This window comes from Desulfuromonas sp. KJ2020 (genome assembly GCF_024197615.1).
Taxonomy (GTDB): Bacteria; Desulfobacterota; Desulfuromonadia; order Desulfuromonadales; family SZUA-540; genus SZUA-540.
In genome coordinates, this window is record NZ_JAKUKE010000003.1 from 799260 (window position 1) to 856930 (window position 57671).

Here is a 57671-nt window from a genome sequence, read left to right on the forward strand (position 1 = left end):
TCGTGCGTGACCGTGGTGTGAGCCTTGCAGAAGGCATGCTGACTACCGATGCGAACGAAGTTGTCAGCCACCCCGATATTCATGTCGTTGTTGAGCTGATCGGTGGATATGAGCCCGCACGTTCGCTGGTTTTGAAGGCCATTCAAAATGGCAAACACGTTGTTACCGCCAACAAGGCGCTGCTCGCTGTTCATGGTCAGGAAATTCTGCAGGCGGCTGAAAAGCACCGTGTGGAAGTTCTTTTTGAAGCGGCAGTGGGGGGAGGGATCCCCATAATTTCTGCCATTAAAGAAAATCTTTGCGGGAATAATTTTCATAGCGTGTTCGGAATTTTCAATGGCACCTGCAATTACATCCTGACTCGCATGACGGAAGATGGAGAGGATTTTTCTTCCGTGCTCAAAGAAGCGCAGGCGAAGGGGTATGCCGAGGCCGACCCTACCTTCGATGTGGAGGGGATTGACACCGCCCACAAGTTGGCTTTGCTGATATCCTTGTGTTTCGGCACCCGCGTCGATTTTTCCAAGGTCTATACGGAAGGGATATCCCAGCTGTCTCTGGTCGACATCGAATTTGCCAGACAGATGGGCTACAAAATCAAGCTCCTGGCGATCGGCAAGGAGGAGGGTGGGCAAATCGAGGCCCGGGTCCATCCTACCATGATCCCTGACGACTACCCCCTCGCCCAGGTTGATGGGGTGTTGAACGCCGTCCGACTTGTCGGCGATTTTGTGGGCCCCGTGACCCTGCAGGGTGCTGGGGCCGGCATGGATGCTACCGCCAGCGCCGTCATGGGCGACGTCATGTCCCTGGGGCGCAATATCCTCCAGGGAATTAAGACGCGTTCCCCGGTTATGGGTTATTGCCCCGCCAGTATTCAGGATTTGCCGATCAAGTCCATGGACGATATCGTGGGTCCTTATTACCTGCGGTTCGCTGTTATGGACCGTCCTGGAGTTCTGGCCCAGATTGCCGGGATTCTCGGTGCTCATGACATCAGCATCGCCTCGATGATCCAGCCTGATCGCCAAGAGGGATTGTCGGTTCCGGTTGTCCTGGTTACCCACGATGCCCGTGAAGGGAATATCAAAAAGGCTCTTGATGAAATTGACGCGCTTGAGGTGATTCGTGAAAAGAGCCACCTGATTCGCATCGAAGGCAGTCTCGACTAAAAAATGCTCTTGGACTGTAATAAAATTGCTTGACTTGCTTTATGCGGTTTGATAAAAGTTACCGGCATTTCGGTTGTAGGCACGTAGCTCAGTGGGAGAGCACTACCTTGACACGGTAGGGGTCGGCGGTTCAATCCCGCCCGTGCCTACCAGATTACATTCTGGGATGATTAAACGATAGAGGCATCTTTGGATGCCTCTTTTCATTAGCGGGGTGCAGAATGGAAACGATTCGCGTTGAACTGCCTGACGGGACCATCCGGGAAGTTGCCGGAGGGATTTCCGTGCTTGAGGTGGCCGGGTCGATCAGTGAAGGTTTGGCCAGGCAGTCCGTTGCGGCAAAGGTCGATGGTCGGCTGGTTGATGTGACGTCGACTCTTGAAGGGGATTGCCGACTGGAGTTGATTACCCTCAACTCGGCGGATGGCCTGGACGTCTATCGCCATTCTGCGGCTCACCTCATGGCCCACGCGGTAAAGGATCTCTTTGGGAAAGATGTTCAGGTCACCATTGGGCCATCCATCGAAAACGGCTTCTATTACGACTTCTATAGTGATACCCACAAATTTACCCCCGAAGAATTCGAAAAGATCGAATCCCGCATGGCTGAACTGGCCAAAGCCGATCTCCCCATTGAACGGGAGGAGATGACTCGGGACAGCGCCATAGAACTGTTTCGGCAGATGGGGGAGTCCTATAAGGTCAAATTGATTGAGGACCTCCCCAATGAGACCGTCTCCCTTTATCGCCAGGGAGAATTCGTCGATCTATGCCGTGGCCCCCACCTGCCTTCCACTGGGAAAATTAAAGCTTTCAAGCTGACCAGCCTGGCCGGCGCCTATTGGCGGGGTGATGAAAAAAACGCCATGCTGCAACGCATTTATGCGACGGCTTTCCCCGACAAGAAGCAGCTCAAGGCCTATCTGGACAAGCTTGAAGAAGCACGCAAGCGGGACCACCGCAAGTTGGGGCGTGAGCTTGACCTTTTTAGCTTTAACGATGAGGCTGGTGCCGGCCTGGTCATCTGGCACCCCAAGGGAGCCATGCTGCGCACTATCCTGGAGGATTTCGAGCGCAAGGAGCATTTGCGGCGAGGTTACGACATCGTCATGGGACCCCAGATCCTCCGCACTGACTTGTGGAAAACGTCCGGTCATTATGAAAATTACCGGGAAAATATGTACTTCACCGAAGTGGACGAGCAGAGTTATGGGATCAAACCCATGAACTGCCTGTCTCACATGCTTATCTATAAATCCAAAAAGCGCTCCTACCGGGATCTGCCGTTGCGCTTTTTTGAGCTTGGCACCGTGCATCGTCATGAGAAATCGGGTGTTTTGCATGGCCTCCTTCGGGTTCGCGGCTTCACCCAGGATGATGCCCACATTCTGTGTACTCCCGACCAACTGGATGGTGAAATCAAGGGAGTCCTCCGTTTCGTCCAGGATGTCATGAAGATCTTCGGCTTCGAATATGAGATGGAGATCTCCACGCGGCCTGAAAAATCGATCGGCAGCGATGTGGACTGGGAGCGGGCGACTGCTGCCTTGATGAGCGCTCTTAAGGATTCGGGACTGCCTTTTGAGGTCAATGAGGGGGATGGTGCATTTTACGGCCCGAAGATCGACATTAAGCTCAAGGACGCCCTTGACAGAAGATGGCAGTGTGCTACAATCCAGTGCGATTTTACCCTGCCTGAGCGGTTTGATCTGAGTTACGTCGGCCCAGATGGGGAGAGGCATCGCCCTGTTATGGTTCATCGAGTCATTCTCGGGGCGATTGAGCGGTTTGTGGGTGTTCTGATTGAGCACTACGCCGGGAACTTCCCTTTGTGGCTCTCCCCTGTGCAGGCCCGTGTCGTGAATGTGACAGACCGGCAAGCCGATTACGCCAGGGATGTGACACAATTGTTGCGTGAAGCGGGTGTTCGGGTGGATTCAGACCTACGCAACGAAAAGCTCGGCTACAAGATTCGCGAAGCTCAAATTGAAAAAATACCTTACATGCTCGTCATCGGTGACAAGGAAGTGGAAGAAGGAACCCTTTCTCCACGCCACCGCAGCGGAGACAGTTTGAATGCCATGAAACCTGATGAGTTCATCCAGTTGGTTCAGGATGAATGCAGGTTATATCATTAGGAGGTGACACCATAGCTAAGCAAGAGACCAATATCAATCGTGCCATTCGAGCAAGAGAAGTCCGGGTCGTTGACGACGAAGGAGAACAGCTCGGTATATTGAGCCTTGAGGAAGCATTGGCCGCCGCAACCGCAAGGGGCCTCGATCTAGTTGAGGTGTCCCCCAATGCCGTGCCGCCTGTTTGCCGAATCATGGATTATGGCAAATACAAATATCAGGCAAGCAAGAGGGCGGCAGAAGCCAAGAAAAAGACTGCCAAAGTTGAAACAAAAGAAGTCAAGATGCGGCCTAAGACCGAAGAGCATGATTTCCAGTTCAAGGTTAAAAACGCAAGACGATTTCTTGATGACGGAAACAAGGTTAAGGTGACGGTCATGTTTCGCGGTCGCGAAGTGACTCATCCCGAGTTCGGTAGAGCCCTGATGGATCGCATCGCCGATGAGGTCAAGGATATAGCCGCGGTGGAAATGACCCCTCGCATGGCCGGTCGGTTTATGACCATGGTGTTGGCTCCCAATAAGAAACAGTAAGAATATTGTGCTTGGAAGGCTCCAGAAACCTATCAGAAATTTTGCTGAATAAATAAATCGAAGGAGATTCGGAGAATGCCCAAAATTAAAACCAATCGTGGCGCTGCAAAGCGTTTTCGTACAACCGGAAGTGGACGGGTTCGTCGTAATAAAGCTTTTACCAGTCATATCCTGACCAAAAAAAGCACCAAGCGCAAACGTGATCTGCGCCAGGGAACGCTGGTTCACAAAGCGGATGAGAAGAATATAAAAGCCCTTATCCCCTATCTCTAGGCATAAGGTCTTTATCGGCTTAAGACCGTGAACTGAGGGGAAAATAGTCTCCCCCTTCAGATCCGGCAGCGGGAAACCGCTTATTTCACCACTAGAAGGAGCAGAACATGCCGAGAGCAAAAAGAGGTTTCAAAGCGAGACGCAGACGCAACAAAGTACTCAAATTGGCCAAAGGGTATCGTGGCGCCCGCAGCAAATTGTTTCGTAGCGCTACCGAGGCCGTCGATCGCGCCCTGAATTACGCATTTCGCGACCGCAAGGTCAAAAAACGCGATTTCCGGGCTCTGTGGATCGCGCGAATCAATGCGGCTGCACGCGAAAACGGGATTTCTTACAGCCGTCTGGTCCATGGCCTCAAAAAGGCTGAGATCGGACTAGACAGAAAAATTCTGGCTCAGCTCGCGATCAGTGACCCCGGCGGATTCACCGCGGTCGTGGATAAAGCCAAGGCCCATTTGCAGTAAAACGAAAAAAGAGATGAGGGCCTTCCTCATCTCTTTTTTTATTTGTCACTTTCGGAAGCCCTAGGGCTTCCTTTCTTCTTTTTATCCACCAAGTGGGGCAACAATGAAGCAGAACTTTGATGATATGCTCGCGCGGGCGAGAGAAAGCATCGAATCCGCGCAGACCGAAGTCACCTTACAGGAAGCGCGCGTCCGGTTTCTTGGCAAAAAGGGAGAATTGACCGCCATCATGAAAGAAATGGGCCGTCTCTCCGCTGAAGAGCGTCCCGTGATTGGTGCTCTTGCCAATCAGGTGAAGTTAACCCTTGAAGAACTGTTCGCCAACCGCCTGGCGGCAATCAAGGAGCGTGAAATTGCTCTGCGCCTTGAGAAAGAGCGCATTGATGTTACCTTGCCGGGAAGAAAACAGTATCGCGGTTCTAAGCATCCTATCACGCTGGTGACGGAGGAAATCTCCGAAATCTTCCTTTCCCTTGGGTTCGGTATTGCCGAAGGACCTGAAGTGGAAAAGGATTTTTATAATTTTGAAGCCTTGAACATCCCCAAGGACCATCCTGCCCGCGATATGCAGGACACCTTTTACGTTTCCCCTGAGGTGGTTCTTCGCACCCATACCTCACCCGTGCAGATTCGCACGATGCTCAAACACGAACCACCGGTTCGCGTCATTGCGCCCGGCACGGTTTATCGTCGGGATTCAGACCTGACGCATAGCCCAATGTTTCATCAGATTGAGGGGTTTCTGGTCGACCGTCACATTACTTTCGGTGACCTTAAGGGGATACTGACGGCCTTTGTGACCCAGTATTTCGGGCGGAATATCGGGGTGCGCTTTCGTCCTTCCTTTTTCCCTTTCACCGAGCCCAGCGCCGAAGTGGATATGCAGTGCGTTATCTGCGGTGGTAAGGGCTGCCGTGTATGTAAAAACAGCGGTTGGCTCGAAATCCTCGGCAGCGGCATGATCGATCCAGAAGTTTTTAAATCTGTCAATTATGATCCCGCCATCTACAGCGGTTTCGCCTTTGGGATGGGACTGGAACGCATTGCGATGTTGAAATATGGAGTGAATGACCTGCGTCTGTTTTTCGAAAATGATATGCGATTCTTGCGTCAATTTTGAGTGGATGTCTATCTCTCCGTCAGATTTAATTCCTGGTAAAGGACTTTAATAAATGATCGTAACTTCAAGCTGGATAAAAGAATTTGTTGATTTCGATATGTCGGCTGCCGACCTGTCCCATCGGTTGACGCTGGCAGGTCTTGAGGTGGACTCTCTTGAGATCATCGGAGAGGGGCTCGACAGTGTCATCGTTGCCAGGCTCGTTTCGGTCGAACCCCATCCACAGGCTGACCGCCTTACGGTTTGTCAGGTGGATACGGGGAAAGAGACCGTCCAGGTTGTCTGCGGTGCCACCAATCACAAAAAGGGTGATTGTGTGGCTCTGGCTCAGGTTGGATCCGTTCTGCCCGGCGATTTTAAGATTAAAAAATCCAAAATTCGGGGGCTCGAATCCCAGGGCATGCTGTGCTCTGAACGGGAACTGGGACTCTCTGAAGAATCTGCCGGAATCCTGATCTTGCCTGAGGGTCTGCCCCTAGGGACTTCTGTCTTTGATGCTTTGAAGATGAAGGATGCCCGTTTTGAAATTGGTCTGACGCCCAATCGCTCGGATTGCCTGAGTGTCCTGGGGGTGGCGCGGGAAGTCGGTGCCATGGTGGGAAAACCCGTGGTGGCGAAAGCGGTGGAAATTCCCGATACCGATGTGGCGATCAGTGCTCTGACGTCCATCACTGTCGAGGAGCCCGAACTTTGCCCTCGGTATGCGGCTCGCCTTATTCAAGGCGTCAGCATCGGCCCCTCTCCTGCATGGATGGTGCGTCGCCTGGAATCTTTGGGGATGCGATCGATCAACAATGTGGTCGATGTGACCAACTATGTGATGATGGAACTTGGTCACCCTTTGCATGCCTTTGACTTCAGCCTGCTGCGGGGTAAAAAAATTATTGTCAAGCGGGCTGGGGAAGGGGAGAAGTTCAACACTCTCGATGGCCAGGAGCGTGAACTGGATTCCAGCGACCTGGTCATCTGTGATGCGCAGGGACCGGTCGCTCTTGCGGGTGTCATGGGGGGTGAAAACTCCGAAATCCAGCCGGAGACAGTCGATATCCTGCTGGAAAGCGCCTACTTCGATCCGCGCACCGTCCGGCGGACCAGCAAGCGTTTGGGCATTCATTCCGAGTCGAGTCACCGATTCGAGCGCGGCGCCGACGTTAATATGGTTCCAGTTGCCCTGAATCGAGCCGCCACCCTGATTCAGGAGCTTGCCGGCGGCAAAATCGCCACCGGTATGCTGGACGTCTACCCCAATCAGCTGCCTGAACGGTCCGTAACCGTGAGTGCACACCGGACCAACGAAGTGTTGGGACTGACCCTGAGCCTTGCGGATATAGAACGTTTGCTGCGCTCCATTGCTCTTGAGGTCGAAAGAAAAGGGGATTCAGAAGACGAGGTCCTGAACGTCACCGTGCCGTTTTTTCGCCACGATCTGGAAAGAGAAATCGACCTCATTGAAGAAGTCGCCCGCCTAAACGGATACGATAAAATTCCGGTAACCATGCCTGTTGGCCGATCGGTTTGCCATACCCCGCCGGCCTCGATTCAGGCCTCCGGCAATGCCAGAAATTTCCTCGCCAGCGCCGGCTTTTCCGAAATCATCAACTACTCTTTTGTTTCGCCCTCCGCATGGGATGCTATTGCACTGCCGGCAGGGGACCCTCGGCGGGAAAATGTCAAAATCCTGAACCCTCTGACCGAAGAACAGTCTGTCATGCGGACGACCCTTGTCCCCAGCCTTCTGCAGACCGTTGCCCGCAACCTGGCCTATCGTTCTAAGGACCTTCGACTTTTTGAACTTCGCCCTGTATTCACGGTGAGATCCGGCGAGGAGTTACCCCATGAGAGCATGCGCCTGTGTGCCATTCTCTGCGGCCGCCGAGAGCCTGAGGGGTGGGCTCAGGAAAACAGCCCCGTTGATTTTTACGATTTGAAAGGCGTCGCCGAAGGGATATTGCGTTGTTTCGATGTTGATGGGGTGTCCTGGGATGGCGATAAAATGGAAGAGCCCTATCTTCATCCCGGCAAATCCTGCGCATTGACCTGCCGAGGAAAACACCTTGGCGTGATGGGTGAGGTGCATCCCAGGATACTGGATAATTTTGAAATCGACACCCCCGTATATTTGCTGGATCTGGATGTGGCTTTGCTCCAGGATGTTTCCAGTGGGTTTTCCGGGTTTCAGCCTCTTTCCCGCTTCCCGGAGGTCTATCGGGACAGTGCTTTATTGGTTGATGAAGCGACCCCGGCCAATGAGGTTCTCGAGGCGGCCAACAAGGCCAAAAGCGCCGAAGTCGTAGAGATCGTTCTTTTCGATGTATACCGGGGCAAAGGGGTCCCTGAAGGCAAGAAAAGCATGGCTATACGCGTTCGCTATCGCTCCATGGAAAAAACTCTGACAGATGAAGAGATAGCCGCGCTTCACGGTAAAATTGTTAAAGCTCTGGAGAAAAGATTGGGCGCCGAAATTCGTTAAAAAAATCGGTTGATCGTCTTAAATTCCTGTGGTATAAAAAAACCCGTGAATTCAAATACCTGTACTATTTTTATGTGGAGGTGCCATGACTAAGGCGGACCTTGTCGAAAATGTTTACTTGAAAACCGGTTTCTCCAAAAAGGAATCCGCTGATATTGTCGAAATGGTTTTCGACATATTGAAAACGACCCTTGAGGATGGCGACAAGATCAAAATCGCCGGTTTTGGCAATTTTGTTGTCAAACAAAAGGCAACACGGCGTGGTCGCAATCCGCAAACAGGGGAGGAGATTGAAATAACCTCCAGGAAAATTCTTACCTTCAAGCCGAGCCAGGTACTTAAGGCCGCGATTAATGGGGAATGATCACTGCGTCAGGTAGCGATCGGATAGGTCATGAAAATTCACCCTGAGAAGCTCTACTTCAAGATTGGCGAAGTAGCTCACATGACCGGGGTCAAACCTCATGTCTTGCGGTACTGGGAATCGGAGTTTACTTGCTTTCGGCCGGCCAAGACCCGTAAAAACCAACGGATCTATCAGCAGAAAGATGTCGACCTGATTCTGAAACTCAAGGAGTTGCTCCATCGGCAGGGATATACCATCGCCGGTGCAAAGGCCAAACTTCAAAACGAAGACAGCCTCCCTGTGACGGAAAAAGCATTCCAGCCTGAAACCTCTGACACGCAATCGATTTTGAAAGAGTTGCGAAACGATCTAGCCAAACTCAGAGACTCCATGACCACCAACCTTTAAAGAATGACCGGGTCTTCCCCCGGTCGTTTCTTTTGGTACATTCATGAGGCCCCTTGCTTATCCTGATTACCAACGATGATGGAGTTCATTCCCCCGGGTTGAGCGCACTGGTCGATGCTCTGGCTAAACTGGGGCGGGTTGTCGTGGTCGCACCTGATCGGGAACGCAGTGCCGCTGGTCACTCTCTCACGCTACATTCCCCCCTCCGCGCAGATGAAATTCGAACTGACGTTATCGCTGTTGACGGAACACCTACAGACTGCGTCAACCTCGGGATCCACGGCCTTCTCTCCGAACGCCCCGCTCTTGTTGTTTCCGGCATAAACAAGGGAGGGAACATGGGGGATGACATTACCTATTCAGGCACCGTTTCTGCGGCTATGGAGGCCACTCTGATGGGCGTTCCAGCCATGGCTGTTTCTTTGTCGGCCGATTCCTTTTCCTATGACGACTTTTACTTCTCTGGTCAGGCAGCCTACGCGTTGTCCCAAAAAATCTTCGATTACGGGTTGCCACCCGATACTTTCCTGAATGTCAACGTGCCCAAGGGCCGTCCTGCCGGTGCACGGATGACCCGGCAGGGGAAACGCCGATATGGGGATGTCGTGGTGGAAAACCTTGACCCGAGAGGGCGAAAATACTATTGGATTGGCGGCGGAGAGCTAGGATTTGAAAACGTCGAAGGGACCGATTTTCATGCGGTCCACGAAGGATATGTTTCTATAACGCCACTGCATCTCGATATGACCAATTACACATCCTTCGCGGGTCTTTCGCGCTGGGATCTTGACGTTTTTGCCAAGCTTGCCTGACCTCCCACGTGCATCCGACTTTTAAGAGATCTTCATGATGGATTTTTCCATAGCCCGCCGACGCATGGTTGAGCAACTCGTCAAGGGAAAAGGCGTCAGCGATCCTTTGGTTCTGAACGCCATGCTCGCCGTTCCACGTCATTTATTTGTTGAAGAGGCGTTTCAAAGCCAGGCCTATAGTGATTTCTCTTTGCCTATCGGGGAAAAACAGACCATTTCTCAGCCCTATATTGTGGGCAAGATGACAGAATGCCTGCTTCTCAAGGGCGGAGAACGGGTCCTGGAAGTCGGAACGGGTTCCGGATATCAGGCTGCCGTGCTTTCCCAAATCGCCTCACGTGTCTACTCAGTGGAAAGACACCCTGCTCTGGCCCGCCGGGCACGAAAAGTTCTGGATCAGACCGGGTGCAACAATGTTCACATCAAAGTCACTGACGGAACCTTCGGGTGGGAGGAACAGGCGCCTTTCGACGCGATTATTGTTACCGCAGGTTCGCCCTCCGTACCGGAAAAATATCTCGATCAACTGACCTGCACAGGTCGTCTGGTCATTCCAGTCGGTGAGAAGGGGAGTCAGATTTTAAAACGGATTATCCGCAACGGGAGTCAGTTTTACGAAGAAAACATCCTGGATTGTCGCTTCGTCCCCCTGGTCGGACAATACGGATGGTCGGAAAAGGATATCTGAGGTGCACCTGGTAAGGAGACTTTACGATTGGGTTCTTCATTGGGCCTATACACCCTTTGGGGCACCTGCACTGTTTCTGCTGGCCTTCGCGGAATCCTCTTTTTTTCCCATTCCCCCCGATGTCCTTCTGCTGGCCCTCTGCATTTCCGTTCCAGCGAAATCCTTTCGCTTCGCCCTGATATGTTCGTTGGGCTCCGTTCTGGGGGGGATGGGCGGCTACGGCATCGGCATGGTCTTATGGGAAGGGGTTTCCGGGTATTTTTACGCCTACGTTCCCGGATTCACCCCGCAGGTATTTCATCAGGTCCAAAATCTTTTTTCTACCTATGATTTCTGGGCGATTTTTGCGGCAGGATTTACCCCCATTCCCTATAAAGTTTTCACTATCGGCGCTGGCGTATTTGATATTAACTTCCCGGTCTTCGTTTTGGCTTCAGCCGTTGGACGGAGTTTGCGGTTTTTCCTTGTCGCCTGGCTTATCTTCCGTTTCGGACCGGCGATGAGAGCTTTTATCGAGAAGTATTTCAATTTGCTGACGATTGTCTTTGTGGTGCTCCTTGTCGGGGGCTTCATTGTTATCCGGCATCTTTTGTAGGCGAAGAGCTGGCTGCATAGCTTCGGGATTGACTGAACGGATATCTTCAGGCACCTTTGTCACAGAAAAGGGGAGGCACAACAATCGATCGATCCATAGGAACGGGCTGCTTTTGCGTACTCTTATCTTCGTGGTTTTTCTAATATCCCTGGCAGGTTGCACGCCGACGACAGGTGTGTACCACCAGGTCGGGGAGGGCCAGACCCTCTACCGCATAAGCCGTGTCTATGGCGTCAACGAACAGTATCTGGCCCGTGTCAATGGGATCAGTGATCCCAGTCGGCTTCAGGTTGGTCAGAAACTTTTTGTTCCGGGCGCAGTCCACCAGCGCAAGGTTCCCTCCACGGTCCATTCAAGTTCCCCCACACCGGCAATCCGATCCCCAAAACCCGTTCCGGTGCATACCCCGGCAAAGCCTTCTCCCTCAAAAACTGTTGCAGTGGCTCCAAACAAAAGTCGACCTCCCGCCGCGGCCACGATTCCCAAATCGATGCCGCAGACTCCCAGCAAGGGCCAGTTTATCTGGCCGGTAAAGGGTCGTGTTGTCAAAAAATTCGGTGGGGGAAACAAGGGGTTGGAAATTGCCGTGCCCCGAGGATCGGCCGTGGTTTCTTCCGGTGCGGGACGGGTCATCTATAGTGGCAACGGAATCCGCGGGTACGGAAATCTCATTATCGTCAAGCATGACAATTCATATTTTTCCGTTTATGGATTTAACGACAAAAATCTTGTTTCGGTCGATTCTTTTGTGAGCAAGGGCGACAAGATTGCTCTTTCCGGCGTGCCTCCCGGCGGTGGGGAGCCCCGGATTCACTTTGAAATCAGGCAGGGCAAGGAGGCAGTCAATCCGAGTTTGTACTTGCCTTAAAGAGTCCAATCCCTTAGAATTCTAGCGCTGTTTACACGGTTTTTTTCATGAGAGGTTTCTGTAATGGATGAATTGCTGGCCGATTTTGATGATTCAGAGAACCACGAAGAAGGGGATGGAGAGGAGGCCGAAATTTCCCTGGAGGCCGAAGATGAGTCCAAGGAAGAGGCCGAAGCAGAAGAAGATGACAGCCATTCCGACGATGCTATCAAACTCTATCTGAAGGAAATTCAAAAAACGACCCTTTTGACGGCCCAGGACGAACGGGATCTGGCCAGACGCATATCCCAGGGGGATATGGCCGCCAGGGATCGCATGATCGAGTCCAATCTTCGTCTTGTTGTAAAAATCGCCAAGCGCTACATGAATCGCGGGCTGCCTTTTCTCGACTTGATCGAGGAGGGCAACATGGGGTTGATCAAAGCGGTTGAACGGTTCAAACTCAGCAAAGAATGCCGTTTTTCAACTTACGCTACCTGGTGGATTCGACAATCGATTGAAAGGGCCCTGGTCAATCAAAGCAGAACCATACGGTTGCCGGTTCATGTTTCGGACGACATCAACAAATTTATTAAAATAAGCCGTGAACTTCTGCAGAAGCTCAACCGGGATCCCAAGATCGATGAAATTGCTGAAGCCATGGGGGTTGAACCCCATTACATCAATCGGCTCATGGTTCTGGTGAAAAAGACCTACTCTATCGAACATCCCATGGGGGAAAACAACGACTACAGCCTCATTGATACCATTGAGGACCCCACAGCTGCCGATCCGGCTGTACTCATCGAGGACCTGAACAAGTTCAATCGGGTTTCCGACTGGCTCGATACCTTGAGTGATAACGAACGGGACATTCTAACCTTGCGATTCGGCCTGGATGATCGTGAGCCACAAACCCTGGACACCATTGGAAAGCGTTTTGGGGTTACCCGCGAACGTATTCGGCAGATTGAGGCCAAAAGCCTGGAAAAGTTAAGAAAAATCATGGAAGAAAGCCAAGGCTCTTTGTAGGAAGCCTGGATTCTGGTCGCGCGATATCTTTTTTTAAGAGGGAGCCTCTATTTTGGATGAGCTGAAGAATATTATCAGGGACATACAGGACTTTCCCAAGAAGGGCATTGTGTTCAAGGACATCACAACTCTTCTTTCTGACGGACGAAGCTTTCACCGCATGGTGGATCTTATCGCTCATCGATACATCGGTCAGCGCATCGATAAGGTCGTCGGCGTCGAAGCTCGGGGCTTTGTGCTGGGATCCGCCCTGGCCTACAAACTCGGCGCCGGGGTTACTCTGGTCCGCAAGCCCGGCAAGCTTCCCTACAAGACCCGTGGCAAGACCTATCAACTCGAATATGGATCCGATACGCTGGAGATCCACGAAGACGCTTTCAAGGAAGGTGACCGAGTGATTATTGCCGACGATCTGCTCGCTACGGGCGGAACCATGGTGGCCGTTTATGACCTTGTAACCGAATTGGGAGCCGAGGTGGTAGAATGCGCCTTCATGGCCGAGCTGGCCTTCCTGCAGGGGCGCAAGAAATTGCCGGAGGATAAGGTTTTCAGCCTCCTGACCTTTTAGGAAAAAACCCTTGTCATCCCTTTTTCCCTGAAGTATAAATAGGCCCTTTAAATATCGGGCCCCGTAGCTCAGCAGGATAGAGCAACCGCCTCCTAAGCGGTAGGTCGTGCGTTCGAATCGCGCCGGGGCCGCCATTCAGAAGACCTGCCGGATAAGGCGGGTCTTTTTTCTTATAGCGGATCGTGTGGAGGAAGAGTGCTGCTGAAGGGGACTCTCGTCAATGTTGTTGCGATCATCGTCGGGTGCGTTATCGGACGCAGTCTCGGCCATTTGCTGTCAGACAGGGTGCGCAACACGCTGATGTGCGCTCTGGGGTTGGCCGTTTTGTTGATCGGGCTTCAACTGGCCCTGCAGAGCCAGCAACCCATGATCCCTATCGGCAGTCTTATCCTCGGCGGTTTAGTCGGGGAACTGGTTCGATTGGAACACCGACTGGAGCTTTTCGGTGAATATCTGCAGAAACGCTTTTCGGGTTCAGGCAAAATTGCCGAAGGTTTTGTTACCGCGAGTCTGTTGTATTGTGTCGGTGCCATGGCTATCATGGGGGCAATCCAGGATGGCTTTGGAGAAAAACCATCGATTCTTTACGCCAAGGCAGCCCTTGATGGGATCGCTTCGGTTGCCCTGACTTCAACTTTGGGAATCGGCGTTGTTTTTTCGATAATCCCACTTTTTGTCTATCAGGGTGGGCTTACCCTGTTGGCCGGCCTGGCCAAAACCGTGCTGACCAATCCTGTCATGACTGAAATGAACTCAGTCGGCGGCCTGCTTATCGTTGCTATTTCATTTGACCTCCTTGGCATCAGGCGACTCCCGGTCGGCAACATGCTGCCATCCATTTTTGTGGCCATCGCACTTATGTGGGCATTCGGACTCGCCTGAACAGGCTTTTTTGAGCCCTCGCGAAAATACTGACGACTGTGCCAAAAAAACGTCAGCAGGGTGACCCGCCAACCGCAAATAACCAATTCCCTGAATTCTGTGAAAAAAAGATAATTTGGGCCTGCCGCTACGTAATTATAATGACTTGTCCCTTCTGATCGGTTCGGTCTCAGATGATTTTCTCCAGGGGTGGAGATATTGGTGCGGGTTTTGCTAAAGTTGTGGGGGCAGGTAGCCTTCAAGGATTTATTAGATCAGGAGAACTGGTAGGACATGATGCACCACAAAAATGAAAAATGGTCTTATCTGTCACGGCGTCACTTCTTGACGATGGGTGCTCTTTCTCTGGTGTCTTTAGGGCTTCCAGGTCAGGCCCTGGCGCAACTGCAGAAGTTTACGGCCACCGAAAAAACGATCTCCTTGCACAACATTCACACGGGGGAAAGGCTTAACAAAGCTGTCTTCTGGGCGAACGGTGAATACGTTCCGGAAACTCTCTCTGATATCGATTATCTTCTTCGAGATTATCGAAACGGCGAGGTTAAGAGTATTGATATCCAGTTGCTCGATATGTTGCATGAGGTACGCCAGAAAGTGGGGGCTTTTCGTCCCTATCAGGTGATATCCGGTTATCGCTCACCTGAGACCAATGAATTTCTGGCCCGTAACACTTCAGGGGTTGCCAGCAAGAGCCTTCATCTTCAGGGGCAGGCCATTGATATCCGGCTTCCCGGCATCGACCTTCAGAATCTTCGTAATGCGGCTCTTTCTCTCCGGTCGGGTGGCGTCGGCTATTACCCCAAGTCACAGTTTGTTCATATGGACACGGGAACCCCGCGATCCTGGTAACGCCATTTCTCTCGTCCGAAATTTTTAACGGATATAAGCTTCGGTCACGTAGCGTCGCATCATGACATGCGTATTGAAATAATACGCATTTTTGCCGATAGCGTTTTTCATCACACGGATCCATGCCTCACGGTCATTGTAAAACATGGGCATGATGATGTGTTCCAGCTTGTCATACAGGTCGTTGGCATCCTCTTCGGAATGATTCTCCTGACTGGGGTTTTTCTCTGGAGGCGGGCCAATGGACCACCCTGTAACCCCCTCGATGTGCCCCTCGATCCACCAGCCATCCAAAACACTGAAATTTGGTACGCCATTTAGAGCCGCCTTCATGCCGCTGGTCCCGGAAGCTTCCAAGGGGCGGATGGGATTGTTGAGCCATAGATCCACCCCGGGCAACAGGCGATAGGCCACGTCCATATTGTAGTTTTCCAGGTAGGCTATTTTTATTTTCGGATAGAGTGATTTTATCTGGCCGATAATTTTCTGAATAAGCTGCTTGCCTGGAACGTCTTTTGGATGAGCTTTGCCGCCAAACACCAGCTGCAGTTTACCGGCTCCCATGCGGATGAGCCGTTCTATATCGCTAAAGATCAGATCGCCTCTTTTATAGGTGGCGAATCGTCTCGCAAAGCCTACGGTAAGAACCTCCGGATCCATTTCGATTCCTGTGGTCTCCTGAATGTACTGAAAAAGATAGGCCTTGGCCCCGCAGTGGGCGTCCCAGATCTCCTCGTCCGGAATATTGTCAACCCGGACGAGAAGTTCGGGCTCATGCGCCCAGCTCGGAATATACTTATCAAAAAGCGTTACGAAGTAGGGGGACGCCCAGGTGAAGGGGTGGACGCCGTTGGTGATGGCGTGAATTTCAAAACCGGGAAAGAGTGATTTGGAAACCTCTCCATGTCTCTTCGCGACCCCGTTGACATAACGGCTGAGATTGAGAGCCAGCATGGTCATATTCAACTCACTCTTGCCGGCGAGCTCTTTGAGAAGCGCAAGCGGTACAGGTTCGCCCATAACTTTCTGGACCAGGTCGTAGGGGAATTTGTCATGGCCTGCCTCAACAGGTGTATGGGTTGTGAAAACACAATGCTCAAGAACGTGCTGCGTATCCCAGGCCGCCCGTTCATCCCAGGTGTTCTCGATAGGGCGTCTGGCGCGACTCAAAAGATCAAGGGTCAGAAGACTGGCATGGCCTTCATTCATGTGGTATTTGCGAATAGAGAAGCCCAAGGCATCAAGGATCCTGGCCCCGCCAATCCCTAAAACAATTTCCTGTTTTAAGCGATAGGACAGGTCGCCTCCATAAAGATGGTCGGTAATGTGTCTATCCTGCTCGACATTGCCGGGGATGTCCGTGTCGAGAAAAAGTACCGGGATCTCGCCGCCCGTGGGACTTTTAACCCGGTAGAGCCAGGCCTGAACCTTGACATCACGCTCTTCAACCGTGACCAGGATTTTGGTGGGAAGAAGTTCCATGAATGATTCGGGCTTCCAGTCTACGGGAAGTTCCTTCTGCCACCCCTCCTCGTCAATCACCTGTCGAAAATACCCCTTGCGACTTGCCAAAGTGACCGCCACCATGGGTAATTTAAGGTCTGCCGCGCTTTTGATGGTGTCGCCAGCGAGAATTCCCAAGCCGCCGCTATAAGTGGGAATGTCGGCGGAAAGACCTATTTCCATCGAAAAGTAAGCGATTCGCGACTCTCTTGTATAATTTTTCCAGTTTGTCATTATCCCCCCGGTTTGTTGGTGCCGTTACGAGTTTTTCAGTATACCATGTCAGAAGTTCTATGGTTGTCCCATGCTGAAGAACAGCACAGTTTTTTGGCAGCCAGGCACTCCGTGCTGATTGCCGTGGAATATTCTTAAAAAGCTGTTGGATTTTCTACAACGTAGCTTGCCCGGTTAATAGACCCTTTTTGTAACTGTCCGAAATTGAATATATTTTTTAATGGCATGAATAATGTTAAGCGTATTGGGTAAGTACTTCTTATTCCCGCTCCAAAGCGAGCACTAAACCATGGAGGATTCAATGAAGGTATTTCTGTTTCTCTTCGCTGCCGTTCTGTTGTCACCTGTCTTTGCTACTGCTGCTTCCGATATTGATCACAGTAAAATGAATCATGCCGGCATGGAAGCCGCCGGTCAGATGGTTGACCTGGGTTCGGTAACGGAAAGCGGCGTAGAGGCCTTGGCTGAGATGAAGGATATCTCCAAAGCAATGGCTCAGATGGGTATGGATGCGACCCATCATTTTATGGTCATGTTTGTGGATACCCAGAATTTTGAACCGATCGAAGAGGGTGTTGTTGCTTTGAAAATCACCTCACCGTCAGGCGGGACGTCCGACGCTATCAAGCTTATGGGGATGCATGGCGGCTATGGTTCTGATATTGCCCTGAAGGAGAAGGGAATGTATAAGTTTCAGGTGGGAACCAAGTTGGCCGACGGCCAGAAACGTCAGTTCGAGTTTGAATTCCACAACCACTGATCCTGATAAAGTCGGCCCCAAAATGTCTGTATTTTGGGGCCGACTTTCTTCCTGCCTACTCATTCTTTGCATTTCTGCAAAAATAAAAAAGTGTTTTCTATAAATTGCAAGAGAATCAAAAGAGCTTGTAAGTCCTTGTTTTTAATATGGCTAATCGAGCTTAGTCGCTGCACCTATCCGAGAGTCTGGCGTCATCAACTTTTGCTTTTTTGCGAAAAACAGCGCAAGATATTCAATCTGGTGTGATATTCCACCCCTGTAAGTACCTGAACTCAAACAAAAAAACAATAAAAATTAAATAGTAGAACAATGGTATACTCCTTGCTCATGGTTTGTTTGTCACAAGGTTTTTAATCTTTGAACCATAAAGAAAGGATTGCCATGAAAGCGGTCATTAACGGAAAAAAGATCAGTTATTGTGTTGAAGGGCAGGGCAAGGCCGTTGTTTTGCTGGGAGGGGAAGCGCAGCCCATTGCGAAGGAAGGCTTTTTGGCCCAATCGGGCTATCGTGTCATTGTTCCCGATTTATCGGCGTCGGACGAAACGAAAGGTTCCAGTCTCGCCGGCAAGGTGGTCGCCTTGATGAACTACCTGGGTACCGGACGTGCTGTTGTCGCCGCCAATCGCCTTAATGCCGACTTGGTCAAGGCCCTGGAAGAGCGGTATCCTCAGCGGCTGGCCGATGTCGTCTTTCTGGATGGCAGCCCCGAAGAAAACACCTCGAAGCTGATCGAAAGATTGCACCTGTTGCGGCAAACGAGACAGCCCACATCTCGGCTGAGCAGGGTCGCCTAGAAGAGGAGGTTCTGTCTTAATCCAAGGTAGCGGGCTCTGGCAGAAGTTCAGCTATGCGGTTCATGACCCGCTCGACAATGAGAACGTGCGTTTCTTTGTTGTTCTCGCAGGAAAATAGATCGGAAAAATCGATTGGGGCGCCGAATTCAGCCTGTGCCCGTTGGCCAAATCCTGGAAACTTCCAGTGATTGAGTCCTGACAGCGCTACCGGAATGACAACAGGGCGGCTGTCGTAGATCAGTTTGCCGACGCCACGGTTGCCCTTGCCGAGGGTACCGTCTTTGTGGCGTGTTCCTTCGGGGAAGAGCATGACTTTTTCGGTTTGCAACAGCTGAGAGATGTTTTCCCCGGCCCGCACGTCTCTTCCCCGCCGAACCGGAAAAGCGCCCCAGGAGCGGAACAGCCAGCCCAGGAACGGATTGGTAAAGAGTTCCTCTTTCGCCGGAGCCCAGATCATCTGCAACGGAAAACGTCGAATGACAGCCCAGGGCAGGAAGACCGTCTCATACCCTGATATATGGTTGGAGGCCAGCAGAACGCCCCCGGAGGAGGGGATATTTTGCCACCCTTTGGTTGTAAAGCGATTCAGGCAGGATGCGTAGAATCCAACCACGTAAACACCGAGCAGAACCCACAATCTTCTGATAATGGAAACGTTCAAGCCATCCTCCCAGGTTAAATTAAGAACCGCCTTCTTATAGCCTATTTGCCTGCACCTGACAATCCTTGATACAACACGGACGGATTTCTCCTTTAGTTTCCTTGCCGATCGGTGTATTTTCACAATCATTGACTGCTTGGAAGGGCCTGTACCGTGAATCATCTCCCGGTTTTTTTTCGCATTTTTTTCTTTCTAGCTTCTGCAACCAGCATCCTGTGGCTCTCTCTCGATCCTGCTCCCCCGGTGCCGGCCTGGGAGGTTTTGTCGTGGGACAAACTTCAGCATGCCCTGGCCTATGCTGTACTGGCGCTGAGCACCGGCGGCGTGCTCCAGATGTTCAGGCGTTCTCCCCGGGTGACCTGGGCCGGCGCCTTCGCCGTATCCCTTGGTTTTGGTGTTGGCATGGAAATCCTGCAGAAACTGCTAACCAGCAATCGTCAATTCGAGACCTTGGATATTCTGGCGGACGGTATCGGTGCTCTGCTGGCCGCTGCTTTCGCCTTCTGGTGGCAGCGATCCCGTGTGCCCCAATCGGGAGTTAACCGTTGAAAACCACCTGCCTGACACGGGATACAATTCTTGAGGCGGCGCAAGAAGGAGCTCTTCTTCTTACCGTGAACAAGCGTCTGGCGCGACAGTTGCGCCAGGCCTTCGATCAACGGATGAATCAAGAGGGCCATTTGGCCTGGAGGACGCCTCAAATTCTCAGCCTGAATGTCTGGCTTAGGCAAATTTTGGCTTCACTGGGTGATGACTCCCAGCTTTTAGGGCGCTTTGCCGCTCTGCACCTCTGGGAAAATGTCATTGAAGAGGATGCGACTGAAACCGGGAACGATCTTCTCCACCTTTCCAAAACGGCCCTTCAGGCCGCCGAAGCCCATCAACTTCTGCAGGATTATGGCCTCGAAATCGAAACGTCCCACCTCACGGCCGATCAGGAAGCCTTCTGTCGCTGGCGACAAGCCTACCAGCAGAGGTGTCGCGACGGGCACTGGGTCGATGAGGCCGGGTTGCTTGGCCTCGCTCTCAGGGAGGTTGTCCAAAAGCGGGTTTCCGTGGCAGCCAGCACTCTGTTTATCGGATTTGATGATATCTCGCCTCAACTTGCCGTCCTCGCCGGGGAACTTGCTGCCCGATATGGCTGTGATGCCCGTTTTGTCACTGTAGAAGGAACCCCCGGGTGTTCAGCGCTGCTGGCCTGTCAAGATAGGGCTACCGAGGTTAGGGCCGCAGCCCTATGGGCCCGAGACCTGTTGGCGTCGGGCGAAACGAACATCGGGGTCGTGGTGCCTGACCTGCCTCGCTATCAGTCCCTGATCAAAAGGATTTTTCCAGCGGAGATCGATCCCCGGGCCCGACTGAATCCTGCTCTTGAAGAGGAAAGCTTCACCCTCTCCCTCGGTGAACGCGCCAGTGATATGGGGCTTGTTTTTGCGGCCCTGAAGGTCTTGGAACCGGGTCTGAGGCTTTCGATGGATGAGGCCAGCTTTTTGCTGCGTACGCCTTATCTTAAGGGGAGTCAGCAGGAAGTCACCACTCGCAGTCGTTGTGAACTGGGCCTGCGGTTTCTTCGTAAGAAGACCTTTTCCCTGTCGCGCCTTGAGGACGTCAGTCGCAAACAACCCTTTCCCTGTCCGCAGATGGGGGATATCTGGAAAAGCCTCCGTGAGTTCAGAAGCGGCCAGCGCCGCCAGTTGCCAGGCGCCTGGGCTTCTACTTTTTCCCGTCTCCTTGTCGATTTGGGGTGGCCCGGGGAGAGGGCGTTGAACAGTCAGGATTATCAACTTTACAAGGCTTGGCAGGAAAAAATTCTACCCCAATTGGCCAGTCTCGATGGCATCAGTCCTCCCGTTAGCCACGGGACGGCTCTCAGTCTGCTGCGGAGAATCGCCTCTGAAACCGTTTTTCAGCCTGAGGGCCCGCAGAGCCCTCTGCAGATCATGGGGCTGCTGGAATCCGCTGGTCTTCAATTCAACCATCTCTGGATTATGGGCCTGGATGAAGACACCCTGCCTGCCCGGGCGCGGCCTAATCCTTTTCTGCCTGCCTCCTGGCAAGCCACTCACCAAATGCCTCATTCCAGTGGCGAACGTGAATTGGAATACGCGAATCGTGTCTGCTTCCGTCTGTTTAGATCGGCCCCAAACATCAGGCTGAGCTACCCGCAGTGGGAAGGGGACTGTCTTTTGCGTCCCAGCCCCCTCGTGACTGCCGTTCCTGACGGTGAAAATCCCTTCGGTCAAAGCCACGATCCCATTCGCCTCCTCAATACCTCCTGTGCTGAGCTGGAATCTCTGGTCGATCAGACTGGGCCTCCTGTGGCGGCAAAAGAAACGGTGGGCGGCGGCACCAACGTGTTAAGGGATCAGGCGCTTTGTCCCTTCAGAGGCTTTGCCGGACATCGTCTTCGGGTCAAAGTACCTCAGGCCAGTGTCCTTGGTATCGATTCCGGCACAAGGGGGAATTTGCTGCACGCGGTTCTGGAAAGGTTTTGGTCGATTACCGGTAACTCTGCCGGTCTCGCTGCTTTAAGCGATGAGGAGTTGCTCTTGCGGGTTGTGGCCTGCATCCAGGACGTGGCGCCCCAGTTTTTCATGACAAACGATCCGGATATGCCCCATTTTGTGCAGGATCTGGAAAAAAAGCGCCTCATGGACCTGGTTTCGTTCTGGCTGCAGCAGGTCGAAAAAAGGCGGTCTTCTTTCGTCGTGCAGGCGGTGGAGTCACGGCAGCTTGTTGCGGTCGGACCGCTTTCCTTGGAGGTTCGCACCGACCGCATCGATCGCCTGCCCGATGACAGCCTGGTGATCATTGACTACAAGACCGGCCAGCCCGACCTGAAAGGCCTCCTGGACCGCCCGCTGCTTGAGCCTCAACTCGCCCTCTATGGCTTGAATTCCGTCACAGGCTCAGACTCTCTCGCCGGGGTGGCCTTTGCCGTCATTCGCAGCGACGAATGCGGTTTTAAGGGCATCACCAAAGAAGAAGATGTCCTGCCGCGAGTGGACTCCGTTGATCAATCAAAGATATTGATGCGTCAGGGGATAGAGCAGTGGAGTCAGTTGACGCATCGCTGGCTGGAGGACCTCGAAGACATTGCACGAGCCTTTGCCAGCGGCGAGGCCGCCGTGAGACCCGTGGATGAATGCAGGGCCTGCCGCTATTGCGACCTCCATCCGTTATGTCGCGTTTTTGAACAGGATCAGGCCGGGGAGGAGAGCGATTGAACCAGACCGAAACCATGGCTCTTGCCGATGCCCGCCAAAGGGAGCAGGGCGTTGATCCTCAGCGTTCCTTCATTGTCCAGGCACCGGCCGGGTCCGGCAAGACCGAACTCCTTATTCAGCGTTTTCTGGCTTTGCTGGGGACGGTAGGCCGTCCTGATGACATCCTGGCGATCACCTTTACGCGAAAAGCGGCCGGGGAGATGAGGCACCGCCTGTTGGAATCTCTCAGCAATGCGCAAGGCCCCAAGCCGGAGCAGCCCCATGCCGCGCGAACCTGGGAACTCGCCCGCCAGGCCCTTGATCGTGACCGCGCCCTGGGGTGGAATATCCTGGGGAACCCTTCGCTTTTGACCATCCAGACTATTGACAGTTTCAATGCCTCCCTCGTTCGCCGCATGCCCTGGCTGTCGCGCCTGGGAGGCATGCCGGATGTGGCCGATGACCCGTCACCCTTATACCGACAAGCCTGCGAAAACGTGCTGGCTCGACTTCAGGGGGACCGAGAAGGGCATGGGGCCGTCAAGGTTCTGCTGGCTCATCTCGACAATCGCCTGGATAAGCTGCTGGAGCTGCTGACCAGCATGCTGCCCCGTCGCGACCAGTGGCTCCGCCATGTGGTGCAAGGGAATCCCCAAAGTGAGCGGGCTGAGCTGGAGGAAGCCCTGGCCCGACTGATTGCCAAGCAGCTTTCTCTTCTCGCTGAAAACATACCTGGAACCCTGCGGCCTGATTTGCTTACGACGGCCCGCTTTGCCGCTGGAAATCTGCCCGAGGGCGATTCCCGACCTCTCGGTGCCCTGCGCTCCGTCACTCGTTTTCCCGGGGAGAATCCGAATGATCTGCTCCTCTGGCAGGGGCTGGCCGATTTGCTGTTGACCGCCAAGGGAAGCTTTCGCCAGGCACTCAATGCTACGATCGGTTTGCCGCCGGGTCCCGGCCTCAATCGGGACATGAAGGAAACCTTGAAGGAGGTCATCCGGCAACTCGAGGCTATTCCCGGTCTGGCGGAGCAACTGAAACAGGTTGCCATGCTGCCGCCACCCTTCTACACCGACGAGCAGTGGGAGGTGCTGTCATCGCTCATCGACGTTTTGCTGCTGGCTGCCGCTGAACTCTGGCTGGTCTTTGGTCAAAAGAGTCAGGCCGATTACGGCGAGATTGCCCTGAAGGCTCTGGCCGCCCTGCAGGCCGACGGGCAGCCTTCTGACCTTCTTTTGAGATTGGACAACAGAATTCAACATATTCTGGTCGATGAATTTCAGGACACCTCCTTTCAGCAGTATTTCCTGCTGGAAGCCCTGACGTCGGGCTGGACCCCTGGTGACGGGCGAACGCTCTTTGTCGTGGGGGATCCCATGCAGTCCATTTATCGGTTTCGCGAAGCCGAAGTAGGGCTTTTCCTGCAGGTCCGCAAGCAGGGCCTGGCCGCCTTACGGCTGGAGGCGCTCAATCTGAGCGCTAACTTCCGGTCTCAGGAAAAGATCGTGCGCTGGATCAATACCAGTTTTTCCGCACTTTTCCCCCGGCAGGAGGACGAATCCAGAGGCGCCGTTACTTACAGCCCGGCCGAGGCCGTTCATCCTGCCTTGCCAGGGGAAGCCGTGACCTTTCACCCTCTGGTCGACAAGAACGCGGCCGCGGAAGCCGACGTTGTGGTGAAGATCGTGAAAGAAACCCAGCAGCAGCATCCAGCAGAAGACCTGGCGATCCTCGTACGTTCGCGCCCCCATTTGACCCAAATTCTGCAGGCGCTGCGGCGGGCCGGAATCAGCTATCAGGCGCACGAAATCGATTCCCTCAAGCAAAGGCCTGTGGCTCAGGATATCCTGTCCCTGACTATGGCCTTGCTTCATCCGGCTGACCGGTTGGCGTGGCTGGCCGTCCTGCGCGCCCCCTGGTGCGGTCTGACGCTGGCCGATCTTCATGTGCTGAGTCATGGCGGAGTGGACCGGACTGTCCTTGAACAGATTCAGGAACCTAAAACCTTAAGTCTTCTGTCCTCTGACGGCCGCAAACGTCTGGGCCGCGTCGTCCCGATTCTCACCAACGGGATTCGGTATAAAGGCCGAATCGGCGTGCGCCAGCTGGTGGAGAGCAGCTGGACCTCTCTCGGCGGGCCAGCCTGTGTCGAGGCCGCCGATCTAGCTGATGCCGACACGGTCTTCTGCCTGCTTGAGCAGCACGACGCCGGTGGCGATATTGAATCGTTCGAGGCGCTGAAAGAAAGCTTGTCCAAGCTCTTCGCTACGGCGGATGCCGCTAGCAATGCACGCCTACAGGTCATGACCATCCACAAGGCCAAGGGGCTGGAATTCGATACGGTGATTCTTCCGGGCCTGGGCCATCCCCCCCGCCGCAGCGACAAGCCTCTCATGCGCTGGCTGGAATCACCCCAATGGGGGCTGTTGATGGCTCCCATCGAGTCTCAGGGCGCCAAAGACAACAACCCTCTGTTTGACCTGTTGGGCCATATAGAGCAGGACAAGGAAGACCTCGAGGTGACCCGCCTTCTTTACGTCGCGGCCACGCGGGCTCGCCATCATCTCCACCTGCTCGGGCACGCCCGGTGCAACCGGGACAATGGCTTTGTCCCTGCCAGCGGCTCCCTTTTACAGAAACTGTGGCCGGTGGTGGAGGAAGCTTTTTCAAGTCTGCCACAGGATTCCGAACCCACTGCCAAAGAATCGGAGGCCCTGGTTCAAAACCGAACCCTTCGCCGCTTGCCGGTCGATTGGACCCTGCCGGTCTTTCCAGCCTCCCACTTTGTTGCCTCTCCTGCTGTGCTGACCCCGTCAGGCGGCAAGGACGAGGCCAGCCTTTTTTCCGGTTGGGAGTCTGAAACCGCCCGTCACGTGGGGACCGTCACCCACACCTACCTTGAAGCTTTAGCCCGGGAAGGCATTTCCCAATGGGAAGGTGAACGCCTGGAAAAACGCCGGGGGAGCATTATCAAAGAACTGAATGCCTTGGGTGTTCCCCTGGAAGAAGCGGGGCAGGGTGCAGAGAAGGTGCTGCGAGCTTTGCGAACTGTTCTGACGAGCGACAGGGCTCGGTGGATTCTTGCTAACCATGGGCAGTCCGAAACGGAAGTGCCTCTCTCCGGGGTCATCGATGGCCGGCAGGTTCATGCCATCATCGACAGGACTTTTGTCGACGGGCAGGGAGTGCGCTGGATCATCGACTACAAGATCACCGAGGATATGGGCATGAGCCATGAACCGTTCATGCAGAGAGAAGCCCAGAAGTATGCCCCCCAACTCGCTGCCTATGTCCGTCTTTATGCCAGCCTTGAACCTTCTCGCCCTGTACGCTCCGCCCTGTATTTTCCCCTGTTTGATGGCTGGTGGGAACTGACAGGATAGACAGAAGGACTTTGTTTTCCCTTTTTGGGGCATCCTGTGGTAAGCTGTTCCAGTCCAATTCAACAATACACACTACATCATTTCAAGCAGATGGAGCTCATACTTCATGTTCAACCTTAAATATCTGAAGCGACTGACCTGGAAAACCGGTCTGGTCGTGCTGTTGTTTTTGCTTTTGACCAGTTTTTCTGGCGCTCTGAATGTTCCTCAGGTCACCGACTCTGAAGAGGCGGGCAGGGCAAAACTGCTCAGCTATATTTTGCGGCACCAGCTTATCATGGCCCATTTCAGCCACAAGCAGATGGACGACGAACTGTCCAGCGCGGCATACGATCTCTACCTGAAGCAGCTCGATTTTCAGAAGCGTTTTCTGCTGAAGAAGGATGTCGCGAAGTTGGAGGCTTTTCGAACTTCTATCGATGACGAAATGAACCTCGGCAAGATCACCTTGCCTGCTGTGGCTTCATCTATCCTGCGAGAACGGGTGGAACAGGTTTCCAAAATGGTCGAGGGCATCCTGTCCCAGGACCTTGACTATGACAAACCGGAGAACCTTGAAACCGATCCGGAAAAGCTGGACTACTGCTCCACTCTGGACGAACTTCACCAGCGGTGGCGCAAAAACCTTAAATATCAAGTGATCGTTCGGTATCTCAATCTCCGTGAGGATCGAGAGAAGGCAACGGCGGACCAAAGTCAGGCTGAACTTTCTGAGGATGCCCTCTTTCAGGAGGCCCGCGAAAAAGTCCTTAAAAGTCAGAAAGACTTTCTGGAACGCATGCAGCAGGAAACCCTGCGGGATCATTTTGACCGCTATTTCAACACGGTGGCCCGGGCGTTCGACCCCCATACCAATTATATGCCGCCTACCGAGAAGGAAGATTTCGATATCAGCATGCGCGGTTCGCTGGAGGGCATCGGGGCCCTGCTCAGGGAAGAAGACGGCTATATCAAGGTTGTCAGCATCATACCCGGCAGCGCCGCCGCCAAACAGGGCCAGTTGCAAGCGGAAGATGTCATTCTGAAAGTAGGGGAGGGTTCCGGTGAGCCCGTCGATGTGACCGACACGCGCATTCGGGATGCCGTGGCGCTGATTCGCGGCAAAAAGGGGTCTGAAGTGCGCCTCACCGTCAAAAAGAGCGACGGTTCGCAGATGATTATCCCCATTGTGCGCGATGTGGTCCAGATTGAGGAATCCTTCGTCAAGTCGGCAGTACTTTCCGGGCCGCAAAAGAGCCTCTCTTACGGCTACATCAAAATTCCTTCTTTTTACCGGGACTTTGCCGCCACGCAGAACGGCAAAAAAGGTCGCAACTCTACCGATGACGTGCTGGCCGAACTGGAAACCTTCAAAAAAGAGGGTATAGACGGGCTGATTCTCGATCTGCGCAATAACGGCGGCGGTTCGCTGATGGATGCCGTTTCCATTACCGGCCTCTTTATCGAAACCGGTCCTGTCGTCCTGATCAAGAGCAGTGACGGTCGCATGGAAACCCTCGAGGACCGCGATCCTTTTATCGGCTACAAAGGTCCCCTGATCGTGCTGGTCAATCGCTTCAGTGCGTCAGCTTCCGAAATCGTTGCCGGCGCTTTGCAGGATTACGGCCGCGCTATCGTTGTCGGCGGGGAGCATACTCATGGCAAAGGAACGGTGCAAGCCATGATCGACCTGAACCAGCGGGTTCCCTTCCTTAATATGGGTAAATACCTGCCCCTGGGCGCCTTAAAGGTCACCACCCAGAAGTTCTACCGCATCACGGGGGAATCCACCCAATATCGTGGTATCGTTCCCGACATTGTCCTGCCCGACAATCTCGAACATCTGAAAACGGGGGAGCAATACCTGGATCACTCCCTTCCCTGGGATACGGTAGCGGAAACGGCTTTTCGCCCCTGGAGCGAGCCTCTAGGCGCCCTCAATGACCTGCGCCTGGCCAGTGAAAAGCGCATCGGTCGGGACGAGGACTTTGCCAAGATCATCGAGCAGAATGAAGCCGCCTTGGCGCGACGGGACAAGACGCTGCAGGCAATTGACCTGAAATCCGTTCACAAAGAGTGGCAGGAGAGCAAAGCCCGCCTTGAAGCCGAGGGGGGAGCGCCCCACAGTTTGGCTGATAAAAAAGACGACCAAAAGGCGGAAGAGTTGAGTAAAGAGGAAAAACACCAGCAGTGGATTGATGACCTCAAGGAAGATCCCTACACCCGCGAGGCCATAGCAATTCTCGCGGACATACGCAAAGGAGGCCGTCAGGTACAGGCGTCCAGAAAATAAAGTCCGGAGGGGCTTCTGATCGCATGAAAAAACAGCCTGGCAGTCCTTTTATTCGAGGATGCCAGGCTGTTTTCGTATTACGAACGTGTTACCTCTGCAATCGCCTCGTAGGCCACGTCGAGAATCTCTCGCAGTTCGTTTTCCGTGGTGGTCAAAGGCGGCATGCAGTAAATGACGTTTCCCAATGGCCGAAGAACTACGCCTCGCTCAAGGGCGCATTTGTATACTTCCAGCCCCCTTCTTTCCTGCCAGGGGTAAGGTATTTTACCGGCTTTCTTCTGGACCATTTCAGCAGCCCAGACCATACCCAACTGCCGGACCTCGCCGACATGGGGCAAAGCCTCAAAGCGCGACTGGCTGTCGGCTAGCAGGGCTGTTTTAGGGGCAAGGGAGTCCAGAATGTTCTCCTGCTCGAAAATATGGAGAACTTCCACAGCCACGGCGCAGGCCAGGGGGTTGCCCGTATAGGAGTGGGAATGGAGAAACGCCTTGAGGTCGACGTAATCCCCATAGAAGGCGTCGTACATCCGGTCCGTGGCAAGGACCACGGCCAGAGGCATGGTGCCCCCCGTGATGCCCTTGGAAAGACACAGGAGATCGGGAGAAACTCCGGCATGATCATTGGCGAACATTTTGCCCGTCCGACCAAAACCGGTGGCGATTTCGTCAGCGATGTAGTGAACCTCAAACCGGTCGCAGAGTTCGCGCAATTGGCGCAGGTAGCTTGGCGGATAGATGCGCATGCCGGCAGCTGCCTGCAGAAGAGGCTCGACAATGATGCCGGCTATTTCTTGATGCTGGTCTGCCACTAATTTTCCCAGAGCCTCAAAGCAGGGCGCCGGGCAGGATTCCCGCTGCAGTCCGTAGGGACAGCGAAAGCAGTCAGGGCCCTGCACCTGAAATCCCTCCAGCAGGATAGGGCGATAGATGTCCTTGTAGAGGCTGCAGCCGCTCACCGATAACGCTCCCACTGTTTCACCATGATAGGCGTCCGTCAGGGAGACGAATTTGGTTTTCTGCGGTCGCTGCGTCTGCTGCCAATACTGAAAGCTCATCTTCAGGGCCGCTTCCACGGCCGAAGAACCGTTGTCCGTAAAAAACACCCGGTTCAGACCCGCCGGAGCCAGACGGCAAAGCCTGCTGGCAAGTTCCACCGCGGGTTCATGGGTGAAGCCGGCAAAAATATGATGAGAGACTTTGTCGATCTGGGTCTTCAGGGCATTATTGAGGCGCGGGTGGTTGTGACCGAAGAGATTGACCCACCAGGATGATACGGCATCGATGTAGCGGTGGCCGGATTTGTCTATGAGATAGACCCCCTCGGCGCGCTCAATAGCAATCGGCGGCAGTTTTTCATGGTCCTTTTGCTGGGTGCAGGGGTGCCAGACATGGTCCCTGTCCAGTTGGAGGAGAGTCTGGGTATCCATCACCAATCTATCCCTTGTTTGCAATCAGGTGGCGAAGGCCGAAATTCATCAGCATCCAGGGGAGGGTGTTCAGCCCGGCAATTTCGTCGGCCAGGGCCGACACAACGTCGCGCCGGCTGCCGCGATGGTGCGAAAGAACCCCCAGCAGATCGGCGGAAGCCAGGGTTACCAGTGTCTTGGGAGCGGAGGCGCAGGCCTCGTCGGGGGCTTCCGGCATGTTGTTGATCATGAAGCCGGCACAGGGAATGGACATCCCCTGTGCGGCAAAAGTCGTCAGCAGGGTGTGGTTGACCGTTCCCAGGTCGGGACGGGCTACAACGACGAGAGAATAGCCCAATTGTCTGGCGAGATCAGCCAGCAGAAGACCACCGGCCAAGGGAACCATGAGGCCCCCGGCCCCTTCGATCAGAAGGAAGTCATACCGTTGCCGGAGGTTTTCGGCCGCAGCCAGGATGACGGAAACGTCGATGGCGCGATCTTCCTTTTTTGCCGCCACCGAAGGAGCCAGCGGGGCTTTGAAACGATAAGGGGTGATCAGGTCGGGTTCATCGGTGGAGGCCGCCGCCCATTGCAGGAGTTCGCCATCTTCACCCAGGCGGGTGGTGTCGGCCACGCCGGTTTCCACGGGCTTCATGACACCGACATTGACCCCACGACCCCGCAGATAAAGGGCAAGGGCCGCCGTAACCATCGTTTTGCCTACACCCGTATCGGTACCTGTTACAAAAACACCCGCCTCAGAGTTCATGGACTGCCACCTCTGCGTCAATAATCATCTGCCTGTCTTCCTCCAGATTCCGGCCATGCACGGTAAGATAGTTGCCGACCATCATACCGTTTGCTCCGGCCATGAAAATCATCGATTGCAGGTCGCGCAGGTTCTGTTCACGACCACCGCACACTCTAATACTTCGATCCGGCAAAATAAAGCGAAACATGGCAATGGCTCGCAGGCAGTCCATGGGAGAGATCGGCGGGCAGTTCTCCAGCGGTGTTCCCTCGACCGGGGTAAGGAAGTTGAGAGGAACAGAATCCACCTCCAAATCCCGGAGGGTTTCAGCGAGCTCGATGCGCTGCTCCAGAGATTCGCCCAAGCCCAGGATGCCACCGCTGCACACGCGCATCCCGGCGGCCTTGGCCAGGCGAACCGTATTCAAGTCCAGTTCGTAGGGATGCGTCGAGCAGATGTTTGGGAAAAAGGAGGGGGCGGTCTCCAGGTTGTGGTGGTAAGTCACACAGCCGGCTGCAGCTAGCGCCTGCGCGGAGGCATCGTCAAGCAGGCCCAGGGAGGCCGATGGTTCTACCGACAGCTCTCGACGGATTTGGCGAATCGCTTGCAAAACCGTATTGAGTTCATCCTCGGTACTTATGGAGGTGCCGCTGGTCACAATGCCGTAGCAATGGGCACCCGCTTGTTGGGCAGATCGGGCTCCTGAAAAAATTTCCTCTACGGTTTTAAGAGGAAAAACCGGCGCATCGGTCTGGTAGTGGGACGATTGAGCACAAAAAGCACAGTTTTCCGGGCAAATGCCTGACTTGGCGTTAATAATGGCACACAGGGAGACTTTGGCCGCATGAAACTTCTCTCTGATGCGTTGCGCGCCGGCAAAAAAGTAGCTCAGCTCAGCATTTTCGGCCTTGAGGATGGTCAGAGCTTCGTCCTTGGTCAGTCTTTCGCCGGAAAGAACCTTCTCGGTTATGTCCAGGGGCCTTTTTAACATGGCGTATGCCTTTCTTTGGATGTCTTTCAGAACACCTCCCTGCATACTCGATTTGCAAACTATTTGTCAACCATGCACCACAGGCAGGTTGACGTTTTATTGAAATTACCATTTCTGTTCGATCCAGTCTCATATCGTATTGACAGTGCAACTCCAATGGTGTAGAACATCATTTCATTTTTTATTGTTTCAGGGGGAGGCATGGTCAAAAAACTCATCGGAAAAAAGCTCAAAGATACCCGATTGAAAAATGATATGACGATTCAGGACCTGGCTGACAGGTCACGGGTTTCGTCCAACATGATCTCGAGGATTGAGAGAGGTCTCACCATACCCTCCGTCGAGATTCTTATGAAACTCGCCAATGCTTTTGGGATGAGTATCAGCTATTTTGTCGAGGAAGCGGAAAAAGGATCGACCCTGGTCTTTACTCCCAAGGGAAGCGGAGAGCCGATTTTCTTTTTTGAAGACAAACACCAGATTACCAGTCTTACGCAAGGTATCCGTGATCCAAGTTTTACTGTTTTTTATGACACAATTGAAGCGGGATGCAGCAGTGGTGAAGGTGGGATGGTTCATACCGGAGAAGAATTCGCCCAAGTCATTGAAGGATCGCTTGAATTTGTTATCGACGGGGACCGCTACGTGCTGAAGGAAGGAGATTCCCTGGTATTCAAGGCCTCTCTGCCCCATCGATGGCGCAATCTCCACCAAGGGACTACCCTGGTCCTGTGGGTGGTTTCACCTGCACCACAGGTCGAGTAGTTCACCTTTTCATCTCGAAAATAGAACGTTTTTATATTGAAGATGTGACCACCTGATGAGGTCTTCATGAAAATAAAAAAAATTGTCGGTAAAAAACTCAAGGCAATCCGCTTAAAAAATGACCTGACTATACAGGAACTGGCCGACAGGTCCACCGTTTCCTCCAACATGATTTCCCGCATCGAACGCGGCCTGACGATTCCCTCCGTCGAAATCCTGATGAAGCTTGCTGGCGTTTTCAATAAAAGCATCAATTATTTCGTCGAAGAGGTCACCACCACGCATGAGGTGGTTTTTTCATCACCCGGCAAAAGAGACAAGACCGTCTACGACGATGAGTTCAACATGCATACCGAATCTTTTACCTCAGGATTGCGCGATCCCCAGTTTTCATCCTTTTTCTGTACGGTAAAGAAGGGGGGAACAAGCGGTCGCAAGAATATGTACCACCCTGGAGATGAACTCATTTATGTGCTGGAGGGGAGCTTGCTGGTTGACATCGCCGGGGACAAATATACCTTGCACACCGGGGACAGCCTTTCTTTTAAGTCGCATTTGCCTCATCGATGGGATAATATCGGCGAAAATGATGCCAAGGTCATCTGGACCCTCTCGCCCTTCACAACGATCTGAATCTTTTTGCAAACAGGTTTTCCCTCATGAGTTTCTTCTCCAGACTGTTCAAATCCGATCCTGTCGACGCCCTAAAAAAAGCCTTTGAGCAAAAACAATACGCCGAAGTGTTGTCCCGGTCGCAAACTCTGGCAATGGAAGAACTCGAACCTGCCATTCGTCAGGAGGTAGAGGGGATTTTGACCGCCGCCGGTGATGCCCTCGCCCGTATCAACCTTGAAGAAGGAGAAGCTTTTTTGCGCGCCGGCGACAGGGACCGGGCGGCCGACCACTTCGTGTTGGCCTCCACCCAGGCCAAAAGCGATTCGTTGCGCGAAAAGATTGAGGAGAATCTGCATTCCACGCGCACCAAAACCTCGACAACAAAATATTCGCCCGCTGGGCACTCGGACAACTGCGCTGGCAGTTGCTGTCCTCCGGGGGGCACTGCCGGCCCCCTGGATGAGAGCGATTTGCCACCCGAGGAGGAGTTTGAGCTTGTTCTGGCCGGCTACCCCATGGAGTGGGCGGAAAAATATGTCGATCTGCCCCCTGCCTTCTTTGAAGGGTTTCTTTTTTCCCATCGCGGCGACAGCGATACCGCCCTGACTTTTTTTGAGCAGGTCCCGGTTGATACCCAAAATGCCATTTTCTTTTTTGAAAGGGGATCTACTTACGGACGGCTGGGCAAGACAGACAAGGCCCTTGCGGATCTGCGGCGATGTCATGAACTTGAGCCTGAAAGCCTGATAGTCCTTGAAACCCTGATTCATCTTGAAAAATCTACCAAGCAGGGGACCCTGGCAGAGACCCGACTGCAGGATCTGCTGGAAAAGGGGTATGAACCTGCTTTTTGTCATGGTCAGTTGGCCGTCCTCAATGCCATCAAACAAGACACGGACAAAGCCTTGGAACACGGTACCCAGGCAGTTCGGACCGGCTCGAAGGATCCTGAAGTCATTTTTCTGACGGCTTCACTGCTGGAAGGCCGCGACAGGCTGGCAGAGGCTGAAGCTCTTCTGGGTAAACTTCAGGGGGGTGGTTGTGGCGGGGTTAACATCCCCTTGGCTGAATTTTGGCTACGGCACCAGAAAAACATAGATAAGGCGCTGGAATCTTTCAAAAAGGCTTCCGCGCACGAACCTCAAAATCTGAAGTGGCCCTTCCGCATGGCTGAGGCCTATCTGGCCAAGGGATGGAAAAGGGAAGGGGAGGACATTATAAAAAACCTTCTTCAGTCTGGAGATCTTGATCCCCAGCTTGCCCAAAAAGGACAACAGTATCTTGAAGGCGGAAGGTAAAATTCCGAGAAGTAGTTGAAAATTCTACCTCCTTGGTTGACAAGGAATCACCATCAAGTATATTTTGCACAGATGGACGGTAGAAACAGGCCGCCACGATGAATCCACGTACGACATGTCTGTTTTTTCAGGATAAACCAACCACGTGACTGTCGGTTTCGGCTGGCAGGTATTGTTATCCGGGGAGGCCACATGAACAAGTCGGAATTGGTGGAAGCACTGGCCGGTGAAAAAAATCTCACCTATAAAAAATCAGAAGAGATTGTCAATATCATCTTCGACTCTATGGCGCAGGAATTGGCCGATGGAGGGAGAATCGAGATTCGCGGGTTTGGTAGCTTCGTTGTCAAAGACTACAAGGCCTATACCGGGCGCAATCCTAAGACGGGGGAGATCATTCAGGTCAAACCCAAGCGACTCCCCTTTTTCAAGGTGGGCAAGGAGTTGCGCGAACGCGTTGACAAATAGTTGATCTTCTTCTCCCAAGCCGGGTTTTTATACCCGGCTTTTTTGTACCTTCCACCGCTCCTTTTTTTGAGAAGGGGGCTCATTCTCCGTACTTTACCTTCGAATAAAATTCCCCCACAATTCTGAAATAAGTTATTGAAACATCAGACATTTTCCCGTATTGGCAGGGACTTTTGCATTGAAAAAGCGGTGCCTATCAGGTATAGTCAGCCCGTTTTTTCCTAATTGTTATTTCTGGATCCCTACAGGAGAGTTTTTGATGCTGGATATTCTGCTTAATCAGACGCTGATTTTTGGTCTGTTTGGGGGGCTGGGTCTCTTTCTCTTCGGCATGAAAATCATGTCCGAGGGGTTGCAGAAGGTGGCCGGCGACAAAATGCGGAAAATTCTTTCCGCCCTGACCGCGAACCGTTTTATCAGCACCCTGGTGGGGCTTTCCGTTACGGCTATCATCCAATCCTCCAGTGCCACTACCGTCATGGTGGTGGGATTTGTCAACGCTGGTCTGATGTCTCTTTATCAGGCCATCGGCGTTGTTCTCGGTGCCAATATCGGCACCACCATCACCGCTCAGTTGATCGCTTTCAAAATTACTGCCTATGCCCTGCCGGCCATTGGTGCCGGAACGGCTCTTAAGCTTTTTTCGCGAAACAGGAAGTGGGTTTATGCCGGCGAGATTCTCCTTGGCTTCGGCATCCTCTTTTTCGGTCTGGCCACCATGAAAGAAGCTTTTGAGCCCGTCAAGACCAGCGTCGAATTCCGCGACATGTTCCTTTTGGTAGGGGATCACTATCTGCTGGGTGTGTTTATCGGGGCGGTGCTGACGATCATTGTTCAAAGCAGCACGGCCACTTTGGGGATCACCCTCGCTCTCGCGACGAGCGGCATCATCTCTTTTGAGGCCAGTGTAGTGTTGATTCTGGGCGAAAACATCGGCACCACCATCACCGCCAATCTGGCTGCTATCGGCACCAATCTCGCTGCCCGACGTACCGCTCTGGCCCACTTTTTATTCAACCTGATCGGCGTTGCCTACATGGTGGCGTTTTTGCCGATTTTTATGAACCTGGTGGACATGATTACCCCGGGTGCTGCCGACTTTGTGATCGAAACGCAAAATCAGGCCGCCAGTTTCGGTGGTTCGGTGGGTGATAAACCCTTCATTGCCAGGCATATTGCCAACACCCATACCTTGTTCAATATCATCAATACCCTGATTTTTCTTCCCATGATCGGTATCCTGGCTAAACTGTCAACTTTGCTGATTAGAGGGAAGGACGTCGAGATGGAATATCATCTCAAATACATAGATAGTCGGGTTCTGAATACGCCGCCCATCGCGCTCGGTCAAGCCCGGGCCGAAACCAGGCGCATGGCCCAGATGACTCTGGAAATGCTGGAAGGGACCATTGAGTTTTTAGCCGACAATAACGACAAGAGCATCCCGGCCCTTGAAAAAAAGGAAGAGGCCGTCGATCTGCTGCAACGGGAAATCACAGATTTTCTGGTCGCCCTGTCACAACAGTCGATCTCTCAGGACAGCTCTAAAGACATTGCCTCGCTGATGCATATGGTCAATGATCTGGAAAGGGTGGGAGACCATTGTGAAAATCTGTGGCGACTGGGTTTGCGACGGAAAGGGGAGAAGGTGACCTTTTCTGAGATTGCCAACGCCGAAATTCAGGAGATCGGTGAAAAGAGCAAAGATTTTCTTTCCTTTACCGTGCAGGCGCTGGAGCGTCAGGATAAAACCATCCAAGAGAAAGCTTCTTTTATGGAAGAAGAAATCGACCAGCTCGAAGAAACTTTCCGGAACAACCACATTGCGCGCCTCAATACGAGCGAATGTGCCGTAGATCCTGGCCTTATCTTTGTCGACATGCTTCATAACTTTGAAAAAATCGGTGACCACACATTCAATGTTACCAGAGCCATCATTGGCCAGAAGTGATCTGACCGCCGCCATCGATATCGGCAGCAACACGGTTCGGCTGCTGATCGCTTCAGTAGGTCAGGGGACTATTGAGCCTGTTTGTTACTTTCGTAAAATCACCCGACTGGCCGGCGGTTTTGCAGAGGACACCGGGCTTGCCCCAGCTGCGATGGCGAGAACGCTCACGGCGCTGCTGGAAATCAGAGCGATTCTCCTGCGATACGGGATTGAAAATCCTCGTGCCGTTGGCACAGAGGCTCTCCGTAAAGCGTGCAATGGTCGAGATTTCGTTCAGGAAGTCAGCCGTACCGCCGGATTTCACCTTGAAATCATTGACGGTCCGACGGAAGCACGCCTCAGCTGTCTGGGTGTTCTTTCCGCAATCCATCCCCTCCCTGATAAGTGCCTGATTTTTGATATCGGTGGGGGCAGCACCGAATTTATTTTATGGCAAAACGGGAAGATTAAATTCCAGGCCAGCTATCCCCTGGGCGTGGTGCGGTTGAGTGAAAGCGGCCAAGATCCTGAAAAGCAGGACGACATCCTCACCCGGATATTGGCAACCGTTGAGCAAGACCTGCAAGATGGAGGATTTTTTGCCGAGATTCTTGAGCCCGAGGTTCTTTTGGTTGGCACGGCGGGGACTGTGACGACCTTGGCTGCCATCGATCTTGAATTGAGGCAGTATGACCGTGAAAAAGTCAACAACCACATCCTGTCCTATGACAAATTAGAGCAGATGCTACAAGTGCTGGCAAAACTCCAGCTCGCGGAACGCGAAAAAATCCCCGGAATGGAGGAGGGGAGGGGGGATTTGATTGTCCCTGGCTTGCGAGTCGTTCTTTCCCTCATGCCCCTGTTTCAGAAAAACTCGCTGGTGGTAAGCGACGCCGGTCTGCTCGAAGGGATTATCCTCGATCTTAACGACAGGTGCATGGTCTGAATAAATTGACAATTCTTCCGCTGTTCATTTATAGTTTCAAGCTGTTTTCGCATCTTCTAATCCAAGTCCCATATCGAATCTAATCTCAAAAACAACAAGGATCCTCATGGAAAAAGCCATTCTGTCAGGAAATGAAGCAATCGCCCGTGGCGCGTTTGAAGCCGGGGTCAAGGTGGCCTCGGCTTATCCGGGCACACCGAGTACGGAAATTCTCGAAAACATTGTTCAATACCAAGGCATTGATGCCTCTTGGGCTCCCAATGAAAAGGTGGCCCTTGAAGTGGGCATTGGCGCCTGCTTTGGTGGAGCCCGGTCTCTGGTCACCATGAAGCACGTCGGGGTGAATGTAGCGGCCGACCCCTTGTTCACCCTGACTTATACGGGGGTTCGAGGCGGGCTTGTCCTGGTTACCGCCGATGATCCTGAAATGCACTCGTCTCAGAATGAACAGGACAACCGCAATTACGCCAAATTTGCCAAAATCCCCATGTTCGAGCCAAGCGACAGCCAGGAAGCTCTCACTTACACGCGTCTTGCCTTTGAGGTCAGTGAAAAATTCGACACGCCCGTGTTTTTGCGCACGACCACCCGCATCTCCCATTCCAAGTCCATCGTGGAATTGGGCGAACCCGTCTCTGAAACACCCGAGATTGGACTGGTCAAGGATCCACCCAAATTCGTCATGTTGCCGGGTAACGCCAGACGACGTCACCCCATCATTGAGCAGCGCCTGATTGATATGGAGGAATGGGCCAGCGAACAGCCCTTTAACCGCATCGAGGAAGGCTCCAAGGAGGTGGGGGTCATCACCTCCGGCGTGTCCTATCAGTACGCCAAGGAAGTTCTGCCCGAGGCCAGCATCCTTAAGCTCGGCCTGGTTTATCCGCTGCCCAAACGCCTGATTCGCGAATTTGCGGCGCGTTTCAAAACCCTTTACGTCATCGAAGAACTCGATCCTTTCCTGGAAGAACAGATTCTGGCAATGGGCATCCAGGTCAAGGGCAAAGAGCTCTTCCCTATTTGCGGTGAATTGACCCCCGGCCGGGTAAAGAAGGGTTTGACCGGCGAGGATGCCGCGGTCGCTTTTCAGCATAACGAACCATTGCCGAACCGTCCCCCCAACATGTGTCCCGGCTGCCCTCATCGGGGCGTCTTTCTCGCCCTTAACCGGCTTAAAGCCTTTGTGAGCGGTGATATCGGGTGCTACACACTCGGTTTCATGCCGCCGTTGTCCGCCATGGACACCTGTGTCTGCATGGGGGCAAGCATTGGCAACGCGACAGGATTGGGAAAGATCCTCAGTCCCGAGGATCGCAAAAAAGTCGTGGCCGTTATTGGCGACTCCACTTTTTTGCATACCGGCATCAACGGTTTGATCGACATGGTCTACAACCGGTCCCAGGGAACCGTCATCATTTTGGACAACCGCATTACCGGCATGACCGGGCGCCAGGAAAACCCTTCTTCAGGCTATACGCTGATGGGGGAACCGGCTCCGGAAGTCAATCTTGAGCAGCTTTGCCTGTCTGTCGGGGTGCGGCACGTCAAGGTGATCGATCCCTATGACCTTGACCTGACCCGTGCCACGATCCGCGAAGAAATGGATAGGCCTGAGCCGTCCGTTATCATCACCCGCCGCCCCTGTATGCTTATGAAGCGGGATGTGGTCAAACGCAAGCCGCCCCTGGTCGTCGATATCCATAAGTGCACCGCCTGCAAGGCCTGCCTGAAACTGGGGTGCCCGGCCATCATCTGGAATGATTCGGCGGGCGAAAAAGGCAAGGCCCAGGTTGACCCCCTGATCTGCGTGGGGTGTGGGGTCTGTGAACAGGTGTGCAAGTTCGGAGCGTTTGGAGTGAGTGATGACAAATAAAGTGACGAATATTCTGCTTGTCGGCGTGGGAGGGCAGGGAACCCTGCTCGCCAGTGAAGTGCTTAGCGAAGTTCTGATGATGGCCGGCTACGATGTCAAGAAGGCCGAGGTGCATGGTATGGCCCAGCGAGGTGGCAGCGTGGTCAGTCATGTCCGTTTCGGCAAAAAAGTCTACTCGGAAATCATCCCGGAAGGGGAGGCCGACATCCTTTTTGGCTTCGAGCTGCTGGAGTCTTATCGCTATCTTCCCCTGTTGCGCCAAACGGGACGAGCCATTGTGAACGACCTGAAGATTCTGCCCCCGGCGGTCGCGCTCGGGCAGGAATCGTACCCAAAGGATATCCCGGAAAAAATCATGAGCGCCTTCCCACAGTCAAAAATAATTCAGGGTCTTACTTTGGCCCTGGAAACCGGCAATGCCCGCACCGTCAACACGGTTTTGCTGGGAGCTTTGTCCAAATCGCTGGACATTCCGGAAGATATGTGGAAAGAGGCGATCAGAAAGCTGGTGCCCGAACGTTTCGTCGAGGAAAACCTCCAGGCTTTTGAGCTGGGGAGATCAGCGCAGTAGTAAAGATTGTTCAGCAGGTTGTAGAGGGAAAGGCAGGGAACGATGATATGGAATGATGAATTTGAAACCCTCCCGCGAGAGGCGATCGAGTCGCTTCAGTTCAAGCGACTCCGGCAGACCCTTGAACGGGTCAGTGCCACGGTTCCTTTTTATCGGGACAGCTTCAAAAAGGCCAAGGTTGCGCTGGAGGACATCAAGTCGCTGGACGATCTGCGGCGATTGCCCTTTACCCTCAAGAGCGATATGCGGGACAACTATCCCTATGGTCTTTTTGCCGTCCCGCTGGATGAGATCGTTCGCATTCACGCCTCCTCCGGCACAACAGGCAAACCAACGGTGGTGGGCTATACGCGCCGGGATATCGAGATGTGGGCCGAACTGATGGCCCGCTCCTTTGTGGCCGCCGGGGCTCATCGGGGTGATGTCATTCACAATGCGTATGGATACGGCCTTTTTACCGGCGGACTAGGTGCGCACTATGGAGCCGAAAAGCTGGGGGCCTCTGTCATCCCCATGTCGGGGGGCAATACCCGCAAGCAGATCATGATCATGCAGGATTTCGGTTCGACGGTGCTGACCTGTACCCCCTCCTACAGCCTCTATCTGGCGGAAGCGGCGGCCGAAGAAGGCGTCAACATCCAGGACCTCAAACTCAGGGTGGGGATCTTCGGAGCCGAACCCTGGACGGAAGAGATGCGCCGCGAGATCGAAGCCAAGCTCAATATCAAGGCGATTGACATTTACGGGCTGTCCGAAATACTCGGTCCCGGGGTGGCCATCGAATGTCATGAAGCGCAGCATGGCCTGCACATTTGGGAGGATCACTTCATTCCCGAAATCATCAATCCCGACACCGGTGAAGTGTTGCCGGACGGTGAACTTGGTGAGTTGGTCATTACCACCATCACCAAAGAAGGGATCCCGATGATCCGCTACCGTACGCGCGACATCACCCGACTGATTGCCGAACCCTGCATCTGTGGCCGGACTCACAGACGCATCGCCCGTATGAGTGGCCGGTCGGATGACATGCTGATTATCCGTGGCGTCAACGTCTTTCCATCTCAGATCGAAAGCGTCCTGGTCAGTATAGAAGGGGTTGAACCCCACTATCAGCTCATTGTGGAACGGGAAGAGAACCTCGATACCCTGGAGATCCAGGTGGAGGTCAACGAACAAACCTTCTCGGACGAAATCAAGGTCCTTCAGGATCTATCGAACCGGATTCGTCATGAAATCAAGGATCTGCTTGGCATTACCTGTAAGGTCCGCCTGGTTGAACCCAAAACGATTGCTCGCAGCGAAGGAAAAGCCAAGCGGGTTATCGATCGGCGCAAAGAGAATCAGTGACCGCTTCAGCTAGCAAGGGAGGTAGATCGATGAAGGTAGAGCAGATTTCAATTTTTATAGAAAACAAGTCTGGCCGTTTGGCAGAGGTCACCGAAGCCCTGGGTGACGCCGGTGTCAATATTCGGGCCCTGTCCTTGGCCGATACTTCGGATTTCGGCATCCTGCGCCTGATCGTCGACAAAACGGATCTGGCAAAAAACACCTTAAAAGAACGGGGATTTACGGTCAATAAGACGGAGGTGGTTGCCGTTGAGGTTCCCGATCGTCCCAAGGGGCTTTACGGGATTTTGCAGGTTCTTGACCGTGCTACCGTCAATGTCGAATACATGTATGCCTTCGTTGAGCGCTGTGGCGGAAATGCCGTCATCATTTTCCGTTTTGACAATCCCGAAGAAGCTATCAAGGTTCTGACTCAGAACAACGTAAATGTTCTGCAGGGAGAACGCATTTATTCGATGTAAGAAAATCTGTTTAATATTAGCTTATTAGACCCAAAGACTAGAAATGGCTTTAGGGTTGGAGTCTTTGATGCCCATCTGGAACCCCGAAAAAGAATGTCTTGACCGAAGGTCTTTAAAAGAGCTTCAACTGGAAGGACTGAAAAATACGGTTCGCCGTGTTTTCGAACACGTTCCCTGCTATCAGAGCAAGTTCAGTAACTTGAAGCTCACCCCCGAAAGCATTTCCAGTTTGTCTGATCTGTCCAAACTCCCGTTTACAACCAAAGAGGACCTACGCCTTAACTATCCATACGGCATGTTTGCTGTTCCCATGCGGCAGGTGGTTCGCATCCATTCCTCTTCGGGCACAACCGGAAAGCCCACTGTTGTTGGATATACCCGCAATGATCTCAATACCTGGACAGAGCTGGTGGCCCGATTTATGACGGCCGCCGGGGTGAGTGCCGACGACATTGTGCAGATTGCTTTTGGCTATGGCCTCTTCACGGGGGCCTTCGGTCTTCATTATGGCGCTGAGCGCATTGGGGCTTCAGTGATTCCCATTTCGAGCGGCAATACAGACAAACAGCTCATGATCATGCAGGACTACCGCTCTACGGCCCTGGTCTGTACTCCCTCATACGCACTGACCCTGGCTGATCGCATGGAGAAGCAGGGCATTTCACCCGAGTCCATGGCACTCAAGTTTGGTCTCTTCGGCGGGGAACCCTGGAGCGAGGAGATGCGCAAAGAGATCGAGAAGCGCCTGGGGATTCTGGCAACAGACAATTACGGGCTCTCAGAGGTCATGGGACCGGGTATTGCCGGTGAATGCGAGCACCAATGCGGCATGCATCTGTTTGAAGACCATTTCATTGCCGAAATTATTAATCCTGAAACCGGTGAAGTTCTTCCGGAAGGAGAGATGGGAGAACTGGTGTTGACCAGCATCACCAAAGAAGCCTTCCCGATGATCCGCTACCGTACCCGCGATATTACCCGCCTGATCTACGAGCCCTGCGCCTGCGGCAGAACCCTGGCCAGAATGCAGAAAACTGCCGGGCGCTCCGATGACATGCTCATTATCAAGGGCGTCAACGTCTTCCCGACCCAGATTGAGGAGATCCTCTTTCAGGTCGAAGGCTGTGAGCCGCATTATCAGCTGGTCGTTGACAGGGTAGGGACCATGGACACCCTGGAGGTGCATGTCGAGGTCAATGAAGGTATTTTCTTTGACGAGATGAAAAGACAGCGGGCCTTTGTTGAAATGGTGGAAAAACGTCTGGCCTCCAGTTTGGGAGTCGGGGCCAAGGTAAAGCTCGTTGAGCCTTCCTCTATTCAGCGGCACGAAGGAAAAGCCAACCGCGTAATTGACCGCCGCAAAATCTGACTTATGTAACCACCTGAAAAGACAGTCAGTTTAGGCCTATGGTCGGTGATTATTTTGATAATTTTCCCTTGACATTCCATATCAAATAAACCATAATCCGGTCTCGTTGATTGACGGGGCGTAGCGCAGCCTGGTAGCGCACGTGCATGGGGTGCACGGGGTCGGAGGTTCAAATCCTCTCGCCCCGACCAACGAGGAAAAGGGAGTGACTCAGTCACTCCCTTTTTTTTTAACACCTGGTTAGAATTGCGCTATACAGTTTAATAGGGTACTTTTTTAACGCTCTGATCACACCCAAAGATTTTTTTACAGACCCATTACACAGGATTTCCATGAACGAAAACGACGTTATCAGCTTTGCCCAGCTAGACCTTCACCCCGCAATATTCAAGGTTATCGACGAGGTGGGCTATGAAACCCCGTCACCTATTCAGGCTCAAAGCATTCCCCCACTACTGGAGGGCAGGGATCTACTTGGGCAGGCTCAGACCGGCACCGGCAAAACTGCCGCCTTTTCCTTGCCCCTTTTGAGCCGCATTGATCTGGATAAAAAGATTCCCCAGATACTCGTGTTGACGCCAACGCGGGAACTGGCCCTGCAGGTAGCCGAAGCGATGCAGACCTATGCCAGACACCTCAAGGGATTCCAGGTGTTACCCGTATATGGCGGGCAAAATATGAGCCAGCAACTTCGGCAACTGCAGCGAGGAGTCCATGCTGTAGTGGGTACGCCGGGCCGCATCCAGGATCACCTTCGGCGCGGCACCCTCAAGCTCGATCGCCTGCTGGCTGTTGTGGTGGATGAAGCGGATGAAATGCTCAAAATGGGTTTCATCGAAGAGGTTGAACAGATACTTGAACATACCCCGGCCGAGCGGCAGACCGTCCTCTTTTCCGCCACGATCCCCAGGGAAGTGCTGCAGGTGGCGCGCCGTCACCTACAGAATCCCGTAGAGATTCGCATCAAAAGCAAGACGTCGACGGTGGAGACCATCAGTCAGCGCTTCTGGCAGGTCAAGGGCCTGCATAAACTGGATGCGCTTACCCGCATCCTGGAGGCGGAAGAGATCGAAGCGATGATCATCTTCGTTCGTACCAAGCTTGCCACAATCGAGTTGTCCGAAAAGCTTGAAGCACGCGGATTCTCCAGCGCTCCTCTCAATGGTGACATGACCCAGGCCATGCGTGAGAAAACGATCGAACGCCTTAAGAATGGGTCGCTTGATATTGTGGTTGCGACGGATGTGGCCGCCCGCGGTCTGGATGTCAAACGTATCAGTCATGTCGTCAATTACGACATCCCCTATGACACAGAAGCCTATATTCACCGCATTGGTCGAACGGGTCGGGCGGGCAGGGAAGGGAAAGCTATTCTCTTTGTCGCGCCTCGTGAACGCCGCATGCTCTATGCCATTGAACAGGCTACTCGACAACCCATCACCCCAATGACTCTGCCGACCCGCAAGGATATCACGGACAGGCGTATCGGTCTTTTCAAGGAGATGATCGCCGAGGCGATGGAGTCCCAGGATCTGGAATTTTTCGAGGAACTGATCGACAACTACCAGGATGAATACGATGTCGGTCTGCGGCGTATTGCGGCCACCCTTGCTTACCTGGTTCAAAAAGATAAACCCCTGCAGATCGAAGGGTCTGCCGTCGAGGATGTCTTGGAGACCTCTCCAATGACAACTGCCGACGGCGACCGAAGGGGCCGAACGACGCCAGGCACCATGACGCGATATCGCATCGAAGTCGGGCGTATCCACGGGGTGGAGCCACGTCATATTGTCGGGGCCATCAGCAACGAGGCCCAGCTCAGCAGCAGTGATATCGGACAGATCAAGCTGTTCGACACTTTCAGCCTGGTCGATTTACCTGAAGATCTTTCGAAGGAAACCATGCGGGTGCTGCAGAATGTGTGGGTTTGCGGACAGCAGCTGCAGCTTCGCGTCGATACCGGCAAGCCGGGGACAAGCCCAGGGGAGGGACGCCGGAAAAAATCACCATTGAAGGGGAAGGGGGCGCGGCCCTTCAGTCCGACGAGGAAAAAAGTTCCCTCCGGGAAACGGGGTCCGAAAGATAAGTAGGCGAATCCATTAAAAAAGGCGACTCATGGTCGCCTTTTTTAATGTTTCCAGCTAGTTCCTGCGCCGATCAGGACGATTCTCGCGAGCAGAGCGTTCACGACCTCCACCCGTATTTGTAGTGCCAGGCTTTTTGGGTAGCGCCTCTGACACCGAAATCTGTCGATTGCCGAGAAGGGCGCCATCCAGCGTTTCAACCACCTCGCGGACTTTGACATCAATCATCTTGACGAAACCGCTCCCTTTAAAGAGGCCCGTTTTGCGATCGATGACCAGATTAACAGCTTTCACCTTGCCCGCGACTTCAAAGAGTTTACGCAAATCCTCCTCGGTGGCGTCAAAAGGCATGTTTGAGACATAGAAATCGAAAATCATAAATTGCTCCCGTCTGAATTATTCACGCTAAGGCCTGACCTTAGGTGGTCACTACACTTTCAGGTCGAAAACTAACACAATCTATCGGCCAAGGGGAGAATATCTTGTTGGATGTGTTTCAGGAGGAGGGCACCTCTAGATAGAATGAGCGTTTCCTTTTTTGTGTCAATTTCCAAATAGCGTTCACTTATGGCCCCTATAACAAGCGGTGCCGTTTCGCCTAACGGCTTCACTCTGTCGCGGATCCCGTCGACCGTCCAGGGCGTCGCCTGTCGCTCGGCTGCGGATACCTCGCCGATGCTCCCGACTGCACCATGTTAAGTCCCTGGGGAGGGGAACAGATGGGAACGCTCAGGCTTCATCACCATCCGCGAACCTCAATAGAGAAGACCTCGCAGAGTGCAAGCTGGGAAATGGTCAGGTGTCGGAGAAGATACCGGCGGTACTTTTCAGGAACCTTGCGAATGTAGCGAGCGGCCAGGAGGGAACGTTCAGAGTTGGTCAGACTGTCGACGTAGAAAAGGAGCTGTTCAGATCGCTGCCGACATTGTTCCGTTTTCCTTTGGCCGGGGGTCAGCATGAGCACCCCTCGCCAAGCGGATTAAAGGTAACGTCGGATAAGATATATTATGTAAACATAAAAATAGAAACAGTAGTCTGGAATAAAAACAAACCGGCTCACCCTAGTATCGTGTTGATCGTTTTCTGTAAAAAAATCGAAAAGCAAGAAGCAAGGAGATCAACAGGCCTGTCACGGCAATAACCGGGGCCATCAGGGCCAGAACGGTCATGAGTATGGACCCAACCAATTCCAATCCACCAATGAGGAGATTACCGAGTCCGCCGGTGATGAGACTTGACCCACCGCGCACCATGACGCTGCTCATCTGCACTAACCCTGCCGTGCCCCCTCCGGCAATAATGGCGAGCGACCACTGAAGAAATGGTGAGACATCACCGAGCAAGGATGCCATCAGCAGTGTCCCCGCGATGACAGCGGCCGGGGTCGTGATGGAATCGACCAGATTGTCGATAAAGGGAATCGTATAGGCCGCAACTTCAAGCACGGTGGCAAAGGCCAGCGCTACCAGTGCGGATTCGCTGCCGAGCCAGGTAAACTGGGGGGACAAAGACAACAGACCGAAATGTGCGGCAATACTGACGCCAAGCAGGGGCACAAAAACCCTGAATCCGCTGGCTGCACTCAGGCCTATGCCAATGAGAATAGCGGTTATTAATTCGATCTGTTGAGGTTCCATGTGATATTTCCCGAAAAACTCAGGATCAGGCTACCGTAGCCAACTCCAGCCGATCCCCCCAGCGATCCATGAGAGCCTCTCGCAACTCCTGATACTCGGGGTTTCGTAAAAAATCGTCTTTTTCAGCTAGTTTAAAAGCTTCTTCTCGGGCTTGATCAAGGAGATAGCCGTCCCGTAGCAGATTGGCCACCCTGAAGTCCGGCAGTCCAGCCTGTCGTGTCCCCATAAGTTCGCCCGGCCCACGAATTTGCAGATCGGCCTCGGCAATTTGGAATCCATCGGTGGTTTTGACCATAACTTCCAGTCGCTGTCTGGCCTCTTCCGTATATCGAGAGGAGTGTATCAACAGGCAATGTCCCCGATGTTCGCCCCGCCCTACCCGACCTCGTAGCTGGTGCAATTGCGCGAGCCCAAATCTTTCGGCGTGTTCAATGAGCATCACCGTGGCATTAGGTACATCGATACCCACCTCGATGACCGTGGTGGAGACCAGAATATCAATATGGTGATTTTTGAAAGCGTTCATCACAGTTTCCTTTTCCTCAGTTTTCAGACGCCCATGAAGCAGGCCAAGCCGGTATTGAGGAAAAATCTCCGCGGCCAGCTGTTGAGCCGCTTCGGTGGCGGCTTTCAGATCGCTTTTTTCGGACTCTTCCACCAAGGGATAAACGATGTAGGCCTGACGTCCCGCCTTCAGTTCGCGCGAGATGATGTCATGTGCCGTTTTAGGCTGATTTTCTGCAATGACCCGGGTGGTGATCGGAGTTCGGCCGGGAGGCAGTTCATCGATAACGGACAGAGCCAGGTCCCCGTAAAGGGTCAGGGAAAGAGTGCGGGGAATGGGAGTGGCCGTCATGACCAGAATATGCGGATTTTCCCCTTTCCTACGGAGAACAGCCCTTTGCTTCACTCCGAATCGATGCTGTTCGTCGATGATACCGAGCCCCAGTCGTTTGAACTCGACATTCTCCTGCAGAACGGCGTGAGTCCCCACCAAGAGATGAATCGTGCCGGCACGAAGACCTTCGAGGAGGTTCCGGCGATCCGCCGGAGACGATGATCCCGAAAGAAGACCGACCTGAAGGTTGAGCGCTTCGAGCCAGGGCCGAAAGTTAAGGTAGTGCTGTTCAGCCAGTATTTCGGTCGGGGCGACCACAGCGACCTGGGTATCGTTTTCGATAGCCAGTAAGGCAGCCATCAGGGCGACGATGGTTTTGCCGCTGCCGACATCGCCCTGTACCAGACGGTTCATCGGGTGCGGACGCATCACATCTCTTTTGATCTCGCCAAGAACCCTTTTTTGGGCCGCCGTCAGTCGGAAAGGCAGCATCTCCGCCAGGGGCTTCGTGTACAGGTGGTTCACCTGAAAAGGAATACCCTGCTCAAGAATCATGCCTTGGCGACGCAAAGCCAAACCCAGTTCGAGGAAGAAGAATTCATCAAATACAATGGATCGCCGGCCCTGGTCCCTCCCCTCCTCCAGGTCTTCCACAGAGGCCTGGTCCGCAGGCCAGTGAACCTGTTGTACGGCCGGGGCCAGGGGCAGCAACCGGTATTTTTGCAGGATTTCGCCAGGAATTGGCGACACCAGGCCGGGAGCGTAGGTCTCGACAATATCCTTCCATATTTTCCTGGCGACTTTTTGCGACAAACCTTCGGTTAAAGGATATACCGGCAGAATGCGGCCAAAGTTGAGAGGATCGGAGGCCAGATGATCCTGCAGGGAGACCTTATCGGGCAGAAAGTCCACATCGGGATGATGAACCTCGGGGCGAGCCCCGAACCGCTTTACTTCGCCATTGAACAGCCCTTTTTTGCCGGGAGAAAAACGACTTTTGATCCAGTTTCGTTGATAGCGGAACCATTTCAGAGAAACCTGCCCGCTACCGTCAGAGACAATGACTTCGAAGATTTTCTTGCGGGCTCTGGGCGTCAGAGTTTCGCTGGCCGCAAGGACCTCCCCATAGAAGACTTCGCTTCTGCCGGGGCGTAAATGGGCAATTTTGCGGATTTCCCGGCGGTCTTCATAGCGGTGGGGCAGCGTATAGAGGGCATCCTCCAGTGAGGAAACACCCATTTGACGTAATTTTTCCAGAAGGCGGGGTCCAACCCCCCGGATCTGGTCCAGGGGGGTTGAGAGAATGGATCGACTGCTTTGGTAGGAAAGGATCGGGGGCATCTCCCCTCCCCTTTATTCAGCGAAAATGGCGTTCAGGTCTCTGAGGATGTCGTTGACGTCCAACCCGTGGGCAATGGAACCCTGCTCCAGGGTTTCATTCATGGCGCCCATGCAACCGACGCAACCCAGGTTGTAGTTACGCAGTACTTTAGCCACTTCGGGGCTCATCTGAAGAACCTGGTGAAAGGTCATATCTTTGGTAATTTTGTCGCTCATGTGTTTCTCCTCTATTCGTATTTGATATCGATGATTTCGTACACTTTAAGACCGGAGGGTACTTTGATGCGCACTTCTTCGTCGAGTTGATGTCCTATCAGTGCTTTCCCCACGGGGGAAGTAATGGAGATTTTGCCAAATTTGATATCGGCTTCATCTTCGCCGACAATCTGGTAAGTTGTCTCGACGCCGGAATCCACGTCAAAGAGGGTCACCTTGGCCCCAAAGACCACTTTGTCGGTGTCCAGTTCAGCCGGGTTGATCACCTGGGCCCTGGCAATCTTGTCGTTGAGTTCCTTGATACGCCCTTCGATGAATCCTTGACGGTTTTTGGCCGCGTCATATTCGGCGTTTTCGGAAAGATCCCCGTGGCCGCGTGCTTCTGCAATATCCTGGACCACTTTAGGGCGCTCGACACGAATAAGGTTTTTAAGCTCTTCCTGGAGGCGTTGGTAGCCTTCACGAGTCATAGGTACTGAGTCAGTCATGAATCCTTGATCCTTTTCGCTCCTTAAAAAAATCATCGGGCGGGTTACCCCGCCCGAAAAAGATATTTTTCTAATTTATGCCTGTCCTCAGGCCGTCATTGGTCGAAATGATACTCTTGAAGAGGTTTTACGTCAAGAGTTTCTCTCTTCATGGCCAAAATACCGTCCACCGCGGCGATCATTCCGGCCACGGTGGTGTAGTAGGCGACGTTGTACATAAGCGAAGACCGTCGGATCGAGTAGGAGTCGGCCACGGACTGAGCGCCAAAAGTCGTATTGAAAACCATAGCAATTTCATGACTTTTTATTGCGTCAACACAGTGCGGTCTGCCTTCCTTCACCTTGTTGATTCTTTGAACGGGGATGTCCTTCTCCTGCAGAAAACTGGCGGTTCCCGATGTCGCCACCAGCTCGAATCCGGCCGAAACCAGCTTGCGGGCAGGCTCCAGAATTGCCTTTTTGTCGGCATCTTTGACGCTGATGAAAACTTTTCCCGCTAGCGGCAGTTTCACTCCGGCCGCCAGTTGGGCTTTTGCGAAGGCCTTGCCGAAATCCATGTCCAGGCCCATGACCTCCCCGGTCGATTTCATTTCAGGACCTAACAGCGTATCGACCCCCGGGAACTTGACAAAGGGAAAGACGGACTCCTTAACAGCCGTGTGCTCAGGAATAATTTCGCCCGACACGCCTAGTTCCTGGAGACTTTTGCCGGCCATGATCCGGGCAGCGATCTGGGCCAGCGGGCGCCCGGTGGCCTTGGAGACAAAGGGGACAGTCCGGCTGGCGCGCGGGTTGACTTCAAGAAGATAGATCGTTTGCCCCTTGATGGCGTACTGAATGTTCATCAGCCCGACCACATTCAATTCGAGGGCCAGCTCGACGGTCTGTCGCCTGATTTCCTCCATGGTTTCGGAGGCCAGAGAAAAAGGAGGCAAGGCGCAGGCCGAATCTCCCGAGTGAATGCCGGCTTCTTCAATGTGCTGCATAATGCCGCCGATAATCACGTCCTTGCCGTCGGAAAGGGCATCGACATCGACCTCGATGGCCTCCTCCAGGAATTTGTCGATCAGGATGGGGTGCTCCGGCGAGGCCTCAACGGCGTATTTCATGTAGTTTCGCAGTTGCTCGGAACTGTAGACGATCTCCATGGCCCGCCCGCCGAGAACATAGGACGGACGGACGACCACCGGGTAGCCGATGCGTTCGGCTATTTTTTCCGATTCCTCAACGGAGCGCGCAATGCCGTTGTCCGGCTGCAGCAGGTCGAGCTTGTGCAGCAAAGCCTGGAAGCGTTCGCGATCTTCAGCGCGGTCAATGGCGTCAGGCGAGGTGCCAATGATGGGAACACCGGCTTTCTCGAGCGCCACGGCGAGCTTCAAGGGGGTCTGGCCGCCAAACTGGACGATGACGCCTACGGGTTTTTCCACCTCGACGATTTCCAGGACATCTTCCAGCGTAAGTGGCTCAAAGTAGAGGCGGTCAGAGGTGTCGTAATCCGTCGACACCGTTTCGGGATTACAGTTGACCATAATGGTTTCATAACCGTCTTTGGCCAGAGCAAAAACCCCATGGACACAGCAGTAGTCGAATTCGATCCCCTGACCGATCCGGTTGGGACCACCACCGAGGATCATCACCTTTTTACGATCACTCGGAGCAGCTTCACATTCGGCTTCGTAGCAAGAATACAGGTAGGGCGTATAAGCCTCGAATTCGGCACCACAGGTATCGACCCGTTTATAGACGGGACGGATACCGAATCCCAGACGGATCTGCCGAAGATCGTTTTCGGTAATGCCCCAAAGAATCGCCAGACGCTTGTCGGAGAATCCGTATTGCTTCGCCGTACGCAGAAGGTCCTTAACCTCATCTCCCTGCCTGATGCCTTGGTGGCGCTGGCTAAGAAGCCGATCTTCCATGGCAAGGATCTGCTGAATATTGTGCAAAAACCAGGGGTCGATATAGGTCAGTTGATGGATCTCTTCCAGGCTGAAGCCAGCTCGGAAAGCATCGGCGACATACCAGAGCCGGTCCCAGCCGGGAGTCCGCAGCTTGCCCCGCAGCAGGTCCTCTTCCTCGCCAGTTAAGGCGCGGCGCTGATCGGCGGCGAGATCAAACAGGCGACTCTCAAATCCGTGAGAGCCGATTTCCAGCGAGCGAAGAGCTTTCTGCAGACTTTCCTTGAAGGTGCGGCCGATGGCCATGACTTCGCCGACGGATTTCATCTGGGTCGTCAGGGTGGCGTCGGCCTGCGGAAACTTTTCAAAGGTGAACCGGGGGATTTTGGTCACGACATAATCGATCGTGGGCTCGAAAGAGGCCAGAGTCTCCCGGGTGATGTCGTTGGGGATTTCGTCGAGGGTATAGCCGACGGAAAGCTTGGCGGCGATCTTGGCGATGGGGAAACCGGTCGCCTTGGAAGCCAAAGCCGACGAACGGGAAACACGGGGATTCATCTCGATGACGACCATGCGCCCGTCAGCCGGGTTGATACCAAACTGGATATTGGATCCGCCCGTTTCGACGCCAATTTCACGGATAATTTTAATGGAAGCATCCCGAAGCAGCTGATACTCCTTGTCCGTGAGCGTTTGCGCCGGCGCCACGGTGATGGAATCCCCCGTGTGAACCCCCATGGGGTCCAGGTTCTCGATCGAGCAGATGATGACCACGTTGTCGGCCAGGTCGCGCATGACCTCAAGCTCGTACTCCTTCCAGCCGATCACCGATTCTTCCACCAGGATTTCATCGGTCGGGGAGGCGTCAATACCGGCCATGGCCATGGTTTCATATTCTTCCATGTTGTAGGCAATGCCGCCGCCCGTGCCACCCAGGGTAAAGGAGGGACGGATGATGGCCGGGAATTTGACATGTTCGATAATCTCCATCGCCTCCTGGAAATTATGCGCCAGGCCGGACCGGGGCACGGGTATCCCGATTTTTTCCATCGCCCGTTTAAACAGAGTGCGATCTTCGGCTTTTTCGATGGCCGGCAGTTTGGCCCCGATCAGTTCCACCCCGTACTTTTCCAGGGTGCCGTTCTTGGCAACGGCCACCGCCGTGTTGAGTGCCGTCTGTCCACCCAGAGTGGGCAGAACGGCGTCGGGGCGCTCCTTCTCGATGATGCGCGCTAAAGCTTCCGGCGTCACGGGCTCAACATAAGTACGGTCGGCAAAACCCGGGTCGGTCATGATGGTCGCCGGATTGGAGTTGAGAAGAACGACGGTGTATCCCTCCTCCTTGAGCGCCTTGCAGGCCTGAGTGCCGGAGTAGTCAAACTCACAGGCCTGTCCGATCACGATGGGACCGGCGCCGATAATGAGAATCTTCTTGATGTCTGTACGCTTGGGCATATGCAAATCCGTTATGGGAAATCAGTGTTTGGTAAAATCGTAATCGGTTGTTCGCAATGAAAACAGGGGCGCCACTCGCCACGCACTATTTGCTTTTTTTCGACTGCGCCATCATGTCTACAAACCTGGTAAAAAGATACCGCGCATCGTGTGGTCCCGGAGACGCTTCGGGGTGGTACTGCACCGAAAAGGCTGGACAGGTCGCGTGCGTAAGCCCCTCCACCGTATTGTCGTTCAGATTGATATGGGTCAGTACGGCGGTGTTATTAATGGAAGCCGCATCCACAGCAAAACCGTGATTTTGCGACGTGATTTCCACCCGACCCGTTTCGTCGCGACGAACCGGCTGGTTGCCGCCCCGATGTCCGAACTTAAGCTTGTAGGTCTTGCCGCCCAGGGCAATGGCCAGAAGCTGGTGACCCAGGCAGATCCCGAAAATCGGTTTTTTCCCAAGAAGCTTCCGGATATTTTCCTGGGCATAGGTGATGGGTTCAGGGTCGCCCGGGCCATTGCTCAGGAAGATGCCGTCGGGATTCAGGCGGAGCACCTCTTCTGCCGCCGTGTGGGCCGGCACCACGGTAACCCGGCAGTCGGCGTCAACCAGGTTGCGCAGAATGTTGCGTTTGATCCCGAAATCATAGGCCACCACATGAAATCTTGGTGAAGCACCCGCCTGGCGATAACCGGTTTCCAGGTCCCATCCCCCTTCGGTCCATTCATAGGCCTTTTGGCAGGTAACTTCTTTGACGAGATCCTTGCCAACAATCGACGGGGCCTGACGAGCCTTGGCCACGAGACTCTCTGGATCCTGATCCAGTGAAGAAATGATGCCTGTCTGCGCCCCTTTGTCCCGAATATGTCGAACAAGAGCGCGGGTATCGATGCCCTGAATGCCGACTATCCCATTTTCTTTCAGGTAGGCGTCAAGAGACATGGTCGAGCGCCAGTTGCTGGGCATTTCGCAGGCTTCCTTGACGACAAAGCCGGCAAGATGGGGTCGAGATGACTCGACGTCCTCGGGGTTGACGCCACAATTGCCGATAAGCGGATAGGTCATAGTGACAATTTCACCCCGGTAGGAAGGGTCCGTCAAGATTTCCTGATAACCACTCATGCTGGTATTGAAGACAACCTCTCCGCTTACCTCACCCGGCGCCCCGAATGACTTACCGCGAAAGACCCTGCCGTCGGCAAGAGCCAAAATAGCATCCATAGCTGCAAAACTCCCTGGAAATAACTTTAATAAATATCCGTAACTACCCGATGTTATTTCTTGTGTTCAAAGGTGATTCGTCCGTTGCAAACGGTGAAAAGGACCCTCCCCTTGACATTCCAGCCGTCAAAAGGAGTATTTCTGCTCTTGGATTGAAAGCGACTGGCGTCGATAACCCACTTCTGGTCGGGATCAATAACCGTGACATCCGCCGGAGAGCCGATGCCCAGGGTGCCTCGGTTAAGGCCGAGGATGCGAGCAGGCCGGTCGGTCAAAAGCGAGATGGCCTGATTGAGCGAAAGGACCCCGTCCTCGACCAGGCGGAGGGTCAGAGGCAAGGCGGTCTCCAGACCGACAATGCCGTTGAGGGCAATATTGAACTCCACATTTTTTTCATCGTAGTGGTGAGGAGCGTGATCGGTGGCGACAGCGTCGATGGTCCCGTCTGCCAGGCCGTCCCGAATGGCCGCCACATCATCGGCGGTGCGCAAGGGCGGATTCATCTTGGCGTTGGTGTCATAGCCGCGCACCGCTTCTTCCGTCAGGGTAAAGTGGTGAGGGGTCGCTTCGCAGGTGACGCTCACGCCACGCTTTTTGGCGGCGCGTACGATCTCGACCGAACCGCGGGTGGAAACATGCGCTACATGCAGACGAGCGCCGGTGAACTCGCAGAGCATGACCTCGCGAGCCGTGGCGGCGTCTTCAGCGACCCAGGGGATCCCCTTGAGCCCCAGTTCCGTCGCCACGAAACCTTCGTTCATGACCCCCTCCCCCACCAAAGAGAGATCTTCGGCGTGGCTGATGATCGGCAGGCCGAAGGGGCGTGCATATTCCATGGCCCGGCGCATCAGTTCACCGCTGCCGACAGGAACCCCATCATCCGAGAGGCCGACACAGCCAGCTTCTTTGAGCTCGCCGATTTCCGACAGCGATTCCCCCTTCTGTCCCTTGGTAATGGCGCCAATAGGGAAGACATTGGCAAAGCCTTCTTCTTTGGCCTTATTGCGGATGTACAGAGTGACCGCCTTGTTGTCGTTGACGGGTTTGGTGTTGGGCATGCAGGCCACGGAGGTAAAACCCCCGGCGGCCGCGGCGCGCGTGCCGCTGACAATGTCCTCCTTGTATTCCAGGCCGGGATCGCGCAGATGGACATGCATATCCACCAGACCCGGCACGACGAGGCAACTCTTGGCATCCAGCACACGGGCGTCGGCGTCGGCAATCTCCTTTTCGATGCGGGCAATCTTACCGTCGCGAATAAGGACATCCAGCTGCTGATCCACTTTATTGGCGGGGTCGACAACGCGACCGTTCTTGATCAATATATCCATACTCTCCTCACTCAATAGCTAAAAAATGATGGGCTGATAATCAGGCTTCGGCGGCCGTTTCGGCGGTCTCGCCGCCAGAGACCAGGTACAGCAGGGCCATGCGAACCGCCACGCCGTTTTCCACCTGTTCCAGAATAACGTTCTGATCGCCATCGGCGACGATAGAGGAAATTTCCACACCGCGGTTCATGGGGCCGGGATGCATGATGATGGCGTCCTTCTTGGCGAGCTTGAGATTTTCCTTGTTCAGCCCGTAGAAGCGCGCGTATTCACGCAGAGTGGGCAGCAGCGTTTTGCCCTGACGCTCCAGCTGGATGCGCAGCATCATCACGACGTCGGCCCCGTCCAGGGCCTGATTGATATTCGTATAGACCTCGGCCCCCAGGCGCTCGATACCGGGCGGGATCATCGTGCCGGGACCGGCCAGCCGCACGGTCGCGCCCATTTTGACCAGCGCGTACAGACCGGAGCGCGCGACCCGGCTGTGGGCGATATCGCCGATGATGGCGACCTTGAGCCCCTCTATTTTTCCTTTATGCTGGCGAATGGTCAGCAGGTCAAGCAAAGCCTGGCTCGGATGCTCATGTGCCCCGTCGCCGGCATTGATCACCGAACAGTCCAGGCGTTGGGCCAGGTAGTTGGGGGCCCCAGAAGCGGAGTGTCGCATGACGATGATATCAGGATTCATGGCCTCGATGTTGCGGGCGGTATCCTCGAGGGTTTCCCCTTTGACCACGGATGAGGAACTGGCGCTGATATTGATGGTGTCAGCGGAAAGTCGCTTGCCGGCAATTTCAAAGGAGGTGCGGGTGCGGGTGCTGGCCTCGTAGAAAAGATTGACGATAGTTTTCCCCCGCAGAGTCGGCACTTTTTTAATGGCGCGGGCATTGATTTCCCGGAAACTTTCCGCCGTATCCAGAATCTGGATGATGTCTTCCCTGGAAAGCTGCTCCGTGCCCAGAATGTGTTTGTGTGGAAAAGCCATGACGGACCCCCTGAAAATTATGGTTTCAAAAGCCGGACTTCAACCGGAACCAACGAATCGTCAAACTCGACCTGAACTTTTTCGTCCCGCGAGGTGGGGACATTGCGGCCGATGTAGTCGGGACGGATAGGCAGTTCGCGATGGCCCCGATCGACGAGAACCGCCAGCTGAATGCTTCGGGGGCGGCCCAGATCCATGAGCGCATCCATGGCGGCCCGAATGGTGCGGCCGGTGAAAAGGACATCATCGATGAGAACGACCCGAACATCGTCCAGCGGAAAGGGGATGTCGGTCTTGCCCAGAGGGAGACTGCCCCTTGACCTTAAATCGTCCCGGTACATGGTGACATCCATGACGCCCAGAGGAACCTCAACACCTTCGATTTCCGCGATGCGGGCGCGAACGAGCTTGGCCAGATGGTCACCGCCGGTACGGATGCCGATCAGAGCCAGCTTTTCCGTGCCTTTGTTGTGTTCCAGAATCTCATGGGAGATTCTGGTCAATGCCCGGCCGATACCGGCACCGTCCATGATGATTGTCGCTGCTTGGCTCATGTACTGGCCTCCCCTTCTGAAAATGGCGCAAAAAAAGGGTACCTCTCCGATCAGAACCGGAAAGATACCCTTGTAGATTTATACACGACGAGCGTGACGCTGCTTTGCATGGAGCCACCTTTGCTAACCTCTCTGGATTAACTTAAAAGGGACGTTGTAAAACGAAATTTTTGGGAATCTATCAGCACCGCCCAACCAAGTCAATGGTAAAGTGACGATCGGGGCAGAATATTAGTGAATAGGCCGACCGATGCGGCTCCAGCGCGGCGTGAGATCATCCCGATCCCAGGACCAGTATTTGATGAACGCCAGTCCCTTGATCGCCTCTTCGTCAACGAACCCCCAGAAGCGACTGTCGTAGGAGCGGTCACGGTTGTCCCCCATCACGAAGTACTTGCCTTCCGGCACCGTCACGGGCTTCATGAAGTCCCTGGGGCCGTATTTTTCGCCGAGGACGTCAGACTCCTTATGGATTTCCTGTGGAATGGTGTAAAGCTCGCCGTTGAGATAGACCTGCTTGTTGCGCACTTCGATCACATCCCCCGGCGTACCGATGACTCGCTTGATGAAATCCCGGCGCTGAAAATACCCCTTTTCCTTGTCTTCAGGGAATTCAAAGACGACAATGTCACCCCTCTCAGGATGCCTGATGGTCAAGAAGCGACTGTCGGTAAAAGGAATCTTGATGCCGTACAGAAATTTATTGACCAGCAGATGGTCGCCTATAAGGAGGGTATCTTCCATTGATCCGGATGGGATCTTGAAGGCCTGGACCACGAAGGTGCGGATAAACAGGGCCAGAATGGCGGCAACGATCAACGCCTCGGCG

Annotated in this window: 51 protein-coding genes, 3 tRNA genes and 1 pseudogene (2 of these 55 cut by a window edge); 38 read left to right on the forward strand and 17 right to left on the reverse strand. The window is 53.7% G+C overall.

The features are described 5' to 3' along the window. The 19 genes and pseudogenes from MJO47_RS12095 to MJO47_RS12185 all read left to right on the forward strand — a co-directional run. A protein-coding gene (locus MJO47_RS12095) for a homoserine dehydrogenase (RefSeq protein WP_253961380.1) crosses the window boundary here: on the forward strand, positions 1–1172 show its 3' portion. It extends 139 nt beyond the left edge of the window; only the last 1172 of its 1311 coding nucleotides appear in the window; the start codon falls outside the window, past its left edge; its stop codon occupies positions 1170–1172. A gap of 77 nt (positions 1173–1249) precedes the next feature. Further along, positions 1250–1324: transfer RNA gene (locus MJO47_RS12100), tRNA-Val, on the forward strand. A gap of 69 nt (positions 1325–1393) precedes the next feature. Beyond that, positions 1394–3310, forward strand: a complete 1917-nt coding sequence (thrS, locus tag MJO47_RS12105; protein ID WP_253961381.1) for a threonine--tRNA ligase — start codon at positions 1394–1396, stop codon at positions 3308–3310. 11 nt (positions 3311–3321) lie between these two features. Continuing rightward, positions 3322–3840, forward strand: coding sequence for a translation initiation factor IF-3 (infC, locus tag MJO47_RS12110; protein ID WP_253961888.1), 519 nt, complete (start codon positions 3322–3324; stop codon positions 3838–3840). 75 nt (positions 3841–3915) lie between these two features. Next, a complete protein-coding gene (rpmI, locus tag MJO47_RS12115) occupies positions 3916–4113 on the forward strand; it encodes a 50S ribosomal protein L35 (protein ID WP_155876234.1) in 198 nt (65 codons plus the stop codon). A 107-nt stretch (positions 4114–4220) separates the two neighbouring features. Further along, positions 4221–4577 (forward strand): 50S ribosomal protein L20, encoded by a 357-nt coding sequence (rplT, locus tag MJO47_RS12120; protein ID WP_253961382.1) that lies wholly within the window; start codon positions 4221–4223, stop codon positions 4575–4577. A gap of 103 nt (positions 4578–4680) precedes the next feature. Further along, positions 4681–5697 (forward strand): phenylalanine--tRNA ligase subunit alpha, encoded by a 1017-nt coding sequence (gene pheS, locus MJO47_RS12125; protein ID WP_253961383.1) that lies wholly within the window; start codon positions 4681–4683, stop codon positions 5695–5697. A 52-nt stretch (positions 5698–5749) separates the two neighbouring features. Continuing rightward, positions 5750–8167, forward strand: coding sequence for a phenylalanine--tRNA ligase subunit beta (gene pheT, locus MJO47_RS12130; RefSeq protein WP_253961384.1), 2418 nt, complete (start codon positions 5750–5752; stop codon positions 8165–8167). Between the two features lie 85 nt (positions 8168–8252). Then, a pseudogene (locus MJO47_RS12135) lies at positions 8253–8528 on the forward strand (integration host factor subunit alpha); the annotation flags it as partial. A 33-nt stretch (positions 8529–8561) separates the two neighbouring features. Then, positions 8562–8921 (forward strand): MerR family transcriptional regulator, encoded by a 360-nt coding sequence (locus MJO47_RS12140; protein ID WP_253961386.1) that lies wholly within the window; start codon positions 8562–8564, stop codon positions 8919–8921. Positions 8922–8974: 53 nt separating this feature from the next. After that, complete coding sequence (gene surE, locus MJO47_RS12145; RefSeq protein ID WP_253961387.1) at positions 8975–9733, forward strand: 5'/3'-nucleotidase SurE; 759 nt, start codon at positions 8975–8977, stop codon at positions 9731–9733. A gap of 37 nt (positions 9734–9770) precedes the next feature. After that, the gene (locus tag MJO47_RS12150; protein WP_253961889.1) at positions 9771–10421 is read left to right on the forward strand and encodes a protein-L-isoaspartate(D-aspartate) O-methyltransferase; all 651 of its coding nucleotides are present in this window, start codon (positions 9771–9773) and stop codon (positions 10419–10421) included. Position 10422: 1 nt separating this feature from the next. Continuing rightward, a complete protein-coding gene (locus tag MJO47_RS12155) occupies positions 10423–11016 on the forward strand; it encodes a VTT domain-containing protein (protein WP_253961388.1) in 594 nt (197 codons plus the stop codon). Between the two features lie 112 nt (positions 11017–11128). Further along, the gene (locus MJO47_RS12160) at positions 11129–11884 is read left to right on the forward strand and encodes a peptidoglycan DD-metalloendopeptidase family protein (RefSeq protein ID WP_253961389.1); all 756 of its coding nucleotides are present in this window, start codon (positions 11129–11131) and stop codon (positions 11882–11884) included. Between the two features lie 63 nt (positions 11885–11947). Continuing rightward, the gene (locus MJO47_RS12165; protein WP_253961390.1) at positions 11948–12895 is read left to right on the forward strand and encodes an RNA polymerase sigma factor RpoD/SigA; all 948 of its coding nucleotides are present in this window, start codon (positions 11948–11950) and stop codon (positions 12893–12895) included. 52 nt (positions 12896–12947) lie between these two features. Continuing rightward, the gene (locus MJO47_RS12170) at positions 12948–13463 is read left to right on the forward strand and encodes an adenine phosphoribosyltransferase (protein ID WP_253961391.1); all 516 of its coding nucleotides are present in this window, start codon (positions 12948–12950) and stop codon (positions 13461–13463) included. 57 nt (positions 13464–13520) lie between these two features. Beyond that, positions 13521–13597: transfer RNA gene (locus MJO47_RS12175), tRNA-Arg, on the forward strand. A gap of 61 nt (positions 13598–13658) precedes the next feature. Continuing rightward, entirely contained in the window at positions 13659–14345 is a 687-nt protein-coding gene (locus tag MJO47_RS12180; RefSeq protein WP_253961392.1) for a DUF554 family protein, read from the forward strand. Between the two features lie 273 nt (positions 14346–14618). Next, the gene (locus MJO47_RS12185; protein ID WP_253961393.1) at positions 14619–15194 is read left to right on the forward strand and encodes a DUF882 domain-containing protein; all 576 of its coding nucleotides are present in this window, start codon (positions 14619–14621) and stop codon (positions 15192–15194) included. A gap of 24 nt (positions 15195–15218) precedes the next feature. Here the strand turns inward: MJO47_RS12185 and glgP are convergent, their stop codons facing one another. Further along, entirely contained in the window at positions 15219–16931 is a 1713-nt protein-coding gene (glgP, locus tag MJO47_RS12190) for an alpha-glucan family phosphorylase (RefSeq protein WP_253961394.1), read from the reverse strand. A 301-nt stretch (positions 16932–17232) separates the two neighbouring features. On the opposite strand from glgP, the gene MJO47_RS12195 reads away from it, so the two are divergent. Both MJO47_RS12195 and MJO47_RS12200 read left to right on the forward strand, forming a co-directional pair. Continuing rightward, positions 17233–17691, forward strand: coding sequence for a hypothetical protein (locus MJO47_RS12195; RefSeq protein ID WP_253961395.1), 459 nt, complete (start codon positions 17233–17235; stop codon positions 17689–17691). A 381-nt stretch (positions 17692–18072) separates the two neighbouring features. Further along, on the forward strand, positions 18073–18486 hold the full coding sequence (locus MJO47_RS12200; RefSeq protein WP_253961396.1) for an alpha/beta fold hydrolase: 414 nt from the start codon (positions 18073–18075) through the stop codon (positions 18484–18486). Between the two features lie 16 nt (positions 18487–18502). Here MJO47_RS12200 and MJO47_RS12205 read toward each other — a convergent pair whose 3' ends face one another. Then, on the reverse strand, positions 18503–19147 hold the full coding sequence (locus MJO47_RS12205; RefSeq protein WP_253961397.1) for a 1-acyl-sn-glycerol-3-phosphate acyltransferase: 645 nt from the start codon (positions 19145–19147) through the stop codon (positions 18503–18505). Between the two features lie 153 nt (positions 19148–19300). On the opposite strand from MJO47_RS12205, the gene MJO47_RS12210 reads away from it, so the two are divergent. From MJO47_RS12210 to MJO47_RS12225, 4 genes are all read left to right on the forward strand, one after another. After that, positions 19301–19696, forward strand: a complete 396-nt coding sequence (locus MJO47_RS12210; protein ID WP_253961398.1) for a VanZ family protein — start codon at positions 19301–19303, stop codon at positions 19694–19696. Further along, a complete protein-coding gene (locus MJO47_RS12215; protein WP_253961399.1) occupies positions 19693–22374 on the forward strand; it encodes a PD-(D/E)XK nuclease family protein in 2682 nt (893 codons plus the stop codon). The genes MJO47_RS12210 and MJO47_RS12215 overlap by 4 nt, the downstream gene beginning before the upstream one ends. Continuing rightward, a complete protein-coding gene (locus MJO47_RS12220) occupies positions 22371–25736 on the forward strand; it encodes an exodeoxyribonuclease V subunit beta (RefSeq protein WP_253961400.1) in 3366 nt (1121 codons plus the stop codon). Before MJO47_RS12215 ends, MJO47_RS12220 begins: the two co-directional genes overlap by 4 nt. A gap of 106 nt (positions 25737–25842) precedes the next feature. Next, entirely contained in the window at positions 25843–28008 is a 2166-nt protein-coding gene (locus tag MJO47_RS12225) for a carboxy terminal-processing peptidase (RefSeq protein WP_253961401.1), read from the forward strand. Between the two features lie 77 nt (positions 28009–28085). Here the strand turns inward: MJO47_RS12225 and bioA are convergent, their stop codons facing one another. From bioA to bioB, 3 genes are read right to left on the reverse strand one after another with little or no spacing between them, the layout of a single operon-like run. Next, entirely contained in the window at positions 28086–29435 is a 1350-nt protein-coding gene (bioA, locus tag MJO47_RS12230; RefSeq protein ID WP_253961402.1) for an adenosylmethionine--8-amino-7-oxononanoate transaminase, read from the reverse strand. Between the two features lie 7 nt (positions 29436–29442). Further along, positions 29443–30183 carry a dethiobiotin synthase gene (gene bioD / locus MJO47_RS12235; RefSeq protein ID WP_253961403.1) on the reverse strand — a complete coding sequence of 247 codons (741 nt, stop codon included), beginning with the start codon at positions 30181–30183 and terminating at the stop codon, positions 29443–29445. Next, the gene (bioB, locus tag MJO47_RS12240) at positions 30173–31156 is read right to left on the reverse strand and encodes a biotin synthase BioB (RefSeq protein ID WP_253961404.1); all 984 of its coding nucleotides are present in this window, start codon (positions 31154–31156) and stop codon (positions 30173–30175) included. The genes bioD and bioB overlap by 11 nt, the downstream gene beginning before the upstream one ends. A 201-nt stretch (positions 31157–31357) precedes the next feature. Between bioB and MJO47_RS12245 the strand changes: the two genes are divergently transcribed. The 13 genes from MJO47_RS12245 to MJO47_RS12305 all read left to right on the forward strand — a co-directional run bounded on the left by MJO47_RS12245 (position 31358) and on the right by MJO47_RS12305 (position 44892). Continuing rightward, complete coding sequence (locus MJO47_RS12245) at positions 31358–31921, forward strand: helix-turn-helix domain-containing protein (RefSeq protein WP_253961405.1); 564 nt, start codon at positions 31358–31360, stop codon at positions 31919–31921. Between the two features lie 66 nt (positions 31922–31987). Further along, positions 31988–32554, forward strand: coding sequence for a helix-turn-helix domain-containing protein (locus tag MJO47_RS12250; protein WP_253961406.1), 567 nt, complete (start codon positions 31988–31990; stop codon positions 32552–32554). Positions 32555–32580: 26 nt separating this feature from the next. Continuing rightward, positions 32581–33834 carry a lipopolysaccharide assembly protein LapB gene (locus MJO47_RS12255; RefSeq protein ID WP_253961407.1) on the forward strand — a complete coding sequence of 418 codons (1254 nt, stop codon included), beginning with the start codon at positions 32581–32583 and terminating at the stop codon, positions 33832–33834. Between the two features lie 192 nt (positions 33835–34026). Next, positions 34027–34302: an HU family DNA-binding protein gene (locus tag MJO47_RS12260; protein WP_155876208.1), complete on the forward strand. Its 276-nt coding sequence runs from the start codon at positions 34027–34029 to the stop codon at positions 34300–34302. 259 nt (positions 34303–34561) lie between these two features. Then, on the forward strand, positions 34562–36253 hold the full coding sequence (locus tag MJO47_RS12265) for a Na/Pi cotransporter family protein (RefSeq protein WP_253961408.1): 1692 nt from the start codon (positions 34562–34564) through the stop codon (positions 36251–36253). After that, the gene (locus MJO47_RS12270) at positions 36240–37178 is read left to right on the forward strand and encodes a Ppx/GppA phosphatase family protein (protein ID WP_253961409.1); all 939 of its coding nucleotides are present in this window, start codon (positions 36240–36242) and stop codon (positions 37176–37178) included. The genes MJO47_RS12265 and MJO47_RS12270 overlap by 14 nt, the downstream gene beginning before the upstream one ends. A 106-nt stretch (positions 37179–37284) precedes the next feature. Next, positions 37285–39051: an indolepyruvate ferredoxin oxidoreductase subunit alpha gene (iorA, locus tag MJO47_RS12275; protein ID WP_253961410.1), complete on the forward strand. Its 1767-nt coding sequence runs from the start codon at positions 37285–37287 to the stop codon at positions 39049–39051. Continuing rightward, positions 39041–39622, forward strand: a complete 582-nt coding sequence (locus tag MJO47_RS12280; RefSeq protein ID WP_253961411.1) for an indolepyruvate oxidoreductase subunit beta — start codon at positions 39041–39043, stop codon at positions 39620–39622. The genes iorA and MJO47_RS12280 overlap by 11 nt, the downstream gene beginning before the upstream one ends. Before the next feature lie 42 nt (positions 39623–39664). Continuing rightward, positions 39665–40972 carry a phenylacetate--CoA ligase family protein gene (locus tag MJO47_RS12285; protein WP_253961412.1) on the forward strand — a complete coding sequence of 436 codons (1308 nt, stop codon included), beginning with the start codon at positions 39665–39667 and terminating at the stop codon, positions 40970–40972. 29 nt (positions 40973–41001) lie between these two features. Further along, positions 41002–41433 carry an ACT domain-containing protein gene (locus MJO47_RS12290; protein WP_253961413.1) on the forward strand — a complete coding sequence of 144 codons (432 nt, stop codon included), beginning with the start codon at positions 41002–41004 and terminating at the stop codon, positions 41431–41433. Between the two features lie 67 nt (positions 41434–41500). Beyond that, a complete protein-coding gene (locus MJO47_RS12295) occupies positions 41501–42802 on the forward strand; it encodes a phenylacetate--CoA ligase family protein (RefSeq protein ID WP_253961414.1) in 1302 nt (433 codons plus the stop codon). Between the two features lie 114 nt (positions 42803–42916). Continuing rightward, positions 42917–42993 (forward strand) — tRNA-Pro (locus MJO47_RS12300). Positions 42994–43134: 141 nt separating this feature from the next. Then, complete coding sequence (locus MJO47_RS12305; protein ID WP_253961415.1) at positions 43135–44892, forward strand: DEAD/DEAH box helicase; 1758 nt, start codon at positions 43135–43137, stop codon at positions 44890–44892. A gap of 51 nt (positions 44893–44943) precedes the next feature. Here the strand turns inward: MJO47_RS12305 and MJO47_RS12310 are convergent, their stop codons facing one another. From MJO47_RS12310 to lepB, 12 genes are all read right to left on the reverse strand, one after another. Continuing rightward, on the reverse strand, positions 44944–45264 hold the full coding sequence (locus MJO47_RS12310; RefSeq protein WP_253961416.1) for an RNA-binding protein: 321 nt from the start codon (positions 45262–45264) through the stop codon (positions 44944–44946). Between the two features lie 361 nt (positions 45265–45625). Beyond that, positions 45626–45844, reverse strand: coding sequence for a hypothetical protein (locus MJO47_RS12315; protein ID WP_253961417.1), 219 nt, complete (start codon positions 45842–45844; stop codon positions 45626–45628). 103 nt (positions 45845–45947) lie between these two features. Then, positions 45948–46508 (reverse strand): DUF4126 domain-containing protein, encoded by a 561-nt coding sequence (locus MJO47_RS12320; protein ID WP_371926701.1) that lies wholly within the window; start codon positions 46506–46508, stop codon positions 45948–45950. A gap of 40 nt (positions 46509–46548) precedes the next feature. Beyond that, positions 46549–48702, reverse strand: coding sequence for an ATP-dependent DNA helicase RecG (recG, locus tag MJO47_RS12325; protein ID WP_253961419.1), 2154 nt, complete (start codon positions 48700–48702; stop codon positions 46549–46551). A 12-nt stretch (positions 48703–48714) separates the two neighbouring features. After that, on the reverse strand, positions 48715–48918 hold the full coding sequence (locus tag MJO47_RS12330; RefSeq protein WP_253961420.1) for a DUF1858 domain-containing protein: 204 nt from the start codon (positions 48916–48918) through the stop codon (positions 48715–48717). A gap of 11 nt (positions 48919–48929) precedes the next feature. After that, on the reverse strand, positions 48930–49406 hold the full coding sequence (gene greA / locus MJO47_RS12335; RefSeq protein ID WP_253961421.1) for a transcription elongation factor GreA: 477 nt from the start codon (positions 49404–49406) through the stop codon (positions 48930–48932). A gap of 95 nt (positions 49407–49501) precedes the next feature. Further along, complete coding sequence (gene carB, locus MJO47_RS12340) at positions 49502–52759, reverse strand: carbamoyl-phosphate synthase large subunit (RefSeq protein ID WP_253961422.1); 3258 nt, start codon at positions 52757–52759, stop codon at positions 49502–49504. An 85-nt stretch (positions 52760–52844) separates the two neighbouring features. Beyond that, positions 52845–53972, reverse strand: a complete 1128-nt coding sequence (gene carA, locus MJO47_RS12345) for a glutamine-hydrolyzing carbamoyl-phosphate synthase small subunit (protein ID WP_253961423.1) — start codon at positions 53970–53972, stop codon at positions 52845–52847. A gap of 53 nt (positions 53973–54025) precedes the next feature. Then, positions 54026–55303, reverse strand: coding sequence for a dihydroorotase (locus tag MJO47_RS12350; RefSeq protein ID WP_253961424.1), 1278 nt, complete (start codon positions 55301–55303; stop codon positions 54026–54028). 40 nt (positions 55304–55343) lie between these two features. After that, on the reverse strand, positions 55344–56288 hold the full coding sequence (locus MJO47_RS12355) for an aspartate carbamoyltransferase catalytic subunit (protein ID WP_253961425.1): 945 nt from the start codon (positions 56286–56288) through the stop codon (positions 55344–55346). Positions 56289–56305: 17 nt separating this feature from the next. Beyond that, positions 56306–56842 (reverse strand): bifunctional pyr operon transcriptional regulator/uracil phosphoribosyltransferase PyrR, encoded by a 537-nt coding sequence (gene pyrR / locus MJO47_RS12360; protein ID WP_253961426.1) that lies wholly within the window; start codon positions 56840–56842, stop codon positions 56306–56308. 231 nt (positions 56843–57073) lie between these two features. Then, positions 57074–57671, reverse strand: partial view of a signal peptidase I gene (gene lepB / locus MJO47_RS12365; protein ID WP_253961427.1) — the 3' portion only. The gene runs 62 nt beyond the window's last position; 598 of the gene's 660 nt are visible here — the last part of the coding sequence; the start codon falls outside the window, past its right edge; its stop codon occupies positions 57074–57076.

Bases quoted from the DNA above. Each gene is read 5' to 3' on its own strand.
- thrS (WP_253961381.1), top strand. From the start codon at position 1,394: ATGGAAACGATTCGCGTTGAACTGCCTGACGGGACCATCCGGGAAGTT.
- rpmI (WP_155876234.1), top strand. From the start codon at position 3,916: ATGCCCAAAATTAAAACCAATCGTGGCGCTGCAAAGCGTTTTCGTACA.
- rplT (WP_253961382.1), top strand. From the start codon at position 4,221: ATGCCGAGAGCAAAAAGAGGTTTCAAAGCGAGACGCAGACGCAACAAA.
- pheS (WP_253961383.1), top strand. From the start codon at position 4,681: ATGAAGCAGAACTTTGATGATATGCTCGCGCGGGCGAGAGAAAGCATC.
- pheT (WP_253961384.1), top strand. From the start codon at position 5,750: ATGATCGTAACTTCAAGCTGGATAAAAGAATTTGTTGATTTCGATATG.
- MJO47_RS12140 (WP_253961386.1), top strand. From the start codon at position 8,562: ATGAAAATTCACCCTGAGAAGCTCTACTTCAAGATTGGCGAAGTAGCT.
- MJO47_RS12150 (WP_253961889.1), top strand. From the start codon at position 9,771: ATGGATTTTTCCATAGCCCGCCGACGCATGGTTGAGCAACTCGTCAAG.
- MJO47_RS12165 (WP_253961390.1), top strand. From the start codon at position 11,948: ATGGATGAATTGCTGGCCGATTTTGATGATTCAGAGAACCACGAAGAA.
- MJO47_RS12185 (WP_253961393.1), top strand. From the start codon at position 14,619: ATGATGCACCACAAAAATGAAAAATGGTCTTATCTGTCACGGCGTCAC.
- glgP (WP_253961394.1), bottom strand. From the start codon at position 16,931: ATGACAAACTGGAAAAATTATACAAGAGAGTCGCGAATCGCTTACTTT.
- MJO47_RS12195 (WP_253961395.1), top strand. From the start codon at position 17,233: ATGAAGGTATTTCTGTTTCTCTTCGCTGCCGTTCTGTTGTCACCTGTC.
- MJO47_RS12200 (WP_253961396.1), top strand. From the start codon at position 18,073: ATGAAAGCGGTCATTAACGGAAAAAAGATCAGTTATTGTGTTGAAGGG.
- MJO47_RS12225 (WP_253961401.1), top strand. From the start codon at position 25,843: ATGTTCAACCTTAAATATCTGAAGCGACTGACCTGGAAAACCGGTCTG.
- bioA (WP_253961402.1), bottom strand. From the start codon at position 29,435: ATGGATACCCAGACTCTCCTCCAACTGGACAGGGACCATGTCTGGCAC.
- bioD (WP_253961403.1), bottom strand. From the start codon at position 30,183: ATGAACTCTGAGGCGGGTGTTTTTGTAACAGGTACCGATACGGGTGTA.
- bioB (WP_253961404.1), bottom strand. From the start codon at position 31,156: ATGTTAAAAAGGCCCCTGGACATAACCGAGAAGGTTCTTTCCGGCGAA.
- MJO47_RS12245 (WP_253961405.1), top strand. From the start codon at position 31,358: ATGGTCAAAAAACTCATCGGAAAAAAGCTCAAAGATACCCGATTGAAA.
- MJO47_RS12250 (WP_253961406.1), top strand. From the start codon at position 31,988: ATGAAAATAAAAAAAATTGTCGGTAAAAAACTCAAGGCAATCCGCTTA.
- MJO47_RS12255 (WP_253961407.1), top strand. From the start codon at position 32,581: ATGAGTTTCTTCTCCAGACTGTTCAAATCCGATCCTGTCGACGCCCTA.
- MJO47_RS12260 (WP_155876208.1), top strand. From the start codon at position 34,027: ATGAACAAGTCGGAATTGGTGGAAGCACTGGCCGGTGAAAAAAATCTC.
- MJO47_RS12265 (WP_253961408.1), top strand. From the start codon at position 34,562: ATGCTGGATATTCTGCTTAATCAGACGCTGATTTTTGGTCTGTTTGGG.
- iorA (WP_253961410.1), top strand. From the start codon at position 37,285: ATGGAAAAAGCCATTCTGTCAGGAAATGAAGCAATCGCCCGTGGCGCG.
- MJO47_RS12280 (WP_253961411.1), top strand. From the start codon at position 39,041: ATGACAAATAAAGTGACGAATATTCTGCTTGTCGGCGTGGGAGGGCAG.
- MJO47_RS12285 (WP_253961412.1), top strand. From the start codon at position 39,665: ATGATATGGAATGATGAATTTGAAACCCTCCCGCGAGAGGCGATCGAG.
- MJO47_RS12290 (WP_253961413.1), top strand. From the start codon at position 41,002: ATGAAGGTAGAGCAGATTTCAATTTTTATAGAAAACAAGTCTGGCCGT.
- MJO47_RS12295 (WP_253961414.1), top strand. From the start codon at position 41,501: ATGCCCATCTGGAACCCCGAAAAAGAATGTCTTGACCGAAGGTCTTTA.
- MJO47_RS12305 (WP_253961415.1), top strand. From the start codon at position 43,135: ATGAACGAAAACGACGTTATCAGCTTTGCCCAGCTAGACCTTCACCCC.
- MJO47_RS12310 (WP_253961416.1), bottom strand. From the start codon at position 45,264: ATGATTTTCGATTTCTATGTCTCAAACATGCCTTTTGACGCCACCGAG.
- MJO47_RS12315 (WP_253961417.1), bottom strand. From the start codon at position 45,844: ATGCTGACCCCCGGCCAAAGGAAAACGGAACAATGTCGGCAGCGATCT.
- recG (WP_253961419.1), bottom strand. From the start codon at position 48,702: ATGCCCCCGATCCTTTCCTACCAAAGCAGTCGATCCATTCTCTCAACC.
- MJO47_RS12330 (WP_253961420.1), bottom strand. From the start codon at position 48,918: ATGAGCGACAAAATTACCAAAGATATGACCTTTCACCAGGTTCTTCAG.
- greA (WP_253961421.1), bottom strand. From the start codon at position 49,406: ATGACTGACTCAGTACCTATGACTCGTGAAGGCTACCAACGCCTCCAG.
- carB (WP_253961422.1), bottom strand. From the start codon at position 52,759: ATGCCCAAGCGTACAGACATCAAGAAGATTCTCATTATCGGCGCCGGT.
- carA (WP_253961423.1), bottom strand. From the start codon at position 53,972: ATGGATGCTATTTTGGCTCTTGCCGACGGCAGGGTCTTTCGCGGTAAG.
- MJO47_RS12350 (WP_253961424.1), bottom strand. From the start codon at position 55,303: ATGGATATATTGATCAAGAACGGTCGCGTTGTCGACCCCGCCAATAAA.
- MJO47_RS12355 (WP_253961425.1), bottom strand. From the start codon at position 56,288: ATGGCTTTTCCACACAAACACATTCTGGGCACGGAGCAGCTTTCCAGG.
- pyrR (WP_253961426.1), bottom strand. From the start codon at position 56,842: ATGAGCCAAGCAGCGACAATCATCATGGACGGTGCCGGTATCGGCCGG.